Raw genomic sequence first — 57,671 nt, forward strand, 5'->3', positions numbered from 1 at the left:
CCGCGTCGGAGCGAAAAGTTGAGCCAGTGCGTTGGACGGGTTCCCCGGCATAAAGCAACTGGCGTTGCGCGTCCGGGTTTCCCGGCGCAAAACTTTTCAAGACAGAGGGGTTGGGGAGAGGTTCATCGAACTCACGTTTACTTAGTTCGCTCTTTGCTATCCGGAGAAACACCAAACGCAAATCGAACTGAATATCATAATATCGGCTAAATTATCGATAATTAAGCTTAAGTATGTTTAATATTGATGAAGATTTAAAAATTAATAAATATTGTAATTGCTTAAAAATCCCTGAAAGTATTAAGATTTCCTTAAGAAAAATTACGAGAAATAAACCTAAGGTCTTTCTAATCTCAAAAAGTGTAAAAGTGCTGGTTTTTCAAGTTTTATTAATTTAAAGATATGTGGTTAGTTCAGTGAAATATATATGCCAAGTATTTTTGCAAAATATACTGACGCAACATTTTGCAATTTCTGTAAATATTGATTCAGAGTGTAAATTTCAGATAAAACTGTAAATAATAATTATTAAGTTAAATTTAATAATCAGAATTTATAGAAATCAATTTTTCCGGATTTAGCCTAAATATAGGCTTGCTTAAGCATTGAATAAAGGAAGTTAGAGGATTGCTCCCCAGCAAGAAAAATACAACAATTGATGCGATTTCAAAATTCATCATCTTTTGATATGGAAGAAATATAAATAGGGCATAATTTAATTTTAGATTTCAAATATAACCGTTCAATTAATTAGAATAAGCCAAGCATGACGATTTTAAATTCGACAGAATCTCAAGTAGATTTTTCCCGTACTCAGCATAACCTAATCTCAGACAAAATATCACTAATTCATCAGTTATTTGAAGAACAAGCATCAATCTCACCTAATACCATAGCAGTAGAGTTTGAAGGGCAGTGTCTTTCTTATCAAGAGCTAAATCAGCGTGCTAACCAACTTGCTCATAATTTGCAAGTATTAGGAGTGCAAGCTGATATTCTGGTTGGTTTGCATCTAGAACGTTCTTTAGAACTTATTATTGCTGTAATAGCTATCTTAAAAGCAGGTGGTGCTTATCTTCCACTTGACCCCAATTTTCCAGCAGAGCGTCTAAATTTCATGCTGGAAAATGCCCAAGTTTCTATATTATTAACTCAAAGCCATCTAAGCAAAGTTTTGTTATCACCAACCACACATTGCATTTGCTTGGATAGTGAAAAAGAAGCTATTGGCCAACATAGAACAACTAATCCCCAAAGCAAGGCCACTTTAGATAACTTAGCCTACGTCATCTACACTTCTGGTTCCACAGGTAAACCTAAAGGTGTAGCAATGCCGCACATTACACTTGCCAATTTGATTGCTTGGCAGTGGCAAAATTCAACAGCCAGTTCTGCTAAAACACTTCAATATACTCCGATTAGTTTCGATGTATCCTTCCAAGAAATATTTGCTACCCTCACCACAGGCGGCACATTGGTTCTAATTTCCGAACAAATGCGTCGTGATCCTAAAAGCCTACTACAATTTCTCAACAAAGCTCAGATTGAAAGGCTGTTTTTACCGTTTGTGGCACTGCAACAGTTAGCAGAAATAGCACAGATAGAAAGTATTATTCCTACTAGTTTATGTGAAGTGATTACGGCTGGGGAACAATTACGTATCACAACAGCGATCGCACATTTATTTAGTCAGTTACCTCAATGTAGTTTATACAACCACTATGGGCCGTCTGAAACTCATGTAGTCACAGCCTTTACCTTGACTGGTTCATCGCAAGATTGGCCAGCATTGCCACCCATTGGGCAACCAATAGCTAATAGTCAAATATATCTGTTAGATTCAGACCTCCAGCCTGTACCTGTTGGCGTTGCTGGGGAGTTATATGTTGGTGGTGTTAGTCTAGCAAAAGGATATTTCAATTCTCCGGAATTGACAGCACAAAGATTTGTTGTCAGCCCTTTTAATGATTGCGATCGCTTGTATAAAACAGGTGATTTAGCCAGATATCTTGCTGATGGCAATATCGAGTATTTAGGACGCATAGATCAGCAAGTCAAGATTCGTGGCTACCGGATTGAACCAGGAGAAATTGAAACTGTACTTGAGCAGCATTCTCAAGTACGGCAGGCAGTAGTAGTTCCTCGAAATGACATTTCTGGAGAACAACGTTTAGTTGCATATATAGTTGCAGATGCGCCTGCTACTTCCGTGAGTGAACTGCGGCAATTTTTGCGATCGCAACTACCAGAGTATATGGTGCCGAGTGCGATCGTGTTACTAGACAAACTGCCATTAACTCCTAGTGGTAAAGTTGACCGTCAAGCTCTGCCAATGCCAAGCTATGGAAATAACCAGGAGAATTTTGTTGCGCCGCAAACTCCTACAGAGATAGCGTTAGCAAATATTTGGAGTGAAATTCTTGGCTTAACGCAAGTAGGAATCTATGACCATTTTTTGGATTTAGGCGGACATTCACTTCTAGCTACGCAAGTAATTTCCCGTATCCGCAATGCCTTGCAAATTGAGTTACCTTTACATTGTCTATTTAAATCAGCCACAATAGCTGAACTTGCAAAGCTGATAGAAACAGATAGGCAACAAATACAAACTATATCGCTTCCTCCAATCCAACCTGTAAAACGCGATGCTAATTTACCCTTAGCATCCGTACAGGAACCATTATGGTTTTTAGATCAGTTAGTACCGAACAATCCCTTCTATAACGTACCAGAAGCCTTTCAGCTAAATGGTTTGGTAAATGTTGGAGCTTTAGAACAAAGTTTCCAAGAAATAATCAACCGTCATGAAATTTTACGTACTACCTTTAAAGCTGTGGATGGGCAACCTATACAGGTGATTCATACATCTCCAATATTTAAACTACCTGTCATAGATTCACCTACAGACCAAAGCCAAATCTGGGAATTAATTATCCAAGAAGCTAGACGTTCCTTTGATTTATCTCAGGATTTGATGCTGCGTGCCACACTCTTTAAGTTAAGTGAAACCGAACATTTTCTTTTGATCAACTTGCATCATATTGTCTGTGATGGTTGGTCAATGAAAGTATTGTTGCAGGAACTGGCGATCCTCTACAGTGCCTTTGCACTAGAACAAACTTCTCCCCTGTCGGATTTAACTATTCAGTATGCTGATTTTGCAGTCTGGCAACGACAGTGGTTGCAAGGTGAGATCCGAGAACGTCAGCTTGCCTATTGGCAAAAGCAGTTAAATGATCTGCCACCCATATTGCCATTACCAACAGACTTTCCTCGACCACCAGTGTCAAGCTATCAAGGGGCGCGACATTTCCTGAGTTTATCCGCATCTTTAAGCACAGAACTGAAAGAATTGAGCCGTCAGGAAGGCGTTACCTTCTTTATGACACTACTGGCCGCCTTCCAAACATTACTTTTTCATTACACTGGACAAGAGGATATTGCTGTTGGCTCGCTCGTTGGCAATCGCCATCGCCCTGAATTAGAAAAAATGTTGGGGTTCTTTGCTAACACCATCGTACTCCGAACAGACTTGTCAGGGTTGCCTAGTTTTAGGCAGCTGCTACAACGAGTCCGAGAGATGACTTTGGGAGCTTATGCTCATCAGGACGTACCATTTGAGGAACTGGTGCAGGCATTACAACCCGACCGCGAACTCAATCAAAATCCACTTGTTCAAGTTGTATTTAACTTGCAAAATACGCCAACATCTACTTGGGACGTGCCGGGTTTGTCGTTAACTCACTTGCCCCTTGATAATAAAACTGTCAAATTTGATTTGTTTTTGGAATTAGCTGAAACACAGACTGGTCTAGTAGGTTACTTCGAGTATAGTACCGACTTGTTTGCAGCGACGACGATCGCTCGGATGGCTGAACATTTCCAAAAACTACTGGAGGACATCGTTGCCAATCCAGATGAGAAAGTCGATAGATACTCCTTGCTCACAAAAACCGAGCAACAACAACTGCATACATGGAATCAGACTCAAAGCGATTTTCCTCAAGAATGTATTCACCAATTGTTTGAAGCGCAAGTATTAAGAACACCGAATGCGATCGCCATTGAATTTGCCGGACAGCAATTAACTTACCGAGAATTAAATCAGCAAGCAAATCAAGTAGCAAATTATTTGCAAACCCTGGGTGTAAAACCGGATGTTATTGTCGGTATTTGCATTGAGCGATCGCTCGAAATGATGATTGGGCTTTTAGCAATTCTCAAAGCGGGTGGAGTTTATGTACCATTAGACCCAGCTTATCCGCAAGAACGTTTAGCATTTATGCTCAACGATTCACAAGCACCAGTATTATTAACGCAGCAAAGTTTGATTGACAAGATGCCCAAACATAATGCACAGGTAGTTTGCATAGACTCTGATTGGCATATCATTGTCAAGCAAAGCCAGGAGAATCCAAATAGTGGAGTAAAACCTGAAAATTTAGTTTATACAATTTACACATCAGGTTCCACAGGTAAGCCCAAAGGAGTGCAAATTAAACACTGTTCACTGGTCAATATTCTATCTTTCATCGCTCAGAAACCAGGACTGAGCGAGCAAGATATCCTCTTGGCTGTGACTACCATCTCGTTCGATATTGCAACTATCGAGCTTTACTTACCGCTAATTGTCGGTGCGCGCATTGCCATAGCTAGCCGCGAAGTTGCTTCTGATGCTTTACAACTAGCTGAGTATATTGAGCGATCGCGTGCGACTTTTATGCAAGCTACCCCAGCGACTTGGCGAATGCTCTTAGCAGTAGATTGGCAAGGTAATCCACATCTGAAAATTCTTTGTGGCGGTGAAGCTTTGACGAGAACACTGGCAGACGAACTGCTTAAAAGGTGTTCCTGTGTTTGGAATGTCTATGGGCCAACAGAGACTACCGTCTGGTCTACAATTTACAAATTAGAATCAGGAAATAATTCGGTACCTATTGGTTGTCCCATTGCCAATACGCAAATTTACTTATGCAAACCTGATAAAAATCACCAACATTCTTTACAACTTGTTCCTATTGGTGTAGCAGGGGAATTATATATTAGTGGTGTGGGTTTAGCTCAAGGATACCTTAACCGACCTGAATTGAACCAAGAGAGATTTATTCATAACTCCTTTGGTAATGGGCAACAAGATTGTCTGTATAAAACTGGTGATTTAGCTCGTTATCTTCCAGACGGTAACATTGAATATTTGGGTAGAATCGATCACCAAGTTAAAATTCGTGGATTTCGGATTGAATTAGGAGATATTGAAACTGCACTCAGCCAACATCCTACTGTGAGGGAGATAGTAGTTGTTGCCTATGATGAGCGATTGGTTGCCTACCTCGTTCCTAAATCAGAAAAATCAGCACAGGATGCCTCTAATACATCCCAAATTGAACAACTACAACAGTGGCAAACAATCTGGAATGAATCTTATAGCCAGTCTGCAATCGAGCAAAATTCCAAGTTCGATCCAAAATTCAATATCATCAGTTGGAATAGCAGTTACACAGGATTAGCGATCGCCGCTCAGGAAATGCAAGAGTGGGTAGATCGAACAGTTGAGCGAATATTATCTTTACAACCGCAGCGCGTTTTAGAAATCGGTTGTGGAATGGGGTTGTTGCTGTTTAGAATTGCTCCCCACTGCTCCTATTACTTTGGGATGGATATCTCAGCAACAGCCATCTGTTACCTAGAGCAGCAATTAAAGCAGCAGAATTTATCCCAGGTAAAACTTGCCACTAAAGCCGCAGATGCACTTGATGAATTAGAACTGGAAAGCTTTGACGCGATCGTGATTAACTCTGTAATTCAGTATTTTCCTAGTATTGACTACTTGGTGAGTGTTTTAGAAAAAGCAGTAAAGTTAGTCAAGCAGGGGGGATACATCTTCATTGGAGATGTACGCAGCTTGCTGTTGCTAGAAGCTTTTCATACATCCGTGCAGTTATATCAGGCTGCCGACACTTTGCCCATAGAGGAACTGCGACAGCGCGTCCAAGAACGTATGGCTCAGGATGGAGAATTAGTTATCGATCCAGCCTTTTTTCATGCCCTCAAGCAACATCTATCTCAGATTAGTCATGTACAAATTAAACTTAAGCGTGGTAGTTATCACAATGAAATGACTCGCTTTCGTTACGATGTCATCCTTCATATCGATACCAAGGTGAATCGCACTGTAGAACCAACTTGGCTAGGTTGGCAACCGGATTTAACTTTGTCTACAATCCATAAACTTCTACAAGACACTGAACCAGAATGTTTTGGTTTAGCCCGTATTCAGAATTTACGAATTCTGGCGGATGTTCAAGCTACTAAATTGTTGGCATCCAATGATTTTCAAACAGTGGGCGAACTACGGGCAAAATTACAGGTAAATACACAGCTAGTAGGCATTGATCCGGAAGCACTGTGGAATTTGGGCAATTGCTTACCTTACACTATCCACACTCAATGGTCAGCTTCAAATGCACCAGACTGCTATGACGTAGTATTTCAGCGACAAACAGATGACAAGAGCATAATTGATTTCTTCTCTGGCAAAACTGCTCCCATCAAACCTTGGAGTGCCTACGCTAATAATCCTCTTAAAAGTAAACAAGCAGACAATTCAGTAAATCTGGTACCGCAACTGCGTGCTTTTCTGAAAGAGAAACTACCTGATTATATGATTCCTGCTGTCTTTGTCGTCATGGACTCCTTACCTCTGACACCAAACGGCAAGGTTGATCGCCGTGCATTACCGGCACCAAACCGAGTTAGATCTGAATTACAGAAAAGTTTTGTTGTACCTCGTAACGATATTGAACAGCAATTAGTACAGATCGCAACTCAAATTTTAGAACTGCAACAAATTGGAATTCATGACAACTTCTTTGAATTGGGAGGACACTCTTTATTATTAGCTCGGATGCTTTTCATGATACAAAAAACATTCCAGATAGAGTTATCCCTGCAAAACATTTTCATGGCTCCTAAGGTTGCAGAATTAGCTGAAATCATTGCAGCAGTCAAAGCTGGAGATGATGTAGCATCAACTATTCCCTCTACTCTCGATCTGCAAGCTGATGCTATTTTAGATCCAACAATTAACTCTAAAACTGCATCGTTTGATTTAGCTTTTGAGCCAACCAACGTTTTATTAACTGGTGCAACAGGCTTTTTAGGAGCTTTCTTGCTTCACGAATTACTTGAGCAAACCCAGGCTAAGGTTTATTGCTTGGTCAGGGCTAGTGACGTTGAAGAAGGTAACGGACGCATCAAGAGCATCCTGAAATCTTACAAGCTTTGGGAACAAAATAGAAGCTCCAGAATTATTCCCATAATTGGCGACATATCACTACCACTGCTGGGGTTGTCGTCTGAAGAATTTCAAACTTTGGCAGAAACGATCGATATTATCTATCACAACAGTGCATCAGTTAACTTTGTTTATCCATACTCGGCACTAAAACCTGCAAACGTTTTAGGTACACAAGAAATTCTCAGATTGGCAAGTCAAACTAAGATTAAACCCGTTCATTTTGTCTCTACTATTGGCGTTTTTTCACCAATTGCCTATCCTGAAACACAAGTTATTTTAGAACAGTCAGCCGATCGCCCTCATGGTCTCTATGGTTACACACAAAGCAAATGGGTTGCAGAAAAATTAGTTACACTTGCAAATGAGCGGGGAATTCCTACAGCCATCTATCGCCCCACTTGGATAGAAGGACACAGCCAAACAGGAATTTGTAACCGTCCCGGCTTTTTACGCAGTCTAATTAAAGGTTGTATTCAACTGGGGTTAGCGCCTGATTGGAATATGCCAGTAGATATTGTTCCCGTTGATTATATTAGCCAGGCGATCGTCCAGTTATCAAAACAAAAATCATTTAATCAGAGAATATTTCACATCTCTAATTCTCAATCTATCTCATGGCATCAGCTTGTGAACTGGATGCAGAATTTTGGCTATTCAATTGAAATAATTCCTTTTCCAGATTGGCTCTCTAAAGTCAAATTTTTTCTCCCGGATATGCCAGAGAATGCTTTATTTCCCTTCTTATCTTTCTTATTTGAAAAGCTTCCAGAGCAGCAACAGTCAATTCCTGAAATTTATTTTCGACAAAAATCTCTGCAATTTGATAGCTCCAATACATTCATGGGGTTAGTAAGCAGTAATATTACTTGCCCACCTGTGGATGATAAACTACTGAATACTTACTTTTCATACTTTATTCACTCTGGTTTTTTGGAGCCTCCTCTCCAATAGGGTGCAGATAAATTATTGAGGCAGGGGCAGAGAAATTGGTTAATCATCAATTTCTCTGCTCCTGCTTCTCTTTACTACTCAAGAACTGCTTGCATCAACAGGTAACTTTGTTAACCCAACCGTATTATCTCTTTTATGAGATGAGGCATTTTATTTTAGGTGCCTAAAAGTAGAGTGAATTTATGTTCGATCTGGATATTTTTGGGGAATTATCTTAACTAAGGCAACAATTTATACTGCTTTTAATAAGTTCGCAGCCGTATCAACAGCCTTCTAAATTTACTCCGGTTTCCGCCTTATGAAAACCCGTTCCTCATCCAGCAAATTCTGGACATTGCCATTACAGCTTGTCCTCATTGTTCCCTTCGTGGTGCAAGTGTTTGGTGCAGTGGGTTTGGTGGGATACTTGTCGTTTAAAAATGGTGAGAAGGCTGTTGAGGATCTGTCAAAGCAGTTGATGAAGCGAACAAGTAGTGAGGTTAACCATCACTTAGATGCTTACTTGTCAATTCCGCATAAAGTCATCCAGATCAATGCTAATGCAATTCGGATGGGATTACTAGATGTCCGAGATCGCAAAACAGTTGGCAAATTCTTCTGGTATCAAATGCAAGCCTATGATTTAACTTACATCAGTTTTAATCTACCAACTGGCGAAGGAGGTGGAGCTGGTCGCTATGATGGCAAAACGGTTACTATCGATGAAAACACCATCAAAACACCTAGCTTGCCGAAAAATTCCAAAACTTACTTGACAGACAATGATGGCAATCGTACTCAACTTTTGTCTACGGCTACATGGGATACTCTCAATGAACCTAATTACACTGAACCTGCCAAAGCTGGGAAACCCATCTGGACGAGGATCTACACCTACTACGATCCTGCCTATCCTCACTATATTGCAGCATCGGCAGGTAGCCCAGTTTATGATGCCACTAAAAAGCTGATTGCCGTGGTGGGGGTTGACATTCATCTATTGAAACTGAGCGAATTTTTGCGAACATTAGATATCAGTCGCTCTGGACAAGTATTTATTGTAGAACGTGACGGGATGTTGGTTGCTAATTCTTGTCCAGAGCAACCTTTTACTGTCAACAAGAACGAAATTAAACGTCTTAAAGCCACAGAAAGTCCTAATCCAGTTGTGCAGGGGATTGCTAAACAACTTCAGCAAAAAATTCCTAATCTTCGGACAATTACTAGTACCCAAGAACTGCAAGTCAATTTTCAAGGAGAAGATTATTCTGTGCATATTGCGCCTTGGCGCGACTCTTATGGCTTGGACTGGCTAGTCATGACCAGCATCCCGCACAGTGCCTTTATGTCCCAAATCAATACTAATACCCAGATTACTGTTTTACTTTGTTTTGGATCACTGATATTGGCAACCATAAGTGGTATTTTCACCGGACGCTGGATTTCACGTCCTGTCCTGCGTCTGAAGCAGGCAAGCCAGGCAATGGCATCTGGCGACTTAGACCAGACAGTAACAGATGGCAACATTCAAGAACTTAACGTCCTTGCCCATTCGTTTAACCACATGGCAGGGCAACTGCGCCAATCCTTTCTGACTTTAGAAAATAGTAATGCCGAACTGGAAGCGCGAGTTGAAGCACGGACTTTTGAACTCAAAACAACTTTAAGTGAATTGCAGCGTACCCAAGCACAAGTAGTTCAAAGTGAAAAAATGTCTAGCCTGGGTCAACTGGTAGCAGGTATTGCCCATGAAATCAATAACCCAGTCAACTTTATTCACGGCAATATTACTCACTTGGATGAATATACTCAAAACTTGTTGCAGATGATTTATTTTTGCCAAGAACGCTATTTTAGTCATGACCCAGAAATTCGAGCATTAGCCCAGGAAATTGATCTGGAATTTCTTAAAGATGATCTACAGAAGATGCTATCTTCAATGAAAATGGGGACTGAGAGGATTCGTAATATCGTGCTGTCTCTGCGGAATTTTTCGCGTATGGATGAAGCGGAATTTAAGACAGTTGATATTCATGAAGGCATCGAAAGTACGCTATTAATTCTGCAATACCGCCTCAAAGACAAACCAAACCGCACAGCAATTGAAGTAATTCGAGACTATAGCAATTTGCCGCAAGTAGAATGCTATCCTGGTCAACTCAATCAAGTTTTGATGAATATTCTGGTTAATGCAATAGATGCCCTTGATGAAGTAGATAGCAAGCGCACTTATCAACAAATACAGGAGAATCCCAGCCAAATTACTATCAGCACTTCCGTAATTGATTCTCAATTGGTAGAAATTGCGATCGCTGATAACGCACAAGGAATGCCAGAATCGGTTCAAAAAAGGCTATTCGATCCATTCTTTACTACAAAACCTGTAGGTAAAGGGACAGGTATGGGTATGGCAATCAGCTACCGAATCATTACAGAAAAGCACAAAGGTAAATTGCAATGTTTTTCTACCATTGGGGAGGGTACTAAATTTATAATTCAGTTACCTATCCAACAACAACTTCTTCAATCCATCTAACAAGAATTCCCAAATTTCTTTAATTTCTCAATTACTCAAAATAAAACCGACATTCAGTTCTCTAAATTATCATCATTATTATGTGTGAAGTTGTTCGTTACTGCGAGATATTGGGACTCGAATTATCAAACGACGACAGTATTTACCGCGACGACAAGAAACTGCGTCAAGTCGGCTGCACAGACGACTAATTGTGGTACATCAAGGCTTCTTCAAATCATCGGCACAAAGTCGCTTCAGCTAGAAATTTTGTTAGCCCTTGATTAATCTCATTCAGAAAAGCTGGAACTTCTTGATAACGGTGGTAACTAGCTCCATCCCAAAAAATGCTCCAAACCTAGATATTCAAGAAACTAGGCAAATCGATGTCAAAGTCTCTCTGTATGTTGAGCAATGAGGCTTTGATGATAAAGTCATTGTAAAAGTAGAAAACTACAAGGTAAAAACATCGATGCTGGATGTGGAGAAACTCTCGACACACCCAGCAGCCTATCGATTCAACGACGATGATTAACGGGAGAATAATGCTAGCAACAAAGGATCAATAACACTACCAGTCCCAGTACTAGTACTACTGGTATTTACTAAGTTTCTATCAAAGAGACTCAACAAAGTAAGACTACTATTGCTACCTGTATTGGTAGTGTTTGTCGTTACTAGGGTTCTATCAGCCAGACTGGACAGGGTAGGATCACTACCACTGTTAGTATTGTTAGAACCACCAGATGAACCAGTACTACCAATATTTCCATTAATCACTAGATTTTCATTTGTCATTAGACTAATCAAGCGACTATTGACAACTTCAACTGATGACCCATTATTATTAATAGTCTCTAACAAAGAAGATCCATTAATAATAGTTGTGTCATTGCCATCATTTCCAGAAAGGTTGACTTGAGCATTATTCAGCAATATTGAATAATTAATTGGCGTATTCACTTCAAAAGTATCATCACCAAATTCACCTTCAATGTTCAATACAGCAGTATTACGGTTCACTTGAATATAGTCATTTCCTGTTCCTGTTTTGATATTGGTAATGTTCTTGGTTCCCAATATATTAACTCCTGGTAACAAGACTCCATTTACTATTTCATCCACTACGCTGCCACTCGCGTCTACTTTCGTCCCTATGCGGAATTTATCATCGCCTGAGCTGCTATCAATATTAGTTGTTGCACTTGTGTTAAGGATAGTGAAGTCATCATTACCTATACCTAATTTAAGATTCAACACCTCAAAACCATTGTAGTAAATACCTTCACCTGTACTTAAACCCGTCAGAGATGTATCTGTTAAGATGCCAACGTTATTGGAGTTATCTCCTGAATTATCTATATTTAAAGTATCGAGGTCATCCTGTGTTTCACCGTAAATAGTTAGGCGTTTTTGAATTTCATTAGTTCTATTTTGGCTGCTACCAATATTTACAATGTCATTGCCTCCACCAGTGTAGATATTAGTTGTAGTAGCGAGTCGTTGAATATTCACAATGTCATTATTGCCTTGAGTAATAATTGACATTTGTTGAGCATTAATCCATCCCTCAATATTGATGGTAGCACCGGCTGGATTTTGATTATTGTAATCACCTTGAATTACAACATTATTGGCATCTGATATTAAAGAACTTGCACTTATTTGAAAGCTATTATTTACTAATAAACTGACATCGGTTTTGGCTTTCAATTGAGCATTATTCAACATTGAGAAGTTTGTTGAGGTTACACTAATATCTTTTGCGGCTTGGAGTAAACCATTATCTACTAAAGTTAAATCCCAGCCATTTAAATGAACTGCATCTTGATAACTAATTACTTTTTGTAGATTAATTGCCGCAGTTACATTATTCACATTTATCCAGCCTCCGGTCACCATATTTAGTGAGCCTGTTGCACCGGTAAAAATAGTTTTAGCATTGATATTCGTGGTTGTATTTCCTGCATTAATGACAATATTATTACCCGCCATAATGCTCTGATAAAAATCAATATTATCTGTGAATTGATAGAGAGCATTTACAGCAGCATTAGCTTGATCTGTAGTTTGACCGATCTCTAAATTGACTTCACCAGTATAACCAGTCATTCTTTGAACATTAACAGTTACTGGCTTTTTGTCAAGAGCTTTTGCTGTCAGGTTAAGATAAGTAGAATTTTGTGCCTCAACGTTGAGATAAATATTGCTATCAGCAACATTAGCTGTAACTGGGCTATAGCCTTGATTCAATTCAGCCGCAATGCCTTGATTAATTGCCCCAATGCTTCCCGCAGCAGTCATTTTCAGATCACGAGTAACGATGTTTTGTGTAGTTCCTTGCCTGAAAATGTTACCGCCACTGTAAAGTATAGTGCGATCGTGAGGATTCTTAATCTTACCTTGGAGAATCAGGTTAGAAGTACCCCAGTTATTAATCGTCACTAAAGTTGAATTAATCGGTAGGGAACCATTAATTGACTTATTAGTGCTGCTGCCATTCACAATGTACTTAAATTGAGATGCTGCACCTAAATTGATAGCATCTATATTATTGATAATCAGATTATTGGCAGAATAGTTATCAATTTGCACCGTATCGTACGCAGGGTCTTTAATGCTGTATTTGCCATTATCAGTCAAAGAACCTTTAAAGTTTGCTTCTCCAAGCTCAGTCGTTTTAATGTCGCTAACTATCGCGTTATTACCGCTGAAATTGACAGTAACATTATTACTCTTTTGCGTAACTTGACCATCAGTACCAATTACTAAGACTGGATTTTCTCCCCGCGCCACAAAGTTAACATAAGAGTTGAAATTAGTAGTCGCAGTGGGAGCAAATGTTTCATTTTTGCTTTCCGAACCAAAGTCCATCGTAATTACGATGTCGCCAAAAGGAGTCCAGATTCTCAACTCCCAAGCTTTGTCACTGTGAGCATCGGTTCTGTAACTGACACTTTCCAAATCTGACTTCACATTTAGCTTATAAACATCCAATGTCGAAGTCGAATCTGTGATGACCTTAGCTGACAGAGGCATATTATTACGACTATCCGAGTCAGTATCGCCTCCAAGTCCATCACAATCAGCAAATGCGATCGCATTGCTGCTGACTTTCTTATAAATAGCGTTGAGATTAATATAATCTCCTTTAAGATACGCTTGAGAACCGATGTTAACAGTAGCATCCGTTCCTGATAGCTCAACTTTGGAATGAGCGTCAATGTTACCAATCAAACCAGCACCTTCAGCCTCAGAACGAGTTTCAACATTGAGATTGTTAACAATTGCCTCAATCGTCAGCGTTCTTCCTTCTAAATGTGCATTGCTATTAATATCCGTTCGATTAGTGCCATCGATGTAGAATTCGCCATTAGCATCCGCATCAGCATAAAAACCTACACCACTAGCTTGGACTTTGACATTACCATTAGTGTTACTATTAGAGCCAATTACAAGGTCATCGTTAGCGATAATGGTAGCGTTATCCTGAACAGTGGTAGTTGTGTCATGTTTTAGACGTGCGATCGCATCAGCATCGGCAAAAGTTATGAGAGAGCCAGCCCCACCAGAAGCGGAAATATTAAGATTATTGTCGGACTGAGCGTTAATAATAACGTTGCCCTGGGCTTGAATTTTAGCAGCATTACCGACGTAGGTATTGTTGGTAGTGTTAACCGTGAGATTAATTTCTGATGCCCCAACCGCGATCGCTCCATAAGTCTCAGAAGTTGTCGCCCCCGTTACTTGAATATTAGATAGGGACTTCACTGTGACATTACCTAATGCTGTTAAAGATGCATTATTGCCTATATAGGTTTTGGAGGTAGGAGTAATATTGAGGTTGGTTCTTGTGCCAGTTCCTCCAAGTAATGCGCCTGCTGAAGCTTGAGAATATGCAGAGAAGACCTGATCACCTTGGCTTGGTAAAACTACGGAAGCTCCCGATGACAATAGATGTTTGTCGCCTGTTGCTGTTCCATTTTCCAAATCGAGATGTAGGTTGTGGATTCCTGTACTAGCACTACTTAAATCGATAACAGATTGTTTTACAAATATATGGCTTGCACCCGTACCAGTTAACCCTGATGTGTCGAGAGCAATCGCCGAGCCACCATTTGTTTTCGACAATTGAAAATCAGACAGTGTAGAGTTTTTAACGTAATAAGTTACATTTTCCTCTAATTCAGTAGTTGCTGTCAGAGAATAGGAACCAGCACCAGCATTTAGAGTAAGTGCTGTACCACTACTAGTAGCAGCTAACTGGAAGTTGTTGTCATCAACCTTAATTACATAGTAGGTTGTGCCATTTGTTAAACCGATTGATGATACTCCACTGTATTTGACCGCTTGTCCTGTCGTAAAACTATGGTTTGTCACAGTAATCTTGTTAGAATTTGCTGTGCTGTACGTAAAATTAGTTACATTAGAAATCTTGAGTCCTACAGTAGTAATTTTGTGGCTTGTTCCTGCGGTAGCATTGGTAATATCTACAATACCAGTTACCGTGTTTGTAGCTTGGTTATATGTTGTACCGAGTTGGAACTTATTGTCATCTACCTTAATGACATAATACTTTTGACCATTAGTTAAACCACTTAAAGCCGTGCCAGTAGCAGAGTATATAACTTGATCACCTGTTTCAAACCCATGACTTGCGGAATTAATTGTATCTTGAGAGACTATATCGCCAGTGCTGAGGTTAAAGATATTCGCCTTACCGCCAGTATCAGGAACTGTTGTATCAACTGTAAACAAGGCAGAACGTTTTTTGTAGACAACAGTATCACCATTCTGGAATACGTTAGCAGTTTTATCGTCTTTCCTGGCTGTTATAGTTGTGACCCCTCCTACTGTGTTGATTCCAGCCAGCTTGGCACCTTCATTCACGTCATCTATAATCGGTGTCTTTGATAATTGAACAGTGTTACTATCAATGACTTTGACATAGTACTTCTGACCAGAAGTTAAACCGCCAATGTTACTTGTGCCACTACTAGCTTCATAAATGACTTGTTGGTTATTTGTGAAATTATGCCCATTAGCAAACTTCAGGGTGTTCAATTTCGTATCGATTGTAGTGGCATCGAACTCACTACCAAACTTCACAGTCTTATCATTAACAGCAATCACTTTGTAGCTGGTTTGGTTTGTTAGTCCACCAATAGTATTACCACCACCATTGGAGTACACAACAGTATCTCCAGTTTTGAGTCCGTGATTATTAGCGAAGGTAATGCTATCTGCTGTGTTGTTGACTGCATTGCTAGGATTAAATGATGTATCAGCAGAAACAGGTGCTTTGCCTAAGCTACTAGAGATGGTTATATTGCCAGCTTCAATTGTGGTATTAGCACCAACATAGGTATTGATTGTGGGGTTCGAGTTAACTTCAGAGAACGACAGTCCAACTGCTAACGCTCCGTAACTTCCACCCTTACTTGCTGCGTCTCCATCTACAGAGACATTAGAAAGAACATTGATATCTTTGGTAACTTTGATTGTGTTGTTGTCACCAATATATGCAGCGACATTGGGATTGACGGTAGCCTTGGCATCAGTACCATTACCAGAAATAATCCCACCAGAGGATGCTTGAGTCGTCGCTGTTACAGTTTCGTTAGTATTCGCCTTGACATTAAGGTTGTCAGTATTCTCAACTTGAATACCACTATCCAGATATGCTTTAGTTGTGCCAGTTTCCTGAGCATTAGCAATCACAGCGCCAGCCGCAGCAAGTCCATAAGATGCTCCTAAACCTTCTACGTTCAAATTAGACGAAGAGTTAGCAATCACATCAATGTTATTAGCCTTAATTATTGCTGTGTGATTGCCAACATAAGCCTTAGAGTTGTTTTCAGAACTCAAAATTGCCACAGCCGCCCCTAATCCCACCAGGCCAGCTGAACCAGCAACAGCTTCTACTGTCGTCGAGTCTACAAAACCAGTGGACTGAATTGTAATATTGCCACCAATTAGTGTGGATCTATCTCCTACATAAGCAGAAGCATTATGCTGAATATTAGCAATGCCTACTGCACCACCAACACTTGCGAGTCCAGCAGATAATGATCCTACTGTCATATTTAATTTAGTGGTCTCATAGGCATTAACAATTATGTTATTGCCAGCGTTTGCTGTTCCTGCAATAAATGCTGTAGTTCCTTGAAGATTGAGTAGGCTGGAAGTAAAATCGGCAGATTTGGTAGAAATGTTCGACTTGCCACTACTATCTTTACCCATTTTGTTCAAGTCTTGTAGTTGGGTGTCTACTTTACTTTGGGTATCGCTAGCAGCTTCTTTACCTTTATCAGACATACCACTGCTGACATTGATGATGGAAACCGCCCCTTGGACACTAAAACCTAACCCTCCACCCAAAGCCATAACATTAGAGGTCAGGGATTTTTGAGTTTTCGCCTCTACAATTAAGTTGTTGTGGGCGTAGATCTGCGACCCTTGAGAATTTATCAGATCACTAGAGTTGATATATGCATTAGTAGCATTCTTCATTGTGGTGACTTCAATACCAACACCAGCTGCTGCGGCTAAACCAACCCCTGCTGTGCCGGCATTGACTTCTACCTTACTATCATTGAAAGCTTTGATATAAACATTGTGTTGTGGAACTGTAGATCCAAAAATTGCATTGATAGCGACATCATTTGCATAGGCTTCGGTTGTATTCTTGAAGGTATTGACAGCTATACTGGCAACAAACGCATATCCACCAGCACCGCCAGTACCAATCGTCACACCAAGGTTGTCTTTGCTTGTTGCTAAGACAGCGACTCCTTGGAAAGATTCTGTAACACCAGTTCCATCAGTTTTGGGAATAATTATGCTTTGCTCGCCCACTCCATCAATACTGGAATTATTCACATAAGCACGGGTTTTATTTTCCAGATTATTGACTGCGATCGTGGCACCTAAGCCCACAAAACCACCACTAAATGTTCCGCCTTTAGTAGTCATCGTGTTATTAGAATCCGCCAATATACCCACACTACCGTTAGCTTTAATAATGCCGTTTTGGACGAAAGCAGAGACATTATTAGTCATCTGATTTACTGCTGCCGAACCAGCAGCACCTACAAATAGGCCAACAGAACCACCCGCTGCGATCGTTTCAATTGTTCCCTTGCTAACAGCTGTGACAAGCACATTACCTGATGTATTGACAGTTGTATAGTTGCCATCATCAGCTGCAATGTAGGCTTTGACAGTGCTGCCAATATTGTTGTAAGCTACTGCCGCTCCAACAGCACCACCGCTAATACTAATACTAATCTGTCCAGCCAAAGACTTGATAGTGGCATCATTTTTAGCAGAAATTTCTAAGCTATTAGCTGAAATTCTGGCATTTAAGGTATGAGCATCAACTGTATTACTGATGTTGTTTACTGATACAGAACCTGTCAAGGAAACGCTTGGCACTGCTGGACTACCAGATACTGAAGCTCCCGCAGACAAGCTCTCAATTTTAGAAGTATCGTTGGCGGTAACCTTGATTTGCCCAGAAGTAGAAGTTGCTTCACTATCGTTGATGTAAGCTTCAATTTTGCCACCATAGTTATTGACTGCAACGGCAGCACCTATAGCTGCTTGACCTGCGGCACTAATTTGGCCTGCTAAGGATTGAATAGCGGCATTGTTTGTAGCTAAAATCTCAATATTTTGTCTGGCTTGAATAATCGAATTATTGCTAATGTACGCCAGGGTTTGAGTGCCAATATTATTGACAGTTACCGAGCCACCAAACGCAAATGCTCCACCACCAGTACCACCAGCCGTAATATTACTAATTTTTGGTGAAGAATTAGCTTTGACTGTCAAGCTGCTATTACTAGAGGTAACTTGGGAATCACTGATATAAGCACTGGTTTTGTTATTGACATTATTTGTAGAAACGGAAGCACCTACACCAGCAGCACCACCGATGACTACTTGTCCTGCTAGCGATTCAATGTCTGAATTATCGTTGGCTAAAATCTCTACCTCTTGAGCAGCATTAACTGTGGCTTTGTCGCTAATGTCAGCTTCGGTAACGGTACCAATGTTATTTACCGATACTGAACCACCTGCGGCAAAAGTTCCGGCTCCGGCTCCTCCAACTGTGGCATTGCGAACTAAAGCTGTTAAGTCTGCGTTGACTAAAACATTACTTGTGCTGGTGACTTGAGACGCACTAATGTATGCACTGACTTTGTTATTTACATTATTTGTGGATACCGAAGCTCCAATTGCTGTATTTCCAGACCCAGCAATTGTGCCAGCAAAAGAGTTGATGTTGGAGTTATCTGTTGCTAGGACTGTAACACCTTGGGATGCTTCAACAGTGGAATTATTGCTAATGTAAGCCAGAGTTTGAGTGCCAATGTTGTTGACAGTTACCGAGCCACCCAGCGCAAAACTTCCTCCGCCAGCGCCAGCTACAGTAATATTATTGATTTTGGGTGCGATCGCTGCTTTAACCTTCACTCCACCAATTGTGGAAGTGATCTGAGAACTGCTGATGTCAGCACTGACATTGTTATTGATATTATTCGTAGAAACAGCCGCACCTACGCCAGCAGTACCACCGATTGCTACTTGTCCTGCTAAAGATTCAATGTCTGAATTATCGTTGGCTAAAACTTCCACCGCTTGGGCAGCATTCACTGTCGCATTGTCGCTAATGTGAGCGTCAGTCACAGTATTGATGTTGTTTACAGATACTGAGCCACCTAATGCAAAACTTTGTCCGCCTGCACCACCCAAGGTAGCGTTACTAATTTTAGCTTTTAAGTCTGCTTTGAGGAGAATGTTATTGCTAGTTGCAGTGACTTGCGAACTGCTAATGTATGTGACAACTTGATTATTGATATTGTTGGTAGAAACCGCAGCACCTATGGCAGTATTTCCGGAAACTGCTACTGCTCCTGAAAGAGATTTAATGGTGGAGGTGTCGAGCGCGCTAGCCAATACCTGAGAGCCTTGAACAACGGAATTATTACTGATGTAGGCAGTAGTAACTGTGTTAATAGTATTGACGGATACAGAACCGCCCAAAGCAAACTTTTCAGATCCGCCACCACCGATACTAATAGCTTCAATGGTTGAAGTTGAAAGGGCGCTCAGAGAGACGAGGTTATTAGAAGTCAGGTTGGAATTGCTAACGTATGCCTTGATACTGTTACCAATTTGATTAACACCAATACCTGCACCAATTCCAGCTTTTTGACCTACTCCAACACCACCAGCTAAAGCTTGGATTGTCGAATTATCACTAGCTGAAATGTTATTTTGACCGTCAGCAGTGAGATTTACAGAATTGAGATAAGCTTCGGTTGTATTACCAATCAAATTAATAGCAACAGAACCGCCTAATCCAACATCCTTGCCGCCACCTACGCCCAAAGCGATCGCCTGAATTACAGCTTTCGACTCTGCCTGAAGTTTTAATTCACCTTGAGTAGATAAGGTAGAACTTTCAATATAGGACTTGACAACATTACTAATACTGTTATATGCAACTGCTGCTCCAAATCCAGCCTTACCACCGCTCAGTCCCACGGCACCAGCTAGATTAGCAATGTCGGAATTATCCTTCGCAATCAAAGAAATGATTCCTGTAGCAGTAGAAGCTCCCTTCTGGGTATTAATAATGGCAGTTTCGGTTCTGTTGCTAATAAAGTTAAGGGAAACAGTTCCGGCTCCAGCTGCGCTACTTTGTTGCGTGGAAATACCTAAAGAAGCAGTAATTGCTTTAATCGAACTTTCATTGATAGCAGAAAGTTCCAGTTTTCCTTGGTGGTCGAGGCTAGAATCTTGAATGAGTGCTTTGGTTGTATTATTAATCCGGTTAAGACCGATCGCTGCCCCAAAGCCTGCCTTACCGCCAAAGCTTAATGCACCACCGATCGCAAATATGCTAGAGCTATCTTGAGCATTCAATCCTACATCCCCAGCAATGGTTGCATTAGTGCCACTCATTGAAGCTTCAGTTGTATTGGCAATCTTATTTAAAGATACAGAACCAGAGACTGCATAACCATTTTGTCCAGGTGCTGCTGCTCCACCTGCGGAGAGGGCAAACAAATCTCCACTGCGAGTTGCACTGAGAGAAAGCTGACTGGCTTCTAAAGTAAGTTTATCCCCGTTTGCAGCACTACCAGAGATATAAGCACTAGTTGTACCAGTCAGGGTGTTCATGCTAAAAGATCCAGCAATTCCAGCCGAAGTGCTGTTTGGATCTTTCTTGGCAGAAAATGACACAGCACCAGAAACAGATCTCAAATCCGAATCATTGACGGCTGTAATATCTAGCGTTTCGCCCTTGATTGTGCCTGCATCGTTGATGTAAGCAGAAACTTTATCTTTAACGTTGTTGATTGATACATCACCAGAAATACCAATGCCCGATTTACCTTGATTACCTTGGTCGTTGGAGCTAGTACTGCCGCCAGAACCGCCTGCACTAGATAAATCTGGTTGAGGTGCGCTAGCTAATTGATCGGTAGATGCTTCTGAAGGTTTTTCGGGGGGTTTATCTTTAACAACTGCTGCCGCTAAGGAGAATGCCCACAATCCACCATCAGCTTTGGCCTCAACTTTAATATCTCCTTCAACTTCAATGTCTGTGCCTATCCCAGCTGTACCAGTTTGATTACCGATCAAGGCAAGTGTTTCCCGATCCATTTCATTAACTGTTACAGACATCCCAATACCCAGGTTTTCGCTTTTAGCAACACCACCTACAGCCGTGATCCGCAGTGTTTCGTCGTTGGCAGTAATTTCTAGCGAACCGCCTGTGACCTTAGCTCCGCTTTCTAGCTGGGCGATCGTTTTGCTTTCTTGATTGGTGTAGGAGAAGGTGCCACCAACGCCAAATTTACCACCACCTCCACCTGCTTGACCTAAGTCAACGTCAAATGCAGTAGATTCAGCATTGATTGTTAGACCGCCATCCGCACCAGTATAAATTGAAGTACCTGTTTCTACCTTGGCGATCGTAGTGCTGTCGTTAAACATTAGGAAGAAGGCTCCGCCAACTCCTCCTTTACCACCACTAGAGCCAACTGGGTTATAGATTGCTAAAGGATCTTTTTTCTGAACTAAGTCTTTTACTGAGTCAATTGAGAGATCAAACTTAAATACACCAGTTACATTAATCAGTTGCATTTCTGTTGTAGCTTCAACAGAAACGGTCTGGTCGTCACTTTCAGGTCTAATATCCTGATTCTGATTTATTTTCGCGCCTGATTTGACAATTGCCTGAGAATTGTTAGTGAATTGCTGATAGTTAACTGAACCAGCTAGACTAATTTCTCCCTCAGTTTCTGATGTACTTACTGCCCAAGAGTTGAGCAGTTCGCTTTGGATGCCCAACTTTCCGTCTAAATACCCTGTGACTCCACCAAATCCCTCTTCTTTCAGCATTGCTCCTACATCGCTGGGAACAAAACGCTCTTGTGGTTCTATACGGAAGGGATAGGAAACCTCAGATGTGATTCGTGTGTCTTTGCTGGCATCAATAACTGCGTTACTTTCAATTGTGGTTTGGGCATTGTTACTATAAAGCCCAACGATTACTGCGGCACTAGCAGATGCCTTTTTCGCTGCGCCGTTTGAACCTTCTGCGTCTTCTGTGGCAGCTTCTGCGGCAGTTTTAATATTTTCGGAGATACTTGCCTGGACGCTAACATCTGCTTGAGATTCTAAAACTGCATTACTACCTATAGTTGCAGTGACATTATTATCTATTTTGGAAAATACAAACGCTCCTGCTGCGGTAACACTAGCATCGCCCCCACTACCACCTGAATTTGAGTTTTTGCTGTAATTATCTTCTGTGAGTTTGCCAATTATTGCACTTACAGCAATTTCTGGTTTTTCAATTTTGTCTGCAATTGAAGGATCTCCACCTACACCAGAGGTTGCATCAGCAGCATCTTCGCTCTCTAGTTGAGCAATAACTCGGATACCAGGATCTTTGAGGATGTGAGCATTACCTTGTACTCCAGTACTCTTGAGGTCGATAAATTTTTCATCTTCAAGGTCAGAGGAAGATTCTGCTAATTGGATCGTGTTCTCATCCACGACCTTAACGTAGTATGTGGTGCTATCCTCTAAATCTCCAATATTAGAGTCAGCATCATTATTGTTCTTATAAATTACAGCTTGGCCATCTTTAAAACCGTGATTTTTAATGGTAATAGTGTCATTATCATTATTCACTGCCGAGCCAGGATTAAACTCGTGTTGTAAGCTGCTACCTGAGACTACTTTGCCGTTTACAAAGGTGTTAACGTCTGCTTTAGAGAAACCCAATGCCGCAGAAATTCCGCCTCTACCACTAGAACCAAAAGATCCTACTTCAGCACTGGCTTCGCGCTCTGTTTTACCATTAGCAACAAGATTAACATTTCCGCCAGCCTCAATCTCTGCTCCTTGAGATACTGTTGTTTTAGAAGTTAATTTTGCATTGGCGATCGCTATCGATACTCCAACTCCTGTTGAATCTGTAGGCTCTTCACCTAGATTTTTTAAGGTGCGGGTAGTCATACCTGCAACTGAATTGGCATCAGATAGAATGTTCACATCTCCTTCTGCCTTGATGATTGCACCTTGACCAATTGTAGTAATTGCAGTTGCATTAGAACTGCTATATCCAATGCTGAAATATTGATTGAGAACTTTGCTAGTACTATCTGCTTTAGCAGTAGCTGAAATCTCAATATCTCCACCAGTGGTGAGTTTGGCATTATTGCCAAGTATTACACTTGCTGACGATTCTCTAATAGCAAAATCAACTGGTAAAGATGCAATAGCAGTACCATAGTCTATTAAGGGTTGTACTAAAAAGCCATTCACCCACGAATTAATTTCATCGGTAGGGTTATCATCCTGTGCTTCTGCTTTCAGTGTAATGTTTTCAGCTTCAATTGAGACATTATTCCCTAGAGAAATTTCGGCTTTCTGAGTGTTTACAATACCACCTGGTAGCAGATTTAGTAACACTGAAGAGTTATTCTTGGCTTCAAAGGAAACATCACCTGAAGTGAAGATATTGACATTATCTAGGATACTAATGCTTTCAGCATTTACCGTTAAATTCCCACCATTGAGAGTTAAATTCTGAGCAAAAATTACCGAGTCATTCCCATCCTCGCCATCAATGGTTAACGATTTAGTAAAATTAGCATCTATTGAATCTACTGTAATTGTGTCATTTCCCAATAGTCCTTTGATGGTTAGTGAATTACTGGGGTTCCAGAAAGTAATGCTCTCAAAAGTACCGTTACTGCTGAAAATAGTCGTTTTTCCTATAGTATCTTTTTTGACTAGGATTTTATCGTTACTATTAGTAGCAGTAAATACTCGGTCTGCCGTAGTAGTATTGTCAAAAATTGGTGCTAACCCGTCATAGCGAATCGTCTTGGTATCGAGCAGAATCTCGCCTGAATGAGGCCCATCTGCAATAAATTTAGCACTGTTATACGTTCCGCCTTCAAGAACCAAAGTCCCTAAATTCCCATCACCTCCATCTGCAACGCCACTGAGATTACCCTCTGGAGTAAAGACAAATGTGGCGTAGTTATTGGCAGCAGCTTTAAGATTTTCAACATTGTGAAATTCAATATTGCCAATGTTTCCAGAGTTGTCTCCAGTGATGTACCATGTTGTGTCAATTTTGGGGCCAAATAGTGTGTCGTTTCCCTGCCCACCTTCAAAGTTAAGTTTTGCCCCCGTATTTTTTAAGGTATCGAATAAAGAACTATCGATATATAAGCTATCTTTATCAAAACCCAAATTTACTGAAATATTTGTATCTTGAGAAAATCCCAGCCCATTTATCTGATAAAAATAGTTGCCATCAGCACTGTATTCTAAAACTTGACCATCACCAACTTTTAGATATAAATTCTCTGCTTTATCTGTACCTAAAAGCATCAGAGAGTTATTTGGTAAAAGCTGATAAGCAAAAGGATCTAAACTGTTAAATAGTGAAGAATCAGAGGATAAAGAATTTGTACCTGAGTAATTTGTATTAATTGAGTTAATGTCCATATAGATAGCAAGTTAATTTAATTAATGATTGTTGTAAAGCTACAAAATATGAGAATTGAGTTAGATAGGCAATGCAAAACTATTCTTAATTAGCCATAATAGCTTTGAATACATAGGGTGCAACAACTGCACCCTATGTGAATTATGCAAATTTGAATCAAAAATTCATGAGCGGTAATTATTGAAGAAACTTCAGATTTTACAGTCTCTATCGGTTTTTTTCTCGGTGATAAAACTTAGTTTAGATATGGCTGAAGATAGAAACTTATCCTTTAGGTACGGATGGTATTCGTATTTCTACTTTCTCTTGTGTATTAGCTGGGGATTTAGATTCTTGTTCTGTGGGGAGATGTCTCGCTTGTTCTTCAGGAATTTCAATATTTAGGATAGTAGAGGGTGCTTTGTTGAGAAATTCAATTCCTGGTGCAACTTCCCGATATGGACGGTTGAGGAGATAGTTCAGTAGGGCATCACGTTGTTGCTCTGTGAGTAAGTAAACTCTTTGCTTAACTTCTGGCATGGCATTTTAATGTCTTGCATAAATTGTAATTTGGGAAAATCAATATTTATAATTTCCCCATACCCAATATTTCACCGCTAGATATATTTGTAATCGGTAAAATAACTGATATCAAGACGATAAGTGATGAATTTTACAGTCAATGCAAATTTCTCAGCGTAACAATTTTATCTAAGCATTACTACTAAAGTAATATTAATTCCTCATAAAGGAAGTAAATTGTTTAACTTATGATTACACTGATAGGAGCTATCACCTCCTATCAGGTTACTGTCAGTGTAAAAATAAAGGGCAAAACTTATTGTAAGGCAGCAACTATTGGACGTTTATACATTTATTTGGTTCATTATGGGTAATCCAAGAATTAATAACAGTATTAGAACGCAAATTGAACATAACGAAAATATTTTAAGTATTGCTAGTGTTTGGGAAACGGCAGTCAAACACAGCATTAGTAAACTAAATTTTAATGTGAGTTTTGCTGAGTTTGTTGAACAACAAATAGTGATTACTGGTATACCATTAATGCCTATCGCCATTAAGCATATTTTAATTGTTTCCCAATTGCCTTTACATCATCGTGACTCCTTTGACAGAATGTTGATCGCTAAAGCAATTGTAGAAAGCATACCTATTGTAAGTGCTGATACAATTTTTGATACATATCTTATACAGCGTTTGTGGTAGGGGCTGTGGATATCTACCAAAAGATTAGTAAACAAAAGACACCAAAAAAACTTAGCATTACTTTGATAAGGCATCATCAGTAATAATTGTATGAGTTATTATATCGCTCCTCGCTTTTTGGATAAAATTGCTGTTCACATCACCAAGAATTTTTTGAATATTCCTGGTGTGCGAGTTCCCTTAATTTTAGGTATTCATGGACGTAAAGGTGAAGGGAAAACTTTTCAGTGTGAGTTAGCTTTTGAAAAAATGGGTGTGGAAGTAACACTCATCTCTGGGGGTGAATTAGAAAGTCCCGACGCAGGAGATCCAGCACGCTTGATTCGGCTACGCTATCGAGAAACAGCAGAACAGGTCAAAGTGCGCGGTAAAATGTGCGTGCTAATGATCAACGATTTAGATGCTGGTGCAGGCCGCTTTGATGAAGGTACACAATACACCGTAAATACTCAGTTGGTAAATGCCACACTGATGAATATTGCCGATAATCCTACAGATGTGCAATTACCGGGTAGTTATGACTCCAACCCGATACGCCGTGTCCCAATTATCGTAACAGGTAATGATTTTTCCACACTCTACGCGCCGTTAATTCGGGATGGACGGATGGAAAAATTTTATTGGGAACCCAGCCGTGATGACAAAGTGGGAATTGTTGGTGGTATTTTTGCCGAAGATGGACTCTCTAAGCGCGAAATTGAACAGCTGGTTGATACTTTCCCCAATCAATCTATTGACTTTTTTAGTGCTTTGCGAGCGCGAATTTACGACGAACAAATCCGCGAGTTTATCCACAAAGTCGGGTTTGAACGTATATCGTTGCGTGTGGTCAATAGTTTAGAAGCACCACCAGAGTTTAAAAAGCCTGATTTTAGACTGTCTCATTTAATCGAGTCTGGTAACTTTGTGATGGCTGAACAAAAACGGGTCGAAAATTCTCAGTTGGTGGATGAATATAATCGTCTCAATCGAGGTAGGAGTTCTCAACCAGCACCACCCGTTGCTGAACCACCAGTTAGTCAATCATCATCTAATGGTTCTCGTAAGCAGGAAGTATCAAACACTCATGTCAGCCTGGAAACTCAAGAACAAATCCGGCGAGTCTTGTCTCAAGGACTTAAACTTACCTTTGAACACGTAGATGAACGCCGCTTCCGTACAGGTGCTTGGCAAAGTTGCGGTACAATTCACATCGATGCTGAGTCTGATGCCATCTCAACTTTAGAATCACATCTAACTGAATACAGTGGTGAGTATGTGCGTTTGGTAGGAATTGACCCGAAAGCCAAGCGGCGGGTTGTAGAAACGATTATTCAACGACCGAATGGGAAAAATTAAAAGTTACAGAGTAGAGACGTAGCATTGCTACGTCTCTACAGAGTTAATATATATCAGGTTTTTGTGAAATGGTCTAACAATTCCCTGGATGGATTTGCTGATAAATTAAATCCTGCAAGATATTGGCTTGTTGATTACTAATGGATATATGCAGACTTGGCAGAGTCATCCGCAGCAGCAAATTTTTTTGATGATGTTGGATAACTTAAACGTTGAATTACCTGTGGTGAAAGTTCGTAATAGGGGGTATCACTTAAAATTTCCACAGATTCTAATAATTCAGCATCGTTGCCCAGTATCTTTACAATGTTTTCACAAATATCTTTGAGATCCGTATCTATCCCAGTGACAATCGATATATCTCGGCTGATACTGGGTTAATTAGATACCAAATTATAGGGTTCCAGGTTAGTCATCTGGGCAGCTATCCGGGGATGGGTGCTTCGCCGCAAGCGGATGTCATCTATCCCTTTAACTAATATTACCAATCTGTCTCTATTTAACTTAGATATTGCATTATTTTTCATAAGCCTGTAAAGGAACAAGCTTGGCACTTGCTAAAGCTTTACGCCAAGCTATCGTTGCTGCCATTCGGTAATCAATTTCTCTAGAATCAACATCATGGTAGCTTCCATTATCAATGGAAATTATCATAGATGTTAGTGAAATATTTGTTTTATGAAAATAGTCAATTATCCCATCGATAATTGCTTCAAAAATTGCTGGGATATAATAAAAAGGAATAATGCTATCATCATGAACTCGCCAGATAATTTGAGTAGTTCGGTATTCAATCATAGGTTCAATCTGTAACCATACATGACCGTAACTCCCAACACTGGTTGCAAATCGAATATATTTACCTTCTGCTATTAATGGTTGAGAAATAGAATAAAGATTATATTCCACTTTATTCCATAAATCTAATTCTATCCTGTCCTCAAAATTATCCCAGATGTTAGCGACCCAATGCCAATTTTCTACATATTTACAAATGTGATCCCATTTGTAATTACGCACACTCTTGTAAAATTTTAACAAATTATATAAGTCACGGATATCTTTTAATTTTGGCTGTTCCTGCTCTATTAATTCAAGTAATTTTCTTGCTACTTCTATTGTTTCTTTTATAAAGAGTTCACCCGTATCTTCATATATTCTTTGTTCTGGTTGTTGATTTAATAATTCAATAGTGCGATGTAACCATCTCACATCTTTTCTTGCTTCGTAAGTATAATATTGAATATTGCTAAGTTTTTTGCTATTCATACATAGATAAAAGATTTTGCTTATGCCTTTACCTATTTGGTGTTGGTTCACCAAATTTAATTAAAAAAGCGATCGCCACACTCACTGCTAAAATTAATGTCATACTCAACGCTGAACCAAAACCCCAATTTTGGCTAACGCCGAGAAACTGGTTGTAAACTAGCCGCGCCGCAGTCATACTCGAAGCACCACCTAAAAGTTCTGGGTCAACAAAATCGCCTAGTCCAGTAATGAAAACTAAGATTGAACCAGCAGTAATTCCTGGTAAAACTTGCGGTACTGTAACTTTCCAAAAAGTTTGTGTGGGATTTGCACCTAAATCTGAGGCTGCTTCTAACAAACGCTTATCTAGTTTTTCTAGGGAGGCGTATAAAATTAAAACCATATAAGGCAATAAGCTGTAACTCATACCAATTAATACAGCCGGAGTCCGGTTAAGTAATTCTAAAGTCGGTAAGCTTAAACTACTTAAAATAGTATTTAATAAACCGGTGGGACGTAAAATTGTAATCCACGCGTAGGAACGAAGTAACGAAGAAGTCCACAAAGGTAAGACAAAAGCTAATAATAATAAATTTCGCCATTGTTTTGGTGCAATTTGTGCTATCCAGTAAGCCACAGGAAAACCCAATATTAAACAAATTATAGTTGTACCCATTGCTAACCATAGCGATCGCCAAATTACTTGCAGATAAAGAGGGTCTAGTATCCGGATATAATTAGCTAAACTACTAGGATTAACTATATCTCCTGGACGAATATTAGGTACTAAACTCAACTGTAAAATTATCAGCGTTGGTAATATTAATAACAATAACAACCAAATTCCGGCTGGTGCTAATAATATTAATGGTTGTAATAAGCTGAACGAGGGACGATTTATTTCTTCTATACTAGAAATATCATCGCTACGATTAATTGAAGAAGACATATTTTTTATATATACAAACTTAGAGGTTTAGTTGTGTAGCTTTACTAATAACAAAGAACAAATGGCAACATTCACTAATTAGTTACTACTAGTTAATCGATCCCAATAGCGTTGATAAACTTCTTCAAAGTCACCCAGAGGTGTAATACGTTCACATTTTTCTAATAGTGATATTTCAGGAAATAAATTTTTATTGTCTTTAAGTTTTTTAGGCAATAGTTCAAACCCTGCACTATTGGGAGTAGAAATATTCAAATTTTTGCTAATCATTGCTGCCACTTCTGGTTGTAAAATAAAGTTTATCCAGGCATAAGCACCATCTAAATTTGGTGCGGTATTGGGCAAGACAATTGTATCAGTCCATAAGGAAGAACCACTGCGAGGAATCACATATTTAAATTTAGGGTTTTCTTTGATAATCTTAATAGCATCGGCGGAGTAACCCATAGCTAGTACTAAATCTCCAGCTAGCAGCTGGTTTTGCCAAGCATCAGTATTAAATGATGCGATCGCAGGTTTTAATTCTTGTAATTTTTTATATGCTTGTTTCAGTTCATCTTCATCTTTTGAATTATACGAATAACCCAACATTCTTAATACTGCTCCCATCACCTCACGCACATCGTCTAGTAAGGTCATCCGCTTATAAAGGCGTTCTCTATTTTGCCAGCAATAATCCCAATCTTCCGGTGCTTGTTTGAGAATTTCAGAATTGTAAATTAACCCTGTAGTTCCCCAGTTGAATGGTAAACTATAAGTGTTGTTTGGATCATAACTAGGATTTTTGAATTGCGGGAGCAAATTATCTAATCCAATTAACCGATTATGGTCTAATTTTGCTAATAAGTTTTTCTCTACCATCTTCTGTACCATATAATCAGATGGGTAAATTACGCTGTAAGCACCACCACCTCCAGCTAATATTTTGGCTAGCATAACTTCATTAGAACCATAAATATCTACAAGCACTTTCACGCCTGTTTGAGTACTAAAAGTTTGTAGTAATTTTTGATCTGAATATTGCTCCCAAGTGTAAAGATATAATTGGTCACTGCGGCTAGATTGAGTAGTAGCACGAACATCAGCTAATCTCCAACCACAACCAGTTAAAGATAAACTAGAAAATGCTGCTAAGGTTTGTAAAAATTTTCTTCTTGTCATTTGTATAAGGAATGTTACCTATAGATTTTAAATATGAATTCAGCTTTGGTGCTAGTTCATCAATAATGCTTTTGATTACCTGAGTTTGTTCCATAGTTAAAAGATTACGTTTATAAGCACGTCTTAGCCAATGTTGAGTTTCATTTAATAACAAATGACAATTAACTATTGACCAATAGCCAAACAATCACTCTCTGCCCATAAAACATAGATTGGTGTTTCACGATCTGGTAAATTACCAAAGGTATTAGGCTGTAAAACATTGATATTTATGCCATTTGTTAATTCCACAACGTAGGTAATGTGAGTTCCCAAATACATGACATTAACTAGCCGCCCTTCAAAAGAGTTAGCTGGTAAATTAGGAGGATATAGTGATAGTTGAATTTTTTCTGGGCGCACACTTACTACTACTGGTTGGGATAATTCTATGGGTGTAACTTCAGAGCGAGTAACGACAATTTTGAGTCCTGTTTTGGTTACAACTTGTATACAATCAGCTTCTACGGCAGCAATTTCACCACTAAATAAATTAGTATCACCAATAAAATCAGCCACAAACGATGTTTGCGGACGTTCGTAAATTTCGCTGGGAGTTCCAATTTGTTCAATTTTGCCTTGATTCATTACCGCAATGCGATCGCTCAAAGACAAAGCCTCTTCTTGGTCATGAGTGACTAAAATAAACGTGAGTCCCAGTTTTTTGTGTAGATTTGATAACTCTACTTGCATTTCTTTACGCAGCTTTAAATCTAAAGCCGCCAAAGGTTCATCTAACAGCACCACAGCTGGATAATTCACTAAAGCCCTAGCTAATGCTACCCGTTGTTGTTGACCACCAGAGAGTTGAGCGGGAAAGCGCGATCGCAAACTTTCCATTTTTACCAGTCTTAAAGCTTCTGTAACTCGGCTTTCAATTTCTGATTTGCGTAATTTTTTCTGCAACCGTAACCCAAAAGCGATGTTATCCCAGACATTTAGATGGTTAAACAGTGCATAGCTTTGAAATACAGTATTCACAGGTCGGCGATAAGGAGGAACATTAGTCATAGACTGACCCTGGATCAATACTTTGCCAGCATCAGCCGTTTCAAATCCAGCAATTAAACGTAACGTTGTTGTTTTGCCACAACCGGAGGGGCCTAAAATACTAAAAAATTCCCCGTGGCGAACATCTAAATCTACTCCGTGTACTGCTGGTTCTTGTTTAAAAAACTTGAACACATTACGCAGTTCCACATCAAGCGGCTGAAAAGAGGTAATTCCTCTTTGATTCTGGGCAACAGATTGAGCCATAATCCTCAGTAGAATGCCGTGATTTTACCTGTTTTTTTCAGTGAAATTAGCCTATTTACTAGACGTAAATAACACTTTGGTTTATTGTATCCGCCAAAATCCTAAAATCAGGAAGATACATTTGCAATTATTACAACGTAAATCCTGAAGAAAGTTTTGGGCATTCTAGACCAAGAATTCTAATTTCAGAATTTATACTTACATTTATGACCTATGTCTTTATTTCCATCATCTTTACCTAACAGCAAAAGAGAGACACGTACTGTCGGACGCGGTATCCAGTCAATATTTTTAATTGCATTTACACTATTGGCGATCGCTGGAATTGAGGGAAGGTTAGCATATTTACAAATAGTAGAAGGGCCACAACTGCGGAAACGCGCCGAATCTAACCGTGTACGCACAATTCTCAAACAACCAGAACGCGGTAATATTTTTGACCGCAATGGCAAGCTTTTAGCAACTACTCGTTATCCCCATTCTGTATATTTATGGCCAATGGCGCATACTAAGCCATCTTGGTCAGTTGTCGGGCCGCGTTTATCTGAAATTTTGGATATTCCGCAAGACGAAATAGAACATAAGCTAGACGCAGCAGGCGCGAACTCTTCCTCACTAATTAGGATTGCGCGTGATGTTAACGATGCCCAAATTACCGCCTTAAAAGAGTATGAAAGTGAACTGAAAGATGTAGAAATTAATACTGATGCTGTACGTTTCTACCCACATGGGCAAGAATTAGCTCATGTATTAGGGTATACGCGAGAACTTACCCCAGAACAGTTAAAGAAAAGGCAGAACGAAGGCTACCGTCTAGGTGATGTGATTGGCCAGATGGGAATAGAAAAAGCGTATGAAAACACACTGCGGGGTGAATGGGGTGGTCAGGAAGTAGAAGTAGATGGCGCAGGTCGCCCAATTAGAATTTTAGGCAACAAAGAAGCAAAGTCTGGTCAAGATTTGCACCTAACCATAGATTTAGAACTACAAAAAGTAGCTGACAAAGCTTTAGGTAAGTATCAAGGGGCAATTGTCGCCCTTGATCCTAAAAACGGTGCAGTTTTAGCAATGGTGTCTCATCCTGGTTTCGACCCCAATATTTTTTCTAAGCAAAAACTCTCTCAACAAGATTGGGAAAGCGTTCAAGGTAAAGACCATCCTCTAGTAAATCGGGCTTTAAGTGCCTTTCCACCAGCGAGTACTTTTAAAATTATTACTACAACGGCTGGGTTGGAATCTGGGAAGTTTTCACCTGGTACAGTTCTACAAACCTATGGTTCATTAACCTTTGGTGGAGTGACTTTTGGTGAATGGAATCACGCAGGATTTGGGACTATAGGATTTCCGAAAGCGATGGCGATGAGTAGTGATACATTCTTTTATCAAATTGGGAAAGGTGCTGGCGGCCCGGCTTTAATTGAATGGAGTCGCAAATATGGATTTGGTCAAAAAACTGGCATAGAGTTTCCCAATGAAGAATCAAAAGGTTTAGTTCCTGATAATGCTTGGAAACAAAAAACCTGGAAGATCCCCTGGACGATTGGCGACACAATTAATATGTCCATTGGTCAAGGTGCTTTGCAAGTCACACCAATGCAATCAGCGATTATGTTTTCTGTTCCCGCCAATGGAGGGTATCGGGTGAAGCCGCATTTACTGAAAGACCATGAAGAAGCCCAAAATTGGCGCGAATCTTTGAATATGAAGCAGACAACTATCAATGTTCTGCGTGATGGACTGCGGAAAGTAATCACTGAAGGTACAGGTAAACGCTTAAATCTACCCACCATCGCCCCAGCATCTGGTAAAAGTGGTACAGCCGAAGCTGGTGTAGGTCGGCCTAATCATACTTGGTTTGGGGCTTATGCACCTAGCGATCGCCCAGAAATTACCGTTGTCGCCTTTGGTGAAAATTCTGGTGATCATGGTGGTACAGTCTGCGGGCCGATGGTATTACAGGTATTAGAGGCGTATTTTCAGCATAAGTATCCAGGTAAGTTCCAAAAATCGGAACAAGAAGGATCAGCAAATTCTCAAAACTCTAGTAATGGTAACGGCGACTAACATTGATTAAACTTTGAAATCAGATTGTCTCAATCAGCTAATAGCTAGATTTACCGACAATGGATAAAATATAAACCAAACCAGCGATCGCTCATTGGGTGCAAACGTTTATTAGGCATTCAAAGGATTAGATTGCTGGTTTTATAAATCAATCTAGCCTACGAGATAAGATGATTGCGCTCAAAAAAAAGGATAGCGACGATGAAAAAAGTAGCGGTATTTGGCAATGCAGGAGGCGGTAAATCAACTCTCAGCAAAAAATTATCCGAAATCACTAGTTTGCCACTTTATATCTTGGACAAAATTAAATATCAACCAGGAGGCGTTCAAGTTTTGGATGAAGACTATAAGCGCACCCATGACGACATTTTAGCCACTGACCGATGGATTATTGACGGGTTTGGTTCTATGGAAACCCTTTGGCCACGGCTAGACGAGGCGGATACTCTGATTTATATTGATTTACCACTATATGTGCATGGATGGTGGGTAACTAAACGATTCATCACAGGTTACTTGAAACCGCCCGAAGGCTGGCCGCAAAACAGTCCGATATTGAGGAGTTCCCTAACTAGCTACCGCGCACTTTGGTTATGTCACAAATATTTAACCCCAAGATATCGTGAGTATATCAAGCAAGCTCAAAGTACCAAAAATGTCTATCACATTCGCGCGACTAAAGATATTTCGCAATTTTTTGAATTAGTGGAAAATGAGACTAAGTTTAAAAATAGTGCATCAGCCTAGCTTTCCCTTTGATAAGATTCTAAAATTCCACTGCGAATCATCAGTTGTGGCCAAACAAATACAAAAAAGCCCATCCAAACCAGTACAGGAATAGACACAAGAATTGTTAGCCAGACAATTTTAAATAGTAACCAGCTACCACTAATTAAAATTACAGACGTGAGGATGATAGACCAAGGTTGACACCACCAAGGTTTGTAATTCCAAGGATTTAAAGGTTTTTGTTCAGACATATAGCACTAAACAGTTAACAGGAATTATGCTGCAAGATCCCCGACTTTTTTAAGAAGTCGGGGATCTGACCAATCTCACTTATCAGTTTACAAGTCAAGCATTCACAATATAAGGTGAATTAATCGCCGCTACTCGACTAGCATCAACCAAAGCTTGATAAACCATCACCGCTACCTCTGCGCGTGTAGCATCGCGGGTAGGGTTGAGTTGCTTCAAGTTAGGGTGATTGACGATAATTTTCTTTTCTATAGCTTTGGCTACTTCATCTTTAGCATAGTCAGGAATCTTCGCTTGGTCATCAAAGATTTTGATAGCGTTTGCTACATTACCAGAAGTTCCTAGTCCTAAACCATTGACTAAAGAAACTAGAACTTGCACACGTTGAATATTTTGATTGGGACGGAAGGTATTATCAGGAAAACCAGAGAGAAATAAACCTTGATAAGCCTGTTGAATTACTTTCGATGCCCAAAAGCTGGCTGGTACATCTTTAAATTGAGTTGCTGCACGGTTTGATGCTGGGCTGAATGCTTTGACGATTAATGCCGCATACTGCGCCCTTGTCATTGTTGCATCAGGTTTAAAGGTGCGGTCTGGAAAACCGTTAATAATTCCCTGTTTGACCAGTTCCCGAATAAAAGCAGCTGCCCAATGATTACTAATATCAGTTAAATCGATAGAAGTGGGTGTAGGTGTTGGGGTCGGTACTGGCGTTGGTATCGGTTCAGGATCAATATCGGGTTCAGGTGTAGGTGTAGGTGTAGGTGTTGGCGTTGGTGTAGGTGTTGGCGTTGGCGTTGGTGTTGGGGTTGGTGTTGGCGTTGGCGTTGGGGTTGGTGTTGGCGTTGGCGTTGGGGTTGGTGTTGGTGTCGGAACTGGAGTGCTGGCAAACTCAACATTACCAGTGATTTTTTTTAGGTCTATTTGATTACCGACAGAAATCAGTTTATTAGAACTGGCATTTTGCAAATCGAATTTAGCGTTATTGCGGAAGATATTGCCTCCTGGTGTAGAAGCATTACCAATATCCGGTAGGGCAGTTGCAATTACTGTTAGACCATCATCGGTATTATTTTCACTAAGATTGTTGCGTAGTACTGGGCGGGCGTTGCCAGAAACGACTATCCCAGAACGGTTTTCACTAAATTTGTTATTTATGAGTGTGGGTGATGCTGTATCACTGATGGCAATGCCAAAACCTGTTTTAAAGCAAGCGTTATCTTGAATTTGACCTTTGGAATTTTTAGCGATCGCAATTCCATTGGCAGCATTTTCTGTAAACACATTACCTTGAATTGTTGGGTTAGCATCGCCTGTGGCAAAAACTCCCTCACGCTTACAATTTTTGAAGGTGCAGTTAGCAATGGTAGGAGTAGTTGATTCAGCCCAAGCACCACTACCACGAGAGGCTAGGTTTGTTACTGTCACACCCCGCAATTGGGCGTTGTCTAGCAGCACAAAGGTAACGTTTTGTTTCGCAAAAGTCCGACTGAGGTATTCACCACTGCCTTCAATTAAAATGCTGCTGCCTTTGTTGCCTTCGTTACCAATAACTTTCACACCCGATGGAATTGTGAGCGGAAAGCTTTCACCGCTAGCTGCGTTGTAATTACCATCTGCTAGTTGAATTGTCGTGTCGGGTGTAGCAACCTTGAGAGCTTGGGTAATTGTCTTAAATGGAGCCTGTTGGCTACCAGGATTGTTAATATTACCTGTTAAAGGATTTACGTAAAAGTTTTGAGCCATATTTATACAGCTAAAATATACATAGACATAGTAATATCGCTAACCATAACAATGGCTAGCGATCGCTAACATTTTGCAACATTAAATATTAAGTTGCTCTCAAAGATAGTAATTAGGGCTAGTAATGGTAGTAATGGTAGTAATGGGGCTGAAAATCTAGAATCAGAATGATCTTTGAGTGCAACTTGCTATAACTACCAAATGGAGCAGTTCGATTCCAGAAAAGTAGCAAAGAATTATTTATTTTTTTTTTCTGGTATACCAATAACCCAGGTAATTAGGACACTCGTACAAAGATACAATCTAGACAGCGAAAGACTTTTAACACTGTCAGCTGTCACATATCCACTGCGGTAACGACAGGATGATATGCCGTAACTGCGATCGCACCGACCAACGAAACCAAGTTGTTAGTGTTGGCTGTGTTTTAAAATCACGGTGTATGGTGTAGCGTAACCAGCAGACTGTGAAGCGACTAGGGCGTGTTTTCAAACTCGTTATATGGGAGAACGGTTAAAACCGTTACTACCCCCACAAAAACCATAAACAGGCAAGCCCAATAATGATCAGACGCTTGTTCCTGGTTATCAATGGCATCCTGTAGATACTGAGAACTAGAGCCTTGGCTTAAGCTAGCCGCGCGATCGCATCAAGTAATCTTGGTCAAACAATAGAGAGTTCCAAAGAATAGTAGCTAAAAAATTAGGGAATCCGTCTCAGCAATACACCAATAAGAATTTGCTTAAGAGACATTATTCCTGGAACTTTTCCGGCCATAGTAACAGATGCCCCTCGTTTGGGAAAAATAACTAACATAACAGGGTGTATTGGGCAAAAAGAGCATTTTTGTATTAATCTTTATCAGTATATTTACTTAATGATGATTAAAATCTCCCTGGAGTTGTTAGTGGCAAACCTTATCCACTAATCGAATCCTGTTTTACAATCTAAGACCAACATATACAAATGCTGAATTTCCAAGAAAATAGTTTAATTTTGGTTGTAGATGACAGTATTACTAATTTAGAAATTATCTCTGATGCATTAACTAATGGGGGATTTGATGTTGCTACAGCTAGGAACGGAGAAAAGGCATTACAACAAATTCAATATACTCAGCCTGAGCTAATTTTGCTAGATGTTATGATGCCTGTGATTGATGGATTTGAAACCTGCAAAAAATTAAAGGCAAATCCAGCAACCCAAGATATACCAGTAATTTTTATGACTGGGATTTCTGATACAGAAACTAAAGTCCAAGGGCTGGCTTTAGGTGCGGTTGACTATATTACTAAACCATTCCAAAAAGAAGAAGTTTTAGCAAGAATTAGAACGCATCTGCAATTACGTTATTTAACAAAGACTCTAGAAAATAGAGTTACAGCAAGAACAGCAGAACTTTCGCAAGCATTAAAAGATTTACAGGCATATCAACTCCAACTAATCCAGAAAGAAAAAATGTCAGCCTTAGGTCAGTTAGTAGCAGGTATTGCCCACGAAATTAATAATCCGGTTAGTTGCATTCATGGTAATCTTGGCCACACTGCTAATTATTTTCAGAACTTAATTAAAATTATTGACCTTTATCAGCAAAATTATCCTGAACCTATATCAGTAATTCAAGAAGAAATTGCGGAAATAGATTTAGATTATATTCGCTCTGATCTCCCGCATTTAATTACTTCAATGAAAGAAGGGGTGCAACGCATTCGGAATATTAGTAACAGCCTCAGGAATTTTTCACGTGCTGATAGCGATCGCAAAGTCTTCTGCAACATTCATAATGGCATTGATAGCACCATTATGATTCTCAGACACCGCTTAAAAGCAAGCAAAATTCGTCCCGAAATTGAAGTTATTAAAAATTATGGTAATTTACCTTCCATAACTTGCTTTAGTGGTCAATTAAATCAAGTATTTATGAATATTATAGCTAATGCGATTGATGCTATAGAAGAATCTAATGTAGGGCGTAGCTATAATGAAATTGAAAAAAATCATAAATATATTTTAATTGAAACTGCTCTCACTGAAGATAAAAATCATGTTGTGATTCGGATTAAAGACAATGGAGCAGGAATGACACCAGATGTTCAAAAGAAAATCTTTGAGCATTTATTTACTACTAAGCCTGTTGGTAGAGGTACAGGTTTAGGATTATCCATTGCCCATCAAATTATTGTCGAAAAGCATCAAGGTAGTTTAGATGTATATTCTGCACCAGAGAAAGGTTCGGAGTTTGTAATTACAATTCCAACTCATTAAAGCAAGGCAGGTTATAGGTTATATGTGACAGGGTTAAAAGTTTTTTGTTGGTCTACGTTGAATCATCTACGATGTTATAACTACTACCAATTCGTAATTAAGATGCGTTAGATATAACATGGTTTTCGGGGTTTGAATGTGATTTTAGAGAATTGGTATAACTCGCCTATAGCTATAGCTGATATTTTTAAATATTTATAAAAAATGACTAATAGCTATTCATCAATGAATGATTAGCTATTAGCCAGCAATGTAACTACAGGCAAACTACAGCTTTTCAGGTTGCTCTAAGGGAACTGAACTTACACGAGCAGTTGTCGCTTGTAAAATTGAGGTATGAGAGATGGAATTGTTAGCCAGGGTGAACAGTGGATTCGATAAAATCCCAGCTAAGGAAGTAGCAATTAAAGTTACTACTAGCCCTACTTGTAAAGGTCTTAATCCAGGTAAATTCCACTGCACTGCGGGATAGTTTTTTACTACATCGGACATTTCTTGGGGTTCTTTGACTACCATCATCTTGACTACACGAATGTAGTAATAGATGGAAACGACAGTAGTTACCAAACCTAGCAAAACTAATCCGTATAGACCAGCTTGCCAACCAGCCCAGAACAAGTAAATTTTGCCGAAAAATCCAGCTAATGGTGGAATACCCCCTAAAGACAGCAGGGAAATACTTAACCCTAATGTCAATAGTGGATCTTTTTGATATAAACCTGAGTATTCGGCAATTTGGTCGGTTCCTGTCCGTAGCGAGAAGAGAATCACACAGGTAAAACCGCACAGGTTCATAAACAAATAAACCAGCAGGTAAAATACCATGCTGGCGTATCCGGCCTCAGTACCAGCAATCATCCCAATCATCACAAAGCCAGCTTGAGCGATGGATGAATAAGCTAACATCCGTTTCATGCTAGTTTGTGCTAAAGCGACCACATTACCCAAAACCATACTGAGAATGGCAAGGGCTGTAAAGACAAATTTCCACTCGTCAGCTACAAGCGGAAAGGCTGTGGTCAGTAAGCGGATGGCTAAAGCAAACCCAGCTGCTTTAGAACCAACCGATAAAAAGGCAATTACAGGGGTGGGCGCACCTTCATAAACGTCTGGTGTCCACTGGTGGAAGGGCGCAGCAGAAATTTTGAAGCCAATACCTGCAATTACGAAAACAAGGGAAATCACCAAACCTAAAGATTGGCTGACATTAGCTGCGGCAATACCATCTGCGATCGCACTTAATTCTGTTTGACCGCCTGATAGCCCATACAGCAGAGAAACACCGTATAAAAATACTGCTGTACTAGAAGCACCAATCAGCAGATATTTCAACGCCGCTTCGTTAGAACGGGGGTCACGCTTGGTATAGCCTGTCAGCAGATAAGAGGAAATACTTAAGGTTTCTAGTGAGATGAAAATCATCACCAAGTCACTAGCACCTGATAAGAACATTCCACCTAAGGTAGCAGTCAGCAGAATAGCGATGAATTCTGCTAAGGCAGTACCACTCTGCTCAACATAGCGAATGGACATCAATATAGTGACAACGGCAGACAAAGCGATGATACCGCGAAACACCACACTGAGGTCATCACCAGTAAAGCTACCAGTAAAGGAGATGGGATTGATGACATCCCATTGATAGACAAGGGCGACAACTGCGGCGAGTAAACCTGCGATCGCTAGATATCCAATCCAACGTGCGGATGTACGCCCCAAAATCAAATCAACAATCAAAACCCCCAAGAGGGTAACAATCACAATTCCCTCTGGCAGAATTGTTCCAGCATTTAACTGGGATGCAAGATTAGCAAAATCCATGAGATATATAGGTTTTGGCGATTAGACATTAAGGCTAACTTTGTTCATTTTATCTATTGTTCATCACCAAAGTTGCATTCGCCTTTTTGTCTTTAGCATAGACTGACTCTTGGGTAAAAGTAGCTAAAAAGAAGCGTAACAGCTAACTACCACCTAAGACTCTATACTAATCATCAAATTAAATTATAGTTGAAATTTTATCCCGCAGCTTGGAATTACAGATCAGCCCCAAATATCTGATTACATATTAAATTTATTAAATTCTGCATTATTTAATACTAGCGAGGTGCCAAAAAATTCGTTTAAGGGATACAGATATCTGGCGCACATAAACCCGGAAATTTCAATGTTGTTACCTCAAAGGTATTTAAATCCACGCGACGAATAGCATGGTTATTAGTATCACTAATATATAAATAATTACCCATAACACTCAGCCCTGAAGGTTCAAAAAAGCGGCTATTATTTGCTTTTCCATCTAGTAAACCAGCAACACCATCCCCGAAAACTGTTTGGCTATTACCGCTAGTAGGACTCACCAATTTAATTTTGTGATTGTAAGTATCTGCTACCCAGAGAAAATTTTGAGCATATTCTACCCCCATACAGTGCTGTAGTCTTAAATCAGTACCTTGTCCATCCACATCACCAAAACCAAATAACTGTTGACTACCGCAAACAGTTCGTACTTGGTAAGGTTCCACAATTCCCAATGCACGAATTGAACTGATTTCACTGTCAGCAATATATAACTCTTGCCCATCAGTAGTAATACCACTAGGTTGAGCAAAAGCAGATTCAGCTATTGTTCCATCAACGCAACCCTCTGCACCAGTTCCTGCATATGTTTTGACAATGTTAGTTTCTAAATCCATTTGCCAAATTTGATGGGAACCTGCCATTGCAATGAATAAAATATTCCCTACTTTGACTAAATCCCACGGAGAATTTAGGGCTGTTTCTAAAGCATCGCCTGCAAGAGGATGAATGTTGTGACTTTGTTCACCAGTTCCAGCAATTGTTTCGACTACTTGATTTTTTAAATCTATTCTCCGCAAAGCATGATTTTCTGTATCAGCTACATAAAGGCTTTGGCTTTCAATATCAAATGCCATTCCCTGTGGTGCAGAAAACTGTGCTTCACTAAAACCACCATCAGTTAAACCTGATTTTCCTGTACCAATTACACCCAAAACTTCACCATCAAAGCTACTCATAACTAAGCGGTGATGTCCAGAATCAGCAATAAATAAACCTGCTGGTGTGGCTAAAACTTTACCCGGAAAAGCTAAGGGTGAGATTATTGGTTGTTGCTGTTTTTCTAGAATATGGCTGATTTCTTGAAAGTTAATTGTGCCTTTTTGTTGGTGTTCTTCAATTACCTTTGCAACTAACTGATCTAAAAAATCGCGCTTGCCTTCACCAGAAACATAACCAATCACGTAACCTTTTGGATCAATAATCATAAACGTTGGCCAAGCACGCACGGTGTACTCTTGCCAAATCCGAAAATCTTGGTCTACGACCACTGGGTGTTCTATGTCGTAGCGCAAGATAGCTTGACGAATATTTTCAGTTTCTTTTTCGTTGTCAAATTTGGCGGAGTGAACGCCGATAACTGTCAGGCTATCTTTATATTTATGTTCGAGATATTTCAGGTCAGGTAGAATGTGCAGACAATTAATGCAGCAGTATGTCCAAAAATCTAAGATGACAACTCTACCCCTAAGTTGTTTTAAAGACAATGGTTTATCAGTGTTTAGCCAAGCATAATTTTGCGGTAATTCTGGCGCTCTGACACGTGGAGTCATATCAATAGATGTTTATATTTTGTCAAATTATTCATAATCGAGTGAATTTGGCAGCGTAATTCCTTTGATTAAATCTTCCAATGGTTTTTTCTCATTCATATTTTTAACGAACTGCACCCAGTTCAATCCTTTCAAAAATAAAAATTCTGGGTCATCTGGTATTTGATTAACACCTGGTAACAATATTGGAATTAAAGGTATCTTTTCTTTAACTCTTCTATCGTGTAGCGATCGCAATTCTTCAAGTTGATAATCACCTAAACCATGAGAACTAATAAAAACTGCAGCTGATTTAGATTGTTTAATACCTTTTTGAATCCAATCTACAAAGCTCTGCCCAACAGGAATTTTTTCTTTGTCTAACCAAGGGTTCAACCCTCGCCTTCTTAAAGAGTTAGCAATTTTTTCTACTAGAGGTTTGTCTTTACTATTATGAGATAAAAATACATCAAAGTCATTGGTTACAAGTTTGCTTTCAATTTTACGCCCAGTATCAGCAGCTTTATCCATTTTTGGAATAGTTTCGTTACTAATTACTGTCAAACTTTTTTCACTTACGGTCAAATTTTCTTCACTATCCAGCAAGGAAACAGAGGTATCGCAGACATTACAGTTAATAAAGTCATAACCGCGCGATCTCCTACCCTCAGCCTGCTTCTCTGTAACAGGCGTTTCGCATTCAGAGCAAACAAAAATGCGACGGCTACGGATACTGTCAGGTAAAGCCCGCCGTTTAAGATGAGTGTGTACATATTTTTCAAATTGCAGCCTTGCCTCTTCACTGGCTTCGGGTTTAAAAAATAGGGTTAATTCGGCTTTGCCTTCATCAATATTGCTGAGGTAACGTAACCAAATGCCATACTCACCACCGTTTGTAGTTGTAAATATAGCAGCATTTTTCCACATTTCTTTACGTTGAAAAATTTCGCTACGAGATAGACGTATTACTAAAGTTGTATATACACTTATTACTGCACCTTCAAATTCAAAAATTACTGTTTTACCTTCTGGATCTGGGGCTTCTGGCCATTCACGGGTTAACTGAGAAGGGAAAACGAGCAAAGGTTCAGGATCGGTTTGAACACGCAAAGCAATTTCACGATCAATTAATTCTTGAACTGTAGCAATTAAAAGTAATTTTTCTTGTTGTTGATCAGCAATTCTTTCACATTCTGGCATCCGAAACCTGGCAGCTAATACGTCTTCTTCAACAATGTAACCCATCCCGTCGGGTTCATCTTTCGCGGCGTTAATAATTGCTGAGGCGTAAGCATCTAAGAGTTCTGGTTGCAGCAGAATCAAATTGCCAAAGCTAAGTCTGCGAATTAAATCCCGCGACTCCACTAGCCCAATACAGGTGTCAAATTGCTCTCTTACTTCTGTACAATCAGTAAGATCATTCCTGTGTTTTAAGAATGCACGGTATAAGTCATTTGCTGGGGATAGCAGCCTTTGATATTTTTCTTCTTGAACTAAAAAATATTTAATTTTCTGAAATACTTCTGTTGAAATTACTTTTGGTAAATTATCCCATTCAATTGCTTCACGAATTGCTGTGATCAGTTCTGGAATTTTCCATCCTTCTTTAGCACTAGTCTCAAAATATTGATCAAAACCTAACTCTTGTACTAAAGCATCAATGCGTTTTTTATTAACACTAAGACTACCTCTATCTGTACGGGCAATGACTAAAATTTTTTTTAAACTGAGCGCACCATCACCTTGCAATTTTTGCGCTTGCTTCAAAGCCCGATTCCAGTAATAAACTCCAGCAAAGGGATCAGTTTCACTACGAGCATCGATTACGATTAAGGCAACAGCTAATTCATTCAAATGTAATTGATGAATTAGGCGATAACTAGGCTGTCCGGCTAAGTCCCACAGAAGTATTTCTCTTACTTCGTGGCGATCTTCATTTAATTGCAAATCTTGTTTGTCAAAAGTCCAAACATGACGACCGTGTGTTGATTCTGTAGGTCGGAATTCTTGATTAGTTAATACTAAACTTAAACCAGACTTACCTACACCAGTTTCACCAACTAACACTACCTTAGCATTTCTGTATAAAGCAGAAGGATTAGTGATAGGGGTATTTAACAAAATATCTGGGTCAATCTTCCAAACACGAATAGCAGTATCAGCTGCGCCTAAAGTTGCCAAAATAGGTTTTTGTGGATGGAAAGCTAACCCAAAAGGCAGAGATTTAGATGTTTCCTCTTTCAGTACTGTTACAGTCTCCCAATTATCACAACGCCAAAGGCGAACAGTACCATCAGCAGATTTAGAGGCTAGAAATCTACTATCATGAGAAAATTTCACACAATTTACTGAGCCTGTATGTCCTTCTAATACAAATAATGTTTGTCCTGTTTGAGGATTCCAAAGCCGAATTGTGTTGTCAACAGAACTTGAAGCCAATAATCTTCCATCTGTTGACCAAGCAACACTATAAACATCTCCAGAATGACCTCTGAGGATTTTTTTCAGTTGTGTTGTTTCTTTATCCCAAAGACGAATTGTGCTGTCGTGAGAAGCAGAAGCCAAAACCTTTCCATCTGAAGACCATGCCAAACTATTTATTTGCCCTGAATGTCCTGGGATATGTTGTCTTTTTCTGGTTTTGATATATCCGAAAATAATTGACCAATCATCGCCTGTCCCGCCACTAGCAACTATTGTGTTATCTGGAGACCACGCCATACACAAGCATACGCCTGTGTGCATGGGGAATGTTTCTATTAATTCCTCAGTCTCAACTTTCCAAACGCGAACAGTATTATCAGCTGAGCCAGAGGCAATATATTTACTATCTGGAGACCAAACAATTGCCCAGACCCGCCCACTGTGGCCTTTAAGGGTATAAATACATTTACCAGTTTTGAAATCCCAAATTTTAACTGTACTGTCAAATGATGCTGATGCTAACATTTCTCCATTTGGAGACCATTCTACTCGGCTAATTAACCCATTGTGTTCGTGAAGCTCATATGTAAGTTGCCAACCATAAGGTATTGCCTTGGCATTCACTAAATTTTCCATATAAGTTTTATCTTTTTTAGCTAGTTTTTATTGTGTAGTTTAAATTCAATAGATTTTCCTTAGACAGGATATACAAAGCATTTTATTTAAAGAACTAATGTTTGATTCGCAAATAATATAGATATACTTATATATAGTCGTTTAGGTGATAATTAAAATTTTTAGCTTATATGTTGGTACCTAGCGATAAAGAATTTTGCTATAACAAAATATTTATATTTTATATAATTTTATACTATTTAGCAGATTGTAATAGGTTAAATTAAAACATTTTTATTGAGAATATAAAGTAAAAATAGAAGTTATCAACTTTAATTAAGGCTTTTTTCGGAAACTAGAGGTAATAAGCGGTAATTAGCGGCAATTTTATTAGACAACTTGGATTTTAATCGCACATAAAGTACCATTAAAAGTTGGAGATTTTTTGATTCTCATTTAAAAAAAAATAAGTTATAAGTTTGCGGAAAAATTAACTTTACAAAGGAATTATTAATATAGGCTTTGGGTATGATCTTAGTTAAGGCATATCTACATATCATGCTAGAACTAAATTCACTGTATCACGGAGATGGTTTTTAATTGTTATACACGCTTAAAAATAGTTAATAGGAGGAAGACATGGCAGCGATTCAAGTTAATGAAGTTATTTTTCAGAAGCTAAAACAGGCATACTCTGAAAAGTTTGGAAGTTCGCCCACTTCTTTAGTCAATAAATTAAATCATGTTTTTAAAGAAGAATTCGATGACAAAAATGAGAAGTTAATTGCAGAGCGGACAATTCGGAATTTTTTTAATTCTCCTGCGGTTCCAAAAATGCAAGAGAAAAATCTTAACTACTTATGTACTGTTCTTTTAGAGAAGAAAAGTTATACAGAAGCTGTAAACGAAATCAAGAATAATCACCCTGATATTGAAGAATATTCACTAGATAGTTATTGGAAACATCTTGAAAGAAAGTGCAAAATGATGAAGGTTTTGGATATGAATGAGCCAAGACCTATAGACAGTATTTATGTAAGGTTTAGTCTGATAAAAAATCCTCATGCCTCTAGGCAGCAAACTATTCAGTCTTTATTAAACTATCCAGATAATGAATTACATGAGAATGTTTATAAACGTTTACGCTTTTCTGGAAATGAATCTTATGAGCCAGCATTAGACGCTGCTATTAAATATCAGAAGCTGATAATTTTAGGAAAACCAGGAGCAGGTAAGACAACATTTCTAAAATATTTAGCTATGCATTTTATAGCAGAAGAATCAAACGATAAAGTTATACCAATTTTTATTGCTTTGCGAGATATATCAGATAACGGAGGTCATTTTAGCTTATTAGATGAAATCATTAAGGAGTTTACTAATTGTATGCCTAATTCAGAAAAAAATGTTTCAAAATTATTAGAGCGTGGGCAATGCTTAATTTTATTAGATGGCTTAGATGAAATTAAGGTTGATAATAATAGTATTTATAGTCAAATTGATGAATTTACAGAGAAATTTCCTGATAATCGCTTTATAATTACTTGTAGAAATGCGGCTTGTGATTATGTTTTTAATGATTTTACAGAAGTAGAAGTTGCCGATTTTGAACCAGAAGAAATCAAAACATTTGTCAGAAATTGGTTTCAATCTCGTGGAGAAGACAATATTTGCGATCGCTTTCTCAAAAAACTAGAAGAAAATCAACAAGTTAAAGAATTAGCTACTAATCCTTTATTGTTGACAATTTTATGTTTGACTTTTGAGGATAACTATGATTTTTCTAGCAATCGCTATGCTTTATATGCAGATGCAGTAGATACTCTTTTAAGAAGATGGGATGCCAGCCGTCGGGTAGAACGTAGGCAGCATTTTAATATATCACGCCAGCGTAAAATTAATATGTTTAGTGAAATAGCTTATAAAGGTTTAAGTAATGAACCAGCCAAATTTTTATGGACTCAATGGGAATTAAAAGACCAAATTGATCACTTTCTTCAAAAAATTGTTTCTGAAGAAATAGATACTCAAGAAATTCTTAAGCGTATTGAAGCAAATCATGGATTACTAATTCAACAAGCCAAAGGAATTTATTCTTTTGCTCATTTAACCTTTCAAGAATATTTTGCTGCTGAATATATAGTAGAAAATCGCCAACCAGAATTTCTCAAGAGTTTCGTCAAACAAAACTTATTAGAAAGGCATTGGCGAGAAGTATTTATTTTAATCACAGAAAGACTCAGCGACGCAGATGAATTTTTAAAGCTAATTTTTTCATATACCAATGACATTGTAAAAAATAGCCCAGGATTACAATCTATGCTTAGGTGGCTACACAAAATGACTTCTAATGCTGGCATTTCATCTAGCGGATGGAGGGCTTATTACTTAGCTATTGACTTAGATGTAGAACTTTATATTAGTCAAGATATCCAAATTGAACGCTCTCTTTTTGGAAAATTAGCAACTGAGTTAAGAAATTATAATAAAAAACGCAACAAGTTAACTCCTCCCCAACCGAAAGCTTTGCTTATCTCTCGATTAGTAGGAATTCATGCTTTAGCTATAGATCAAGCTAATATTGATAATAAACTTAGTGAAAAAACTGAGTTCACCCGCAAAGTCTTTCAACTCAAAAATATTAATGAACAACTAAGTTTTGCAATTGATAAAGCACAAGAAGCAAATATTAATGATTTAGCAAATAAATTAATAATCTTACAAAGCCGTCATCCTGGTAGTAATGCTTCTAGTTTCGAATGGAAGATATGGGCAGTAGAATTACAAAAACTTATGGTTAATTATCTTGAGGTTGGTTACAGCATCGATCTCGCGCCAGAGGATGTTAAAGCTTTAGAAGATTATATTTATGCAAATTACTTATTACTAGAGTGTATTTGTGGAGAAAATAATTCTTCAAGAAGCCTGAGAGACGCAATCATTGATAATTTGCTGTTACCTCAAGATGAGATTCCTACTCCTTTGTTAAATGTTTGACATTTTGTTACGCATATCTCAATACCCTAGCGAGCGCAAACATATAATCTCATCAAAGTTAATTTGTATTGCTGTATACAAATTAACTTTTTTTTAAGGATAATGCCGCTTGTTACCGCTTATTGCCGGATATTGCCGTAAAGTTTATACTTTAAAAAGCATTCTGATACGCGTTTACAAGCAAGTTAGGAACAGCTAAGTTATGTTGAACAAAGATAACACTATCAAACGCTCAGTGAAATTCTGTAATCACAAACCAGGCGATCCTTGGGAAGATGAAGGTTGTTGTGGACAGTTGGAAGTAGCCAATCAAGCCAAAGCGAATCCAAGAATTAATGAAGAAACTGGAGAACTAATCCAGCCAGATGAAGAAGATAATGCTATTCAGTTGACACCTTAAGTAAGATCATTTTTATAAATTTCTGGATGTTGCATCACTATTGAAAAAGCTGACAAGCTTAACTAAGACTCAATTACTCACCTGCATACAGCAAACTACATCCCAGTTTGATACAGGAAAAGTGTGCGATCGCATTCCGCAATTAGCAAAAGCTAATCCTTCGTGGTTTGCCGTTCACGTCTGCTGTATCCCAGGTCAAACTTACAGTTTAGGGAATACAGAATGTGTGTTTCCCTTAATGAGTGTGATTAAACCATTTTCATTTCTGTATCTGCTGGAACAGATGGGTGCAGACACAGTTTTGCAGTGGGTTGGAGTCGAACCATCGGATGCGGCTTTCAATTCTTTAGACCAATTAATTACTGATGGCGGACATCCCCGCAACCCCATGATTAATAGTGGTGCAATTACCCTAGCCGATAAATTACCAGGAAAAACAGCAAGCGATCGCACTTACAATCTGTGTCAGTGGTTAAATCAGCTAACAGATTCCCAACTATATTTAGATGAAATCATGCTGGCTTCAGTACGCGCTTCACGTTCACCAGCCAACCAAGCACTCGTTAATTATCTAGCCGAACAAAATCGTCTCGACAATCCCGAAATAGCTCTTGACACATACGAGCAAATATGCTGTTTATCTGGGAAAGTTGAAGACTTAGCTTTATTAGGAAAAATCTTAGCTGGTGCTAATAATTTACACCATCATCGAATAGTCAACGCCGTTATGTTAACCTGCGGACTCTACCAAGCCTCAGCTAAATTCGCCATCAAAATTGGTCTACCCATGAAATCAGGCATAAGTGGTGGACTGTTAGCCATAGTACCAAACCAAGGAGCGATCGCCTGCTACAGTCCCGCCTTAGATAGTATCGGAAATTCCGTAGCTGCGATCGCTTTCATTGCGACTCTAACCCAAAAACTAGAGTTGAATATCTCTTGAAAAAACTCTGTGTACCTCCCTTCGGGTTCACCAGTCGCCTGCGGAGGGAAACCCTCCCGCAGCGCTGGTTCACCGCGTTTACCTCAGCGTACCTTTGCGTTTAAAAAATTTCTCATTCCTCTTCTTGAGGTGTTGGTATTACCTCTGGCTGTTGTTGTAGTACAGGTGACTCAATAACCTCTGGTATTGCAGGAACTAAAGTAGGTGAAGGCGTTGGAAGTGGACGACGCTGAAAATATTTACCCAACCTAGATTTTAAAGGCTCAGTTTCTTGTTTTTTAGGGACTTCTGTTGCTTGAGGTGTTGGTATCACCTCTGGCTGTGGTGACTCAGTTGGTTGAGTTTCTGGAGTTGGTGTTACCTCTGGTTGTGGTGACTCAGTTGGTTGAGTTTCTGGAGTTGGTGTTACCTCTGATTGTGGTGACTCAGTTGGTTGAGGTGTTGGTGTTACTTCTGGCTGTGGTAACTCCGTCGGTTGTGGTTGAACTACCTCTGGAATTTCAGGTGTTGGAACTGGTTGTTTTTCTGGTTCTGGTGGCTTGGCAATGTAACTTTGATCTACAATGCTTTTTACTTCATCAGCCTTGAGTTCACCTCTGACAATCCGGGACAAGGTATCTTTGCCCTTTGGTTGATAGTTGACCAATCTCACAGTAGTATTAAAGGCATTTTTGACAGTATTACCCTGATTATCTAAAAATTCCAGCTTCACCCAATTATTTCCAGGTATGAGGCCTTTGAGGTAAACTGCTTGCCAGCGATCAAAAACAAAACTTTCACCGTTAATTGTGCAACGAATGCGCCAATCACTAAACGGATCATCTGAGTTATCTTTAGCATTTAGGCGCAGAGGAGCGTTCGTCAAGTAAAAGTCAAGTAAGATTGGTTCGGCTCCGTAACTGCTTTGGGGACGGCTGTAAGTAAGTAGAGGTAGGCTAGGATCAGGGCTGTTATCGTCAGTTTTGGTAAAAATATGAAATGTTGTCTGGGCATACGCACCCTCATTCTTAAAGCTTTCATGCCAAGGACGGGACGCAAATACGCGTAAGGTGTGTGTACCTGGAGACAACTCTGGTAAACTTAAAGGCTGATTTAAATCATACACAGGTATGTAAGGCCGATTATCCAAAATGACATGGAGATGTGGACCTAATTCAAACTGTGGGTCTTTAAATATAGGTAAATCTTTTACCTGAAAGCGAACTGTAACGGTAGTGTCTTGAAGAACTTCATCCGGTTTAGGAGTAATAATATTAACCTGTGGCCGGTAAACTTCTAAAGTTTGGCGTAGTTCTTGAATTATTTCAGGTGGCGCAACTTCAGTAAATTGCTGTGAAATTTGTTGATTTTTTTCCGGGGGACGAATAGATACATCTTGGCTAACCGCTTTATCGCCACAACTGCTTAAGCTGATCGCTAGCATTAGTATTAATAACCACCTATAAATAGTCAAACTCCTAGGGAGGATCTGTTTTAAAGGCTTCACATACCACAAATTCATGCCTTATACCCAGCTATAGCTTGTAAAAACTAAAAAGTATTTTGGAATAAACTATCCATCGGACACCATAGCCCAAAAGGTAAAATTTTAGTCATTTACTTTGCTTTTTTTAGAAGTGATGGCAAAGCGTGATGTTTTTTACAATTTTCGCTGAGAGGTGTTATTTTATTTGCACCAAAATATTACAGATGAAGAGCATGAATACTTAGTTTGCAAGTATTATACCCATGAATCATAAAATTAACGAATTGTTATTCTTTGTAAATTAAATAGGGAAAGTATTGACTTTTTGCTCAGGAGTTTAAAGTTAAAAGGTAAATCAGGCACTTAATCTGAGGAATTTGAATTATTGTTAAAATCTCTCCAACAATGTACAAGTAAAGACTTTATAATTCAACAGAAACAAATTTCCACATAGCGTCTTCATCGCTGCTCCAGCCACCTCTGGAGAATGCGACTAAGGATCACTTTGTGGTTTCATGATTCCTCATTCCTTATCACGAGAGGAGGTCGAATGACGATTAGTCCTCCGGAGCGAGAGGAGAAGAAAGCAAGAGTAATAGTCGATAACGATCCGGTACCAACCTCATTTGAGAAATGGTCACAGCCTGGTCACTTCGACAGAACTCTAGCTAGAGGTCCCAAAACCACCACCTGGATTTGGAACCTCCACGCCCTCGCCCACGATTTTGATACACATACAAGCGATTTAGAAGACATCTCCCGCAAAATATTTGCGGCTCACTTCGGACACCTGGCCGTTGTGACGATTTGGTTGAGCGGGATGATATTCCACGGCGCGAAGTTTTCTAACTACGAAGCCTGGTTGAGCGACCCGTTGAACGTGAGACCCAGTGCTCAAGTCGTTTGGCCCATTGTGGGACAAGACATATTAAACGGTGATGTCGGTGGTGGCTTCCACGGCATTCAAATCACCTCAGGCTTGTTCCAGGTATGGCGTGGCTGGGGTATTACCAACTCCTTCCAGCTTTACTGCACAGCTATAGGCGGCTTGGTACTAGCAGGTTTGTTCCTGTTTGCTGGCTGGTTCCATTACCACAAGCGCGCTCCCAAACTGGAATGGTTCCAGAATGTTGAGTCGATGTTGAACCACCACCTGCAAGTTCTACTAGGCTGTGGTTCCTTGGGATGGGCTGGACACATAATTCACGTCTCCGCTCCAACCAACAAACTATTGGATGCAGGGGTAGCTGTTAAAGATATCCCCTTGCCCCATGAGTTCATCCTGAACAAGAGTTTGTTGATCGACCTATTCCCCGGCTTTGCTAATGGTTTAACACCTTTCTTCACCTTGAACTGGGGTCAGTATGCTGACTTCTTAACTTTCAAGGGTGGTTTAAACCCAGTAACCGGCGGTCTGTGGATGACTGATATTGCTCATCACCACCTAGCGATCGCTGTACTCTTCATTATCGCAGGTCATCAATACCGCACTAACTGGGGTATTGGTCACAGCATCAAAGAGATCCTCGAAAACCACAAAGGCCCCTTCACAGGGGAAGGTCACAAGGGTCTTTATGAAAACATGACCACCTCCTGGCACGCTCAATTGGCAACTAACCTTGCCTTCTTGGGTTCGCTGACCATCATCATCGCGCATCATATGTACGCGATGCCTCCTTATCCATACTTGGCAACTGACTACGCAACTCAGTTGTGTATCTTTACTCACCATATATGGATCGGTGGATTCTTGATTGTTGGTGGTGCGGCTCACGCTGCCATCTTCATGGTGCGAGATTATGATCCTGTAGTTAATCAAAATAACGTTCTGGATCGGGTGATTCGTCACCGGGATGCAATTATTTCCCACCTCAACTGGGTTTGTATTTTCCTAGGCTTCCACAGCTTTGGTCTCTACATCCACAACGACACAATGCGTGCCTTGGGCCGTCCCCAAGACATGTTCTCCGACAATGCAATTCAGTTGCAGCCAGTGTTTGCGCAATGGGTGCAAAACCTGCACACCTTGGCTCCTGGTGGCACTGCTCCCAATGCCTTAGAGCCTGTTAGCTATGCCTTTGGCGGCGGTATCTTGGCTGTAGGTGGCAAAGTCGCAATGATGCCCATTGCTTTGGGTACTGCTGACTTCTTGATTCACCACATCCATGCTTTCACCATTCACGTAACAGTTCTGATTTTGCTAAAGGGCGTATTGTTCGCTCGCAGCTCTCGCTTGATTCCTGATAAAGCCAACTTAGGCTTCCGCTTCCCTTGCGACGGCCCAGGCCGTGGCGGTACCTGCCAAGTTTCAGGTTGGGATCACGTCTTCTTAGGACTGTTCTGGATGTATAACTCCCTGTCAATTGTAATTTTCCACTTCAGCTGGAAGATGCAATCTGATGTTTGGGGAACAGTTGACGCAGCAGGTAATGTGTCTCATATTACTGGTGGTAACTTTGCCCAAAGTGCCATCACCATCAACGGCTGGTTGCGTGACTTCTTGTGGGCGCAAGCTTCACAAGTAATCAACTCCTACGGAAGTGCGCTGTCTGCTTATGGACTTATGTTCTTGGGCGCTCACTTTGTTTGGGCATTCAGCTTAATGTTCCTGTTCAGTGGTCGCGGCTACTGGCAAGAACTCATTGAGTCTATCGTTTGGGCTCATAATAAACTGAAGGTAGCACCAGCAATCCAGCCTCGCGCTCTGAGCATCACTCAAGGCCGTGCTGTTGGTGTAGCTCACTACCTCTTAGGAGGAATTGCTACCACCTGGGCATTCTTCCACGCACACATTCTTTCAGTAGGATAGCAATCAGTTATAAGGAGTGCTGAGTGCTGAGTGATGGGTAATCGCTCAAAGCTCAAAACTCAGAACTCCAAAAGCTGATGCCTGATGGCTAAGGGTCAGAGGAAATATCAAAGCTATGGCAACAAAATTTCCAAAATTTAGCCAGGATCTCGCACAGGACCCAACTACGCGTCGCATCTGGTATGCGATGGCAATGGGCAACGACTTTGAAAGCCATGATGGCATGACTGAAGAAAATCTTTACCAAAAGATTTTCGCTACCCACTTCGGTCACTTGGCAATCATCTTCTTATGGGCTTCTAGCCTCCTGTTCCACGTGGCCTGGCAAGGTAACTTTGAACAGTGGATTAAAGATCCTCTACACATCCGCCCAATTGCTCATGCGATTTGGGATCCCCACTTTGGTAAACCAGCAATTGAAGCTTTTACCCAAGGCGGTGCTAGTAATCCTGTAAACATTGCATACTCTGGTGTTTATCACTGGTGGTACACCATTGGCATGCGGACAAACAATGACCTGTACACAGGTTCAGTCTTCCTGTTGTTGTTGGCGGCAGTGTTCTTGTTTGCTGGTTGGTTGCACTTACAACCCAAGTTCCGTCCTAGCCTCTCTTGGTTCAAGAGTGCTGAACCCCGTCTAAACCACCACTTAGCTGGTTTGTTCGGTGTTAGCTCTTTGGCTTGGGCTGGTCACTTGATCCACGTTGCTATCCCTGAATCTCGCGGTCAGCACGTAGGTTGGGACAACTTCCTCAGCACACTACCTCACCCAGCAGGTCTGCAACCTTTCTTCACCGGTAACTGGGGCGTTTACGCGCAAAACCCTGATACCGCAGGTCATCTGTTCGGTACTTCTCAAGGCTCTGGTACAGCGATTCTGACCTTCTTAGGTGGTTTCCATCCTCAGACAGAATCTTTGTGGCTGACCGACATGGCTCACCACCACTTAGCGATCGCAGTGATATTTATCATTGCTGGTCATATGTACCGGACTAACTTCGGTATTGGTCACAGCATCAAAGAAATGCTGAACTCCAAAGCTGGTTTAGTACCTGGTAGCAAGAGCGAAGGTCAGTTCAACCTGCCTCACCAAGGCTTGTACGACACCTATAACAACTCTCTGCACTTCCAGTTAGGTTTTCACCTAGCTGCATTGGGAACCGTAACTTCCCTAGTAGCACAGCATATGTACGCAATGCCTCCTTATGCATTCATTGCTAAGGACTACACAACTCAGGCAGCGTTGTACACACACCATCAATACATTGCTATCTTCTTGATGGTTGGTGCTTTTGCTCACGGTGCAATTTTCTGGGTACGTGACTACGACCCCGAACAAAACAAAGGCAACGTACTCGACCGAGTACTGAAGCACAAAGAAGCGATTATCTCTCACCTCAGCTGGGTATCGCTATTCTTAGGCTTCCACACCTTAGGTTTGTACGTTCACAACGACGTAGTAGTTGCTTTCGGTACTCCTGAAAAGCAAATCCTGATTGAGCCAGTATTCGCTCAATTCGTTCAAGCTGCTCACGGTAAAGTGCTTTACGGCTTAGACACCTTGCTGTCTAACCCTGACAGTGTTGCTTACACAGCTTACCCCAACTACGCAAACGTTTGGTTGCCTGGTTGGCTGGATGCCATTAACTCTGGCACCAACTCTTTGTTCTTAACAATTGGCCCTGGCGACTTCTTGGTACACCATGCGATCGCACTAGGTCTACACACCACCACCCTCATCCTAGTCAAAGGTGCTTTGGATGCTCGTGGTTCTAAATTAATGCCAGATAAGAAAGACTTCGGTTACGCATTCCCTTGCGATGGCCCTGGTCGTGGCGGTACTTGCGACATCTCCGCGTGGGATTCCTTCTACTTAGCTCTGTTCTGGGCATTGAACACAGTAGGTTGGTTAACCTTCTACTGGCACTGGAAACACCTGGGTATTTGGCAAGGTAACGTTGCTCAGTTCAACGAAAACTCTACCTACCTGATGGGCTGGTTCCGTGATTACCTGTGGGCTAACTCTGCACAGTTGATTAACGGTTACAACCCCTACGGTATGAACAACCTGTCTGTCTGGGCTTGGATGTTCCTCTTTGGACACCTAGTTTGGGCTACCGGCTTCATGTTCCTCATCTCCTGGAGAGGTTACTGGCAAGAGTTGATTGAAACTTTGGTTTGGGCGCACGAGCGTACTCCTCTAGCTAACCTAGTTCGCTGGAAAGACAAGCCCGTTGCTCTGTCCATCGTTCAAGCTCGTTTGGTTGGTTTAGCTCACTTCACCGTTGGCTATGTCCTCACCTACGCAGCCTTCCTCATCGCCTCCACTGCTGGTAAGTTCGGTTGATCTGGCTACTAGTTTTGTAGGTAAGTAATTAAAATCCCCTGCCGCAAGGTGGGGGATTTTTTGTTGGTACAAGTATTAAATTCTCTCTTTACTAATGGGAAGGATAAAAGAAGAGGTAGACAAAATGTTGGAATGTCCAATATTCACTAAATAGGAGCAATTATGCAAAGAGCAAAGATTAACTACATAAAGTGGATTACAGAGACAATCAATAAAATGAATACTCACCAACAGGAAGATCCTGAATCTTGGCGTAAGTTTTGGAAAGAAAGCTATGAAGGTATAAGTAAATATGCAAGCAAAAAAAGTTGCAGAATGTGTGCTGCATACGGTTTATGGTATTTAGGATACATTGTTGATGGTGACAGAGATTTTCAAGACTGGGAACTTTCAAAAATTAACCATGAGTTAGGAAAAAATGCGGTATATGCAGTTATAGCTATAGAAAAGTTAGATCAACAAGAAGATGTAAGTAAAAAGGAATTATGGGCTTATGTTCAAGAACGATATCGGCAGGAAAAATTTCCGAAAAAAAGCAAAACAAAGCAAGCTAAAAGTGAAGCAGAATTTGAAGAGCCGGCTGACGATGATGCAGGAGCAATTAAAATAGCATTGGTGTTATTTACAAATAATCGTATAGTTCAATTATCAAAAAGAAAGTAGAAAAAAGGTTAAATCATAAGTTAATAGTAACTTGTAGGATAAAGCAAACATCTAATTGTAATTAGACTACTATGTAAAATAACAAATGCAAGAGAAACGCGATCGCCTATAAATACTACGCTTATTGAATCATAAGTTCAAGTAATATTATCGCTCTCTGAAGAAGAACGCTACCTTTTAGAAGAAAAGCTATTCTTTAATTCTCCCTATCCATCAACATCGGAGATTATAGAATTATCACAAAGAAGTAAAGTATTTGAATTTTTAGATGATGAACCAGATTTATATACCTTGGAAGACGGGGAGCCTATATAAATGTCTCTAGTAAAAGGAGATATCGTTTTG

28 protein-coding genes are annotated in these 57,671 nt (G+C 39.9%); 14 read left to right on the top strand and 14 right to left on the bottom strand.

Annotated elements, in window-relative coordinates; genetic code table 11:
* From H6G76_RS36785 to H6G76_RS21520, 3 genes are all read left to right on the top strand, one after another.
* A partial coding sequence (locus H6G76_RS36785) for a hypothetical protein (protein ID WP_206757041.1) occupies nt 1–210 on the top strand: 210 nt, incomplete at its 5' end.
* 556 nt (nt 211–766) lie between these two features.
* Complete coding sequence (locus tag H6G76_RS21515) at nt 767–8,248, top strand: non-ribosomal peptide synthetase (RefSeq protein WP_190705285.1); 7,482 nt, start codon at nt 767–769, stop codon at nt 8,246–8,248.
* 298 nt (nt 8,249–8,546) lie between these two features.
* Entirely contained in the window at nt 8,547–10,763 is a 2,217-nt protein-coding gene (locus H6G76_RS21520; RefSeq protein WP_190705287.1) for an ATP-binding protein, read from the top strand.
* 510 nt (nt 10,764–11,273) lie between these two features.
* Here the strand turns inward: H6G76_RS21520 and H6G76_RS21525 are convergent.
* Together H6G76_RS21525 and H6G76_RS21530 are read right to left on the bottom strand one after the other, a co-directional pair.
* Nucleotides 11,274–24,794, bottom strand: coding sequence for a hypothetical protein (locus tag H6G76_RS21525; protein WP_190705289.1), 13,521 nt, complete (start codon nt 24,792–24,794; stop codon nt 11,274–11,276).
* A gap of 265 nt (nt 24,795–25,059) precedes the next feature.
* Nucleotides 25,060–25,314 carry a hypothetical protein gene (locus H6G76_RS21530; protein WP_190705291.1) on the bottom strand — a complete coding sequence of 85 codons (255 nt, stop codon included), beginning with the start codon at nt 25,312–25,314 and terminating at the stop codon, nt 25,060–25,062.
* Nucleotides 25,315–25,632: 318 nt separating this feature from the next.
* On the opposite strand from H6G76_RS21530, the gene H6G76_RS21535 reads away from it, so the two are divergent.
* The gene (locus tag H6G76_RS21535; RefSeq protein WP_277883118.1) at nt 25,633–26,001 is read left to right on the top strand and encodes a type II toxin-antitoxin system VapC family toxin; all 369 of its coding nucleotides are present in this window, start codon (nt 25,633–25,635) and stop codon (nt 25,999–26,001) included.
* Nucleotides 26,002–26,091: 90 nt separating this feature from the next.
* Nucleotides 26,092–27,339: a ribulose bisphosphate carboxylase small subunit gene (locus tag H6G76_RS21540; protein ID WP_190705297.1), complete on the top strand. Its 1,248-nt coding sequence runs from the start codon at nt 26,092–26,094 to the stop codon at nt 27,337–27,339.
* A gap of 137 nt (nt 27,340–27,476) precedes the next feature.
* Here H6G76_RS21540 and H6G76_RS37790 read toward each other — a convergent pair whose 3' ends face one another.
* The 5 genes from H6G76_RS37790 to H6G76_RS21565 all read right to left on the bottom strand — a co-directional run bounded on the left by H6G76_RS37790 (nt 27,477) and on the right by H6G76_RS21565 (nt 31,996).
* Nucleotides 27,477–27,605 carry a hypothetical protein gene (locus tag H6G76_RS37790; protein ID WP_277883119.1) on the bottom strand — a complete coding sequence of 43 codons (129 nt, stop codon included), beginning with the start codon at nt 27,603–27,605 and terminating at the stop codon, nt 27,477–27,479.
* Nucleotides 27,606–27,855: 250 nt separating this feature from the next.
* Nucleotides 27,856–28,608, bottom strand: coding sequence for a hypothetical protein (locus tag H6G76_RS21550; protein ID WP_190705299.1), 753 nt, complete (start codon nt 28,606–28,608; stop codon nt 27,856–27,858).
* 28 nt (nt 28,609–28,636) lie between these two features.
* Nucleotides 28,637–29,539: an ABC transporter permease gene (locus H6G76_RS21555; protein WP_190705302.1), complete on the bottom strand. Its 903-nt coding sequence runs from the start codon at nt 29,537–29,539 to the stop codon at nt 28,637–28,639.
* Nucleotides 29,540–29,617: 78 nt separating this feature from the next.
* Nucleotides 29,618–30,700, bottom strand: a complete 1,083-nt coding sequence (locus tag H6G76_RS21560; RefSeq protein WP_190705303.1) for a spermidine/putrescine ABC transporter substrate-binding protein — start codon at nt 30,698–30,700, stop codon at nt 29,618–29,620.
* Nucleotides 30,701–30,865: 165 nt separating this feature from the next.
* A complete protein-coding gene (locus H6G76_RS21565; RefSeq protein ID WP_190705306.1) occupies nt 30,866–31,996 on the bottom strand; it encodes an ABC transporter ATP-binding protein in 1,131 nt (376 codons plus the stop codon).
* A gap of 213 nt (nt 31,997–32,209) precedes the next feature.
* Between H6G76_RS21565 and mrdA the strand changes: the two genes are divergently transcribed.
* Nucleotides 32,210–34,060, top strand: coding sequence for a penicillin-binding protein 2 (gene mrdA, locus H6G76_RS21570; protein ID WP_190705309.1), 1,851 nt, complete (start codon nt 32,210–32,212; stop codon nt 34,058–34,060).
* A gap of 201 nt (nt 34,061–34,261) precedes the next feature.
* Nucleotides 34,262–34,807, top strand: coding sequence for an adenylate kinase (locus tag H6G76_RS21575; RefSeq protein ID WP_190705312.1), 546 nt, complete (start codon nt 34,262–34,264; stop codon nt 34,805–34,807).
* On the opposite strand, the gene H6G76_RS21580 is transcribed toward H6G76_RS21575, so the two are convergent.
* The 3 genes from H6G76_RS21580 to H6G76_RS21590 form a co-directional block, all read right to left on the bottom strand.
* The gene (locus H6G76_RS21580; RefSeq protein ID WP_190705314.1) at nt 34,804–35,040 is read right to left on the bottom strand and encodes a DUF6737 family protein; all 237 of its coding nucleotides are present in this window, start codon (nt 35,038–35,040) and stop codon (nt 34,804–34,806) included. The two genes, H6G76_RS21575 and H6G76_RS21580, sit on opposite strands and share 4 nt — an antisense overlap.
* A gap of 94 nt (nt 35,041–35,134) precedes the next feature.
* Complete coding sequence (locus H6G76_RS21585; RefSeq protein WP_190705316.1) at nt 35,135–36,787, bottom strand: DUF1565 domain-containing protein; 1,653 nt, start codon at nt 36,785–36,787, stop codon at nt 35,135–35,137.
* 330 nt (nt 36,788–37,117) lie between these two features.
* On the bottom strand, nt 37,118–37,279 hold the full coding sequence (locus tag H6G76_RS21590; protein ID WP_190705319.1) for a hypothetical protein: 162 nt from the start codon (nt 37,277–37,279) through the stop codon (nt 37,118–37,120).
* Nucleotides 37,280–37,753: 474 nt separating this feature from the next.
* Here H6G76_RS21590 and H6G76_RS21595 point away from each other — a divergent pair, with 474 nt between their 5' ends.
* The gene (locus tag H6G76_RS21595; protein ID WP_190705322.1) at nt 37,754–39,052 is read left to right on the top strand and encodes a sensor histidine kinase; all 1,299 of its coding nucleotides are present in this window, start codon (nt 37,754–37,756) and stop codon (nt 39,050–39,052) included.
* Nucleotides 39,053–39,319: 267 nt separating this feature from the next.
* Here the strand turns inward: H6G76_RS21595 and H6G76_RS21600 are convergent, their stop codons facing one another.
* From H6G76_RS21600 to H6G76_RS21610, 3 genes are all read right to left on the bottom strand, one after another.
* Complete coding sequence (locus tag H6G76_RS21600) at nt 39,320–40,873, bottom strand: NAD(P)H-quinone oxidoreductase subunit N (RefSeq protein ID WP_190705325.1); 1,554 nt, start codon at nt 40,871–40,873, stop codon at nt 39,320–39,322.
* A gap of 302 nt (nt 40,874–41,175) precedes the next feature.
* Nucleotides 41,176–42,684 carry a thioredoxin-like domain-containing protein gene (locus tag H6G76_RS21605; protein WP_190705328.1) on the bottom strand — a complete coding sequence of 503 codons (1,509 nt, stop codon included), beginning with the start codon at nt 42,682–42,684 and terminating at the stop codon, nt 41,176–41,178.
* Between the two features lie 27 nt (nt 42,685–42,711).
* A complete protein-coding gene (locus tag H6G76_RS21610) occupies nt 42,712–45,723 on the bottom strand; it encodes a TIR domain-containing protein (protein ID WP_190705331.1) in 3,012 nt (1,003 codons plus the stop codon).
* Nucleotides 45,724–46,341: 618 nt separating this feature from the next.
* On the opposite strand from H6G76_RS21610, the gene H6G76_RS21615 reads away from it, so the two are divergent.
* The 3 genes from H6G76_RS21615 (at nt 46,342) to glsA (ending at nt 50,042) form a co-directional block, all read left to right on the top strand.
* Entirely contained in the window at nt 46,342–48,699 is a 2,358-nt protein-coding gene (locus H6G76_RS21615; protein ID WP_190705333.1) for an NACHT domain-containing NTPase, read from the top strand.
* Nucleotides 48,700–48,901: 202 nt separating this feature from the next.
* Nucleotides 48,902–49,099, top strand: a complete 198-nt coding sequence (locus tag H6G76_RS21620; RefSeq protein ID WP_190705335.1) for a hypothetical protein — start codon at nt 48,902–48,904, stop codon at nt 49,097–49,099.
* Nucleotides 49,100–49,139: 40 nt separating this feature from the next.
* Nucleotides 49,140–50,042, top strand: coding sequence for a glutaminase A (gene glsA / locus H6G76_RS21625; protein ID WP_190705338.1), 903 nt, complete (start codon nt 49,140–49,142; stop codon nt 50,040–50,042).
* A gap of 112 nt (nt 50,043–50,154) precedes the next feature.
* Here the strand turns inward: glsA and H6G76_RS21630 are convergent, their stop codons facing one another.
* Nucleotides 50,155–51,465, bottom strand: a complete 1,311-nt coding sequence (locus tag H6G76_RS21630) for a hypothetical protein (protein ID WP_397333671.1) — start codon at nt 51,463–51,465, stop codon at nt 50,155–50,157.
* A 592-nt stretch (nt 51,466–52,057) separates the two neighbouring features.
* Here H6G76_RS21630 and psaA point away from each other — a divergent pair.
* The 3 genes from psaA to H6G76_RS21645 all read left to right on the top strand — a co-directional run bounded on the left by psaA (nt 52,058) and on the right by H6G76_RS21645 (nt 57,326).
* Nucleotides 52,058–54,316: a photosystem I core protein PsaA gene (gene psaA / locus H6G76_RS21635; protein ID WP_190705341.1), complete on the top strand. Its 2,259-nt coding sequence runs from the start codon at nt 52,058–52,060 to the stop codon at nt 54,314–54,316.
* Nucleotides 54,317–54,431: 115 nt separating this feature from the next.
* Complete coding sequence (psaB, locus tag H6G76_RS21640; protein ID WP_190705343.1) at nt 54,432–56,663, top strand: photosystem I core protein PsaB; 2,232 nt, start codon at nt 54,432–54,434, stop codon at nt 56,661–56,663.
* A 162-nt stretch (nt 56,664–56,825) separates the two neighbouring features.
* The gene (locus H6G76_RS21645; RefSeq protein ID WP_190705346.1) at nt 56,826–57,326 is read left to right on the top strand and encodes a DUF6979 family protein; all 501 of its coding nucleotides are present in this window, start codon (nt 56,826–56,828) and stop codon (nt 57,324–57,326) included.
* Nucleotides 57,327–57,671: the final 345 nt, after the last annotated feature.

Origin of the sequence: Nostoc sp. FACHB-152 (genome assembly GCF_014697475.1) — a bacterium.
Lineage (GTDB): Bacteria > Cyanobacteriota > Cyanobacteriia > Cyanobacteriales > Nostocaceae > Nostoc_B.

Coding starts and splice junctions, on each gene's coding strand:
- H6G76_RS21615 (WP_190705333.1), top strand. CDS start 46,342: ATGGCAGCGATTCAAGTTAATGAAGTTATTTTTCAGAAGCTAAAACAG.
- H6G76_RS21575 (WP_190705312.1), top strand. CDS start 34,262: ATGAAAAAAGTAGCGGTATTTGGCAATGCAGGAGGCGGTAAATCAACT.
- H6G76_RS21645 (WP_190705346.1), top strand. CDS start 56,826: ATGCAAAGAGCAAAGATTAACTACATAAAGTGGATTACAGAGACAATC.
- psaA (WP_190705341.1), top strand. CDS start 52,058: ATGACGATTAGTCCTCCGGAGCGAGAGGAGAAGAAAGCAAGAGTAATA.
- H6G76_RS21515 (WP_190705285.1), top strand. CDS start 767: ATGACGATTTTAAATTCGACAGAATCTCAAGTAGATTTTTCCCGTACT.
- H6G76_RS21540 (WP_190705297.1), top strand. CDS start 26,092: ATGAGTTATTATATCGCTCCTCGCTTTTTGGATAAAATTGCTGTTCAC.
- H6G76_RS21620 (WP_190705335.1), top strand. CDS start 48,902: ATGTTGAACAAAGATAACACTATCAAACGCTCAGTGAAATTCTGTAAT.
- H6G76_RS21585 (WP_190705316.1), bottom strand. CDS start 36,787: ATGGCTCAAAACTTTTACGTAAATCCTTTAACAGGTAATATTAACAAT.
- H6G76_RS21580 (WP_190705314.1), bottom strand. CDS start 35,040: ATGTCTGAACAAAAACCTTTAAATCCTTGGAATTACAAACCTTGGTGG.
- mrdA (WP_190705309.1), top strand. CDS start 32,210: ATGTCTTTATTTCCATCATCTTTACCTAACAGCAAAAGAGAGACACGT.
- H6G76_RS21555 (WP_190705302.1), bottom strand. CDS start 29,539: ATGTCTTCTTCAATTAATCGTAGCGATGATATTTCTAGTATAGAAGAA.
- H6G76_RS21600 (WP_190705325.1), bottom strand. CDS start 40,873: ATGGATTTTGCTAATCTTGCATCCCAGTTAAATGCTGGAACAATTCTG.
- psaB (WP_190705343.1), top strand. CDS start 54,432: ATGGCAACAAAATTTCCAAAATTTAGCCAGGATCTCGCACAGGACCCA.
- H6G76_RS21565 (WP_190705306.1), bottom strand. CDS start 31,996: ATGGCTCAATCTGTTGCCCAGAATCAAAGAGGAATTACCTCTTTTCAG.
- H6G76_RS21595 (WP_190705322.1), top strand. CDS start 37,754: ATGCTGAATTTCCAAGAAAATAGTTTAATTTTGGTTGTAGATGACAGT.
- H6G76_RS21530 (WP_190705291.1), bottom strand. CDS start 25,314: ATGCCAGAAGTTAAGCAAAGAGTTTACTTACTCACAGAGCAACAACGT.
- H6G76_RS21630 (WP_397333671.1), bottom strand. CDS start 51,465: ATGCTAGCGATCAGCTTAAGCAGTTGTGGCGATAAAGCGGTTAGCCAA.
- H6G76_RS21525 (WP_190705289.1), bottom strand. CDS start 24,794: ATGGACATTAACTCAATTAATACAAATTACTCAGGTACAAATTCTTTA.
- H6G76_RS21610 (WP_190705331.1), bottom strand. CDS start 45,723: ATGGAAAATTTAGTGAATGCCAAGGCAATACCTTATGGTTGGCAACTT.
- H6G76_RS21520 (WP_190705287.1), top strand. CDS start 8,547: ATGAAAACCCGTTCCTCATCCAGCAAATTCTGGACATTGCCATTACAG.
- H6G76_RS21605 (WP_190705328.1), bottom strand. CDS start 42,684: ATGACTCCACGTGTCAGAGCGCCAGAATTACCGCAAAATTATGCTTGG.
- H6G76_RS21550 (WP_190705299.1), bottom strand. CDS start 28,608: ATGAATAGCAAAAAACTTAGCAATATTCAATATTATACTTACGAAGCA.
- H6G76_RS21560 (WP_190705303.1), bottom strand. CDS start 30,700: ATGACAAGAAGAAAATTTTTACAAACCTTAGCAGCATTTTCTAGTTTA.